The sequence below is a fragment of the uncultured Aquabacterium sp. genome, assembly GCF_947366995.1.
In the GTDB taxonomy this organism is placed as follows: domain Bacteria; phylum Pseudomonadota; class Gammaproteobacteria; order Burkholderiales; family Burkholderiaceae_C; genus Aquabacterium.
In genome coordinates, this window is record NZ_CANBCC010000025.1 from 1 (window position 1) to 47757 (window position 47757).

Annotated in this window: 37 protein-coding genes and 1 riboswitch; of the genes, 18 read left to right on the forward strand and 19 right to left on the reverse strand. The window is 66.8% G+C overall.

The window, feature by feature from the left end; translation table 11 throughout:
• Nucleotides 1-66 precede the first annotated feature (66 nt).
• The 4 genes from sucD to recA form a co-directional block, all read right to left on the reverse strand.
• Entirely contained in the window at nucleotides 67-960 is an 894-nt protein-coding gene (gene sucD, locus Q0Z44_RS08750; RefSeq protein ID WP_109034423.1) for a succinate--CoA ligase subunit alpha, read from the reverse strand.
• Between the two features lie 23 nt (nucleotides 961-983).
• Nucleotides 984-2144, reverse strand: a complete 1161-nt coding sequence (gene sucC, locus Q0Z44_RS08755) for an ADP-forming succinate--CoA ligase subunit beta (RefSeq protein ID WP_109034420.1) — start codon at nucleotides 2142-2144, stop codon at nucleotides 984-986.
• Nucleotides 2145-2420: 276 nt separating this feature from the next.
• Nucleotides 2421-2927, reverse strand: coding sequence for a recombination regulator RecX (recX, locus tag Q0Z44_RS08760; protein ID WP_298011803.1), 507 nt, complete (start codon nucleotides 2925-2927; stop codon nucleotides 2421-2423).
• A 23-nt stretch (nucleotides 2928-2950) separates the two neighbouring features.
• Nucleotides 2951-4015: a recombinase RecA gene (gene recA, locus Q0Z44_RS08765; protein WP_298011805.1), complete on the reverse strand. Its 1065-nt coding sequence runs from the start codon at nucleotides 4013-4015 to the stop codon at nucleotides 2951-2953.
• A 225-nt stretch (nucleotides 4016-4240) separates the two neighbouring features.
• Here recA and Q0Z44_RS08770 point away from each other — a divergent pair, with 225 nt between their 5' ends.
• Both Q0Z44_RS08770 and metH read left to right on the forward strand, forming a co-directional pair.
• On the forward strand, nucleotides 4241-4471 hold the full coding sequence (locus Q0Z44_RS08770) for a DUF465 domain-containing protein (RefSeq protein ID WP_109034413.1): 231 nt from the start codon (nucleotides 4241-4243) through the stop codon (nucleotides 4469-4471).
• A gap of 145 nt (nucleotides 4472-4616) precedes the next feature.
• Entirely contained in the window at nucleotides 4617-7430 is a 2814-nt protein-coding gene (gene metH / locus Q0Z44_RS08775) for a methionine synthase (RefSeq protein ID WP_298011806.1), read from the forward strand.
• A gap of 52 nt (nucleotides 7431-7482) precedes the next feature.
• Here the strand turns inward: metH and Q0Z44_RS08780 are convergent, their stop codons facing one another.
• The 3 genes from Q0Z44_RS08780 to Q0Z44_RS08790 form a co-directional block, all read right to left on the reverse strand.
• On the reverse strand, nucleotides 7483-8925 hold the full coding sequence (locus Q0Z44_RS08780; RefSeq protein ID WP_298011807.1) for a hypothetical protein: 1443 nt from the start codon (nucleotides 8923-8925) through the stop codon (nucleotides 7483-7485).
• A gap of 162 nt (nucleotides 8926-9087) precedes the next feature.
• Nucleotides 9088-12033, reverse strand: coding sequence for an excinuclease ABC subunit UvrA (uvrA, locus tag Q0Z44_RS08785; protein ID WP_298011809.1), 2946 nt, complete (start codon nucleotides 12031-12033; stop codon nucleotides 9088-9090).
• A gap of 165 nt (nucleotides 12034-12198) precedes the next feature.
• Nucleotides 12199-13176, reverse strand: coding sequence for an alpha/beta fold hydrolase (locus Q0Z44_RS08790; protein WP_298011810.1), 978 nt, complete (start codon nucleotides 13174-13176; stop codon nucleotides 12199-12201).
• Between the two features lie 138 nt (nucleotides 13177-13314).
• Between Q0Z44_RS08790 and Q0Z44_RS08795 the strand changes: the two genes are divergently transcribed.
• A complete protein-coding gene (locus Q0Z44_RS08795; RefSeq protein WP_298011811.1) occupies nucleotides 13315-14010 on the forward strand; it encodes a TetR/AcrR family transcriptional regulator in 696 nt (231 codons plus the stop codon).
• 12 nt (nucleotides 14011-14022) lie between these two features.
• Here Q0Z44_RS08795 and Q0Z44_RS08800 read toward each other — a convergent pair whose 3' ends face one another.
• The 4 genes from Q0Z44_RS08800 to Q0Z44_RS08815 all read right to left on the reverse strand — a co-directional run bounded on the left by Q0Z44_RS08800 (nucleotide 14023) and on the right by Q0Z44_RS08815 (nucleotide 18640).
• Nucleotides 14023-14907, reverse strand: coding sequence for a fumarylacetoacetate hydrolase family protein (locus Q0Z44_RS08800; RefSeq protein ID WP_298011812.1), 885 nt, complete (start codon nucleotides 14905-14907; stop codon nucleotides 14023-14025).
• Nucleotides 14908-15008: 101 nt separating this feature from the next.
• Nucleotides 15009-15848: an orotidine-5'-phosphate decarboxylase gene (gene pyrF / locus Q0Z44_RS08805; protein WP_298011813.1), complete on the reverse strand. Its 840-nt coding sequence runs from the start codon at nucleotides 15846-15848 to the stop codon at nucleotides 15009-15011.
• Between the two features lie 18 nt (nucleotides 15849-15866).
• The gene (gene purB, locus Q0Z44_RS08810; protein WP_294637913.1) at nucleotides 15867-17240 is read right to left on the reverse strand and encodes an adenylosuccinate lyase; all 1374 of its coding nucleotides are present in this window, start codon (nucleotides 17238-17240) and stop codon (nucleotides 15867-15869) included.
• 80 nt (nucleotides 17241-17320) lie between these two features.
• Complete coding sequence (locus Q0Z44_RS08815; protein WP_298011814.1) at nucleotides 17321-18640, reverse strand: DUF898 family protein; 1320 nt, start codon at nucleotides 18638-18640, stop codon at nucleotides 17321-17323.
• Nucleotides 18641-18803: 163 nt separating this feature from the next.
• Between Q0Z44_RS08815 and Q0Z44_RS08820 the strand changes: the two genes are divergently transcribed.
• On the forward strand, nucleotides 18804-19424 hold the full coding sequence (locus tag Q0Z44_RS08820; RefSeq protein WP_298011815.1) for a glutathione S-transferase N-terminal domain-containing protein: 621 nt from the start codon (nucleotides 18804-18806) through the stop codon (nucleotides 19422-19424).
• Nucleotides 19425-19443: 19 nt separating this feature from the next.
• Here the strand turns inward: Q0Z44_RS08820 and Q0Z44_RS08825 are convergent, their stop codons facing one another.
• Nucleotides 19444-21105, reverse strand: coding sequence for an FMN-binding glutamate synthase family protein (locus Q0Z44_RS08825; protein ID WP_298011816.1), 1662 nt, complete (start codon nucleotides 21103-21105; stop codon nucleotides 19444-19446).
• A 151-nt stretch (nucleotides 21106-21256) separates the two neighbouring features.
• A riboswitch (SAM riboswitch) is annotated at nucleotides 21257-21331 on the forward strand.
• Between the two features lie 52 nt (nucleotides 21332-21383).
• Between Q0Z44_RS08825 and Q0Z44_RS08830 the strand changes: the two genes are divergently transcribed.
• Nucleotides 21384-22595: a homoserine O-acetyltransferase gene (locus Q0Z44_RS08830; RefSeq protein WP_298011817.1), complete on the forward strand. Its 1212-nt coding sequence runs from the start codon at nucleotides 21384-21386 to the stop codon at nucleotides 22593-22595.
• A gap of 14 nt (nucleotides 22596-22609) precedes the next feature.
• Nucleotides 22610-23194: a methionine biosynthesis protein MetW gene (gene metW / locus Q0Z44_RS08835; protein ID WP_298011819.1), complete on the forward strand. Its 585-nt coding sequence runs from the start codon at nucleotides 22610-22612 to the stop codon at nucleotides 23192-23194.
• A gap of 37 nt (nucleotides 23195-23231) precedes the next feature.
• Here metW and Q0Z44_RS08840 read toward each other — a convergent pair whose 3' ends face one another.
• From Q0Z44_RS08840 to Q0Z44_RS08860, 5 genes are all read right to left on the reverse strand, one after another.
• Nucleotides 23232-24287, reverse strand: coding sequence for a porin (locus Q0Z44_RS08840; RefSeq protein ID WP_298011820.1), 1056 nt, complete (start codon nucleotides 24285-24287; stop codon nucleotides 23232-23234).
• A gap of 152 nt (nucleotides 24288-24439) precedes the next feature.
• Nucleotides 24440-25489 (reverse strand): porin, encoded by a 1050-nt coding sequence (locus tag Q0Z44_RS08845; RefSeq protein ID WP_298011821.1) that lies wholly within the window; start codon nucleotides 25487-25489, stop codon nucleotides 24440-24442.
• Nucleotides 25490-25848: 359 nt separating this feature from the next.
• A complete protein-coding gene (recQ, locus tag Q0Z44_RS08850; protein ID WP_298011837.1) occupies nucleotides 25849-27723 on the reverse strand; it encodes a DNA helicase RecQ in 1875 nt (624 codons plus the stop codon).
• Nucleotides 27724-27823: 100 nt separating this feature from the next.
• Entirely contained in the window at nucleotides 27824-30637 is a 2814-nt protein-coding gene (gene ppc, locus Q0Z44_RS08855) for a phosphoenolpyruvate carboxylase (protein WP_298011822.1), read from the reverse strand.
• A gap of 209 nt (nucleotides 30638-30846) precedes the next feature.
• A complete protein-coding gene (locus Q0Z44_RS08860; protein ID WP_298011823.1) occupies nucleotides 30847-32058 on the reverse strand; it encodes a carbohydrate porin in 1212 nt (403 codons plus the stop codon).
• A 220-nt stretch (nucleotides 32059-32278) separates the two neighbouring features.
• Between Q0Z44_RS08860 and Q0Z44_RS08865 the strand changes: the two genes are divergently transcribed.
• The 8 genes from Q0Z44_RS08865 to Q0Z44_RS08900 all read left to right on the forward strand — a co-directional run bounded on the left by Q0Z44_RS08865 (nucleotide 32279) and on the right by Q0Z44_RS08900 (nucleotide 41721).
• Entirely contained in the window at nucleotides 32279-32671 is a 393-nt protein-coding gene (locus tag Q0Z44_RS08865) for a SirB2 family protein (protein WP_298011824.1), read from the forward strand.
• A gap of 126 nt (nucleotides 32672-32797) precedes the next feature.
• Entirely contained in the window at nucleotides 32798-33586 is a 789-nt protein-coding gene (locus Q0Z44_RS08870; RefSeq protein ID WP_298011826.1) for an SDR family NAD(P)-dependent oxidoreductase, read from the forward strand.
• 13 nt (nucleotides 33587-33599) lie between these two features.
• Nucleotides 33600-34784, forward strand: coding sequence for a thiolase family protein (locus Q0Z44_RS08875; protein WP_298011827.1), 1185 nt, complete (start codon nucleotides 33600-33602; stop codon nucleotides 34782-34784).
• A gap of 74 nt (nucleotides 34785-34858) precedes the next feature.
• Nucleotides 34859-36481 carry a carboxyl transferase domain-containing protein gene (locus tag Q0Z44_RS08880; RefSeq protein WP_298011828.1) on the forward strand — a complete coding sequence of 541 codons (1623 nt, stop codon included), beginning with the start codon at nucleotides 34859-34861 and terminating at the stop codon, nucleotides 36479-36481.
• Nucleotides 36482-36489: 8 nt separating this feature from the next.
• The gene (locus tag Q0Z44_RS08885; protein ID WP_298011829.1) at nucleotides 36490-37389 is read left to right on the forward strand and encodes an enoyl-CoA hydratase-related protein; all 900 of its coding nucleotides are present in this window, start codon (nucleotides 36490-36492) and stop codon (nucleotides 37387-37389) included.
• 19 nt (nucleotides 37390-37408) lie between these two features.
• Nucleotides 37409-39547, forward strand: a complete 2139-nt coding sequence (locus Q0Z44_RS08890; protein ID WP_298011830.1) for a biotin carboxylase N-terminal domain-containing protein — start codon at nucleotides 37409-37411, stop codon at nucleotides 39545-39547.
• 2 nt (nucleotides 39548-39549) lie between these two features.
• Nucleotides 39550-40461: a hydroxymethylglutaryl-CoA lyase gene (locus Q0Z44_RS08895; RefSeq protein ID WP_298011831.1), complete on the forward strand. Its 912-nt coding sequence runs from the start codon at nucleotides 39550-39552 to the stop codon at nucleotides 40459-40461.
• A gap of 69 nt (nucleotides 40462-40530) precedes the next feature.
• Complete coding sequence (locus Q0Z44_RS08900; protein WP_298011832.1) at nucleotides 40531-41721, forward strand: isovaleryl-CoA dehydrogenase; 1191 nt, start codon at nucleotides 40531-40533, stop codon at nucleotides 41719-41721.
• Between the two features lie 6 nt (nucleotides 41722-41727).
• On the opposite strand, the gene Q0Z44_RS08905 is transcribed toward Q0Z44_RS08900, so the two are convergent.
• A complete protein-coding gene (locus Q0Z44_RS08905; RefSeq protein ID WP_298011833.1) occupies nucleotides 41728-42495 on the reverse strand; it encodes a class II glutamine amidotransferase in 768 nt (255 codons plus the stop codon).
• 189 nt (nucleotides 42496-42684) lie between these two features.
• Here Q0Z44_RS08905 and ssb point away from each other — a divergent pair, with 189 nt between their 5' ends.
• Nucleotides 42685-43218, forward strand: a complete 534-nt coding sequence (gene ssb / locus Q0Z44_RS08910) for a single-stranded DNA-binding protein (protein WP_298011834.1) — start codon at nucleotides 42685-42687, stop codon at nucleotides 43216-43218.
• Nucleotides 43219-43534: 316 nt separating this feature from the next.
• Here ssb and Q0Z44_RS08915 read toward each other — a convergent pair whose 3' ends face one another.
• A complete protein-coding gene (locus Q0Z44_RS08915) occupies nucleotides 43535-44542 on the reverse strand; it encodes a DUF4113 domain-containing protein (protein WP_366517593.1) in 1008 nt (335 codons plus the stop codon).
• A 311-nt stretch (nucleotides 44543-44853) separates the two neighbouring features.
• On the opposite strand from Q0Z44_RS08915, the gene Q0Z44_RS08920 reads away from it, so the two are divergent.
• From Q0Z44_RS08920 to Q0Z44_RS08930, 3 genes are read left to right on the forward strand one after another with little or no spacing between them, the layout of a single operon-like run.
• Nucleotides 44854-45801, forward strand: coding sequence for a tyrosine-type recombinase/integrase (locus Q0Z44_RS08920; protein ID WP_298011835.1), 948 nt, complete (start codon nucleotides 44854-44856; stop codon nucleotides 45799-45801).
• Nucleotides 45798-47291, forward strand: a complete 1494-nt coding sequence (locus tag Q0Z44_RS08925) for a site-specific integrase (protein WP_108402562.1) — start codon at nucleotides 45798-45800, stop codon at nucleotides 47289-47291. Before Q0Z44_RS08920 ends, Q0Z44_RS08925 begins: the two co-directional genes overlap by 4 nt.
• On the forward strand, nucleotides 47288-47725 hold the full coding sequence (locus tag Q0Z44_RS08930; RefSeq protein ID WP_298011836.1) for a hypothetical protein: 438 nt from the start codon (nucleotides 47288-47290) through the stop codon (nucleotides 47723-47725). The genes Q0Z44_RS08925 and Q0Z44_RS08930 overlap by 4 nt, the downstream gene beginning before the upstream one ends.
• The last annotated feature ends 32 nt before the right edge of the window (nucleotides 47726-47757 follow it).

Genomic DNA, 47757 nt, shown 5'->3' on the forward strand with positions numbered 1-47757 from the left:
CTGCGAAAGGGGCTGTGGTCAGTGAACGGGCCGGGGCACGGCGGGCGTGGCCCCGGCAGGCCAGCGTCAGATCAGGCTCTTGAGGATCTTGCCCATCTCGGACGGATTGCGCGTGACCTTGAAGCCGCACTCTTCCATGATGGCGAGCTTGGCATCGGCGGTGTCGGCGCCGCCCGAAATCAGGGCGCCGGCGTGGCCCATGCGCTTGCCCGGAGGGGCGGTGACACCGGCGATGAAGCCGACGATCGGCTTCTTCATGTTGTCCTTGCACCATTGGGCGGCTTCGGCTTCGTCCGGGCCACCGATCTCACCGATCATGATGACGGCGTCGGTTTCAGGGTCGTCGTTGAAGGCCTTCATCACGTCGATGTGCTTCAGACCGTTGATCGGGTCGCCACCGATGCCGACGGCGCTCGACTGGCCCAGACCCAGCTCAGTCAGCTGCGCCACGGCTTCGTACGTCAGGGTGCCCGAGCGCGAGACCACGCCGATGCGGCCCTTGCGGTGGATGTGACCGGGCATGATGCCGATCTTGATCTCGTCGGGCGTGATCAGGCCGGGGCAGTTCGGGCCCAGCAGCAGCGTCTTCTTGCCGCCAGCGGCTTCCTTGGCCTTCATCTTGTTGCGCACCATCAGCATGTCGCGCACGGGGATGCCTTCGGTGATGGCGATGACCAGATCCAGGTCGGCCTCGACGGCTTCCCAGATGGCGTCAGCGGCACCAGCGGGCGGCACATAGATCACCGACACGGTGGCGCCGGTTTGCGAGGCGGCTTCCTTGACGGAGGCGTAGATGGGGATGTCCGAGAACTTCTCGCCAGCCTTCTTGGGGTTCACGCCGGCCACGAACGCGTTCTTGCCGTTGGCATAGGCCTGGCAGCCCAGGGTGTGGAACTGACCGGTCTTGCCCGTGATGCCCTGGGTGATGACCTTGGTGTCTTTGTTGATGTAAATGCTCATGACGAATCCTCTGGGTGCGGGGCTCAGGCGACAGCGGCGACGATCTTGGTCGCGGCTTCGGCCATCGAATCGGCGGAGATGATGGGCAGGCCGGAGTCGGCCAGCATCTTCTTGCCCAGGTCTTCGTTGGTGCCCTTCATGCGGACAACCAGAGGCACGTTCAGGTTCACGGCCTTGCAAGCGGTGATGACGCCATCGGCGATGGTGTCGCACTTCATGATGCCGCCGAAGATGTTGACCAGGATGCCCTTGACGTCCGGGTTCTTCAGCATGATCTTGAAGGCTTCGGTGACCTTCTCGGCCGTGGCGCCGCCGCCGACGTCGAGGAAGTTGGCCGGCTCGCCACCGAACAGCTTGATGGTGTCCATGGTCGACATGGCCAGACCGGCGCCGTTGACCAGGCAGCCGATGTTGCCGTCGAGCTGGATGTAGGCCAGGTCGAACTTCGAGGCTTCGACTTCAGCGGGATCTTCTTCGTCCAGGTCGCGCAGCGCCACGATCTCGGGGTGACGGAACAGGGCGTTGGAGTCGAAGTTGAACTTGGCGTCCAGGGCGATGAGCTGGCCCTTGCTGTCACGGTTCAGCGGGTTGATTTCAACCAGCGAGGCATCCGTGTCCATGTAGCACTGGTAGAGCTTCTGGCAGATGTCGATGAACTGGGCCACCGAGTCAGCGGGCATCGCCACGCCCTTGGCGAGTTCTTCGCCTTGCGCCTGCGTCAGGCCGGCCAGCGGATCGACGAAGACCGTGACGATCTTCTCGGGGGTGCTGTGAGCGACTTCCTCGATGTCCATGCCGCCTTCGCTGGAGGCGATGAAGGCCACCTTCTGCGTGCCGCGGTCGGTCACGACGGAGAGGTAGTACTCCTTCTGGATGTCGGCGCCGTCTTCGATGTACAGGCGGCGGACCTTCTGGCCTTCGGCACCCGTCTGGTGCGTGACCAGTTGCATGCCCAGGATGTCGGAGGCGCGGGCCTTCACGTCGTCGAGCGACTTGGCCACCTTCACGCCGCCGCCCTTGCCGCGACCACCAGCGTGGATCTGCGCCTTGACCACCCACACGGGGCCGCCCAGCTTTTCAGCTGCCGCAACAGCCTCGTCTACGGAAAATGCCGGAATGCCTCTTGGGACCGGCACGCCAAATCGGCTCAGGATCTCTTTGCCTTGGTACTCATGGATCTTCATGGGTGTCTCGCAGTCTGGTGTTGCGTTCTTGTCGGATTGACAATGCCGCACGCCGCCGATCAGGCGGACGGGGCGCGACGCTTTCAAGGGATGGGCTTGTTGCGTTGCAGCGTGCAAGGATAGCACCGCGCACCTGTCGAGTCGCTGTCTCCCCCCGGTACAGCCCGCCGTGTGAGCTGTCTTTTTATGAGGGGTTTACCCTAGGGATGCCCGATTTTTGCGGCCGTTGCGCCCCGAAGCGCGGCGAAAGCGGCGGTGCGCCCCAAGCCGGATCGGTCAGTCTTCTGAGTGCGGCTCGGGCATCTCGCCGCGCAGGACCCGCCGGATCACATCGCCCGAAAAGCCTCGGGCCATGAGGAACCGGGACTGCCGGGCTCGTTCGGTGGCGTCCATGGGCGGCTCACCGAACCGGCGAGACCACAGCGAAAAAGCCCGCTCGAATTCGGTCTCTCGCAAGACCTGGACAGCCTCCCGCGCCACTTCGACGGGCAGCTGATGCTGGGCGAGCTCGGCCTGCACGCGAGCGGCCCCGTAGCGCGAACCGCGCCGGTGCACCATGGACTCGGCGAAACGCTGGGCCGACAGCAAGCGGGCCGATTCCAATTCATCAAGAATGCGTTCGACCTCTTCCACCGACTCGGCGTGAGGCCCGAGCTTGCGCCTCAGCTCCACCCTCGAGTGCTCTCGGGCAGCGAGGTACTTCAGCGCGCGCCCCTTGAGCGAGAGCGTCGGCGCACGCCGACGCTTCGGCGGATCAGCCGCGTCGCGATCCGAGCCCGTCATGTCAGTGGGGCGCTGCGGATGGATCAGGCTTCGTCGTCGGCGACAGCGGGCGCAGCGGCCACCGGCGGCAGCAGAGCGATGCCGAGCGAGTCACGAATCTTGTTTTCGATCTCGCGGGCAATGTCCGGGTTCTCGCGCAGGAACTCCCGGGCGTTGTCCTTGCCCTGGCCGATCTTGTCGCCGCTGTAGGCATACCAGGCGCCCGACTTGTCGACGATCTTGGCGTTGACCCCCATGTCGATGATTTCACCCTCGCGGCTGATGCCTTCGCCGTAGAGGATGTCGAATTCGGCCGTCTTGAACGGGGGCGAAACCTTGTTCTTGACGACCTTGACCTTGGTTTCGTTGCCGATGATCTCGTCGCCCTTCTTGATTGAGCCGATGCGGCGGATGTCCAGGCGCACGGACGCGTAGAACTTCAGCGCATTGCCGCCGGTGGTCGTTTCAGGCGAGCCGAACATCACGCCAATCTTCATGCGAATCTGGTTGATGAAGATGACCGTGCAATTGGTCTTCTTGATGGTGGCGGTCAGCTTGCGCAGCGCCTGGCTCATCAGTCGCGCCTGCAGGCCGGGCAGCGCGTCACCCATTTCGCCTTCCAGTTCCGCCTTGGGGGTGAGTGCGGCCACCGAGTCGACGACGATCAGGTCGACCGAGCCGGAGCGCACCAGGGCGTCGACGATCTCAAGTGCCTGCTCGCCGGTATCCGGTTGGGAAATGAGCAGATCCTGCAGGTTGACGCCAAGTTTCTGGGCGTATTGCGCGTCCAGCGCGTGTTCCGCGTCGATGAAAGCACAGACCCCGCCCTGCTTCTGCATTTCGGCGACGACTTGCAGCGTCAGCGTCGTCTTGCCGGAGGATTCCGGGCCGTAGATCTCGATCACGCGGCCGCGGGGCAGACCGCCGACGCCCAGAGCGACATCGAGGCCCAGCGATCCGGTCGAGACCACCTGGATGTCTTCCACGACCTCGCCCTCGCCGAGGCGCATGATCGAGCCCTTGCCGAACTGCTTTTCAATCTGCGCCAGGGCGGCTTGCAGAGCCTTGGCCTTTTCTGCGTTGAGGGCGGACTTGGCGGTCGTTTCCATGAATGGTCTCCGGATGGATGCGGCGTGTGTTTGCGCTTGAACTGGCCGCCATTATGGCAAAAGCTGGATGCCTGTACAGTGGTTCCGGGGTTTTATTTGCCCCCTCTGACGGGCGGGGCGAAGCGAAGGCAGACCGGTTGATCTGCCACAAGGCCGCCCCGCGCACCCCGCGGCACGATGAAGTCAGTCAGACACCCCCCTCGGCCACAACACAAAGGAGCCCAGATGGACCATCACCCGCTGATCAAGGATTTCCCCGAACTTCGTGAGCGCATCCACGCGCTGAAGACCACCAACACCCACTTCGCCCGCCTGGAGCGGGAGTACGAAGATCTGGACAAGGCCATCGTGCGTCTTGAAAGCGGCATCGAGCATGGCTCGTCAGCGGAGTTGGAGCAGAAGAAGCAGCAACGCGTGACGCTGAAGGATGAGCTTTACGCCCTGTTGAAGGCCTGACCCACCCGGTCATCGCGTCAGCACCCCCGCTGCGCCGCACCTCACCAGGTGCGGTCGACAGTGCCCGGAGGCCTTGACCTATCCGTCAAGGCCTCTTTGCTTTGCTGGCACACCCCAGCGGCCCCGCCTCGTAAAATGGGCGGTTATGACCGAAGCTGTCCGCCCCCCTCACGCCGCGCAAACCGGCACCCCGTCTCCCGCCGCCGTGGCGCCCATGCGCCTGTCCGGGCTGGAGCCCGTGCTGCTCGGCGAGGGCTCGCTGTTCGTCAACGTGGGCGAGCGCACCAACGTGACGGGCTCGAAGGCCTTTGCGCGCATGATCCTCGAGGGGCGATTCGAAGACGCCCTGTCGGTGGCGCGCCAGCAGGTCGAGAACGGCGCGCAGGTCATCGACATCAACATGGACGAGGCCATGCTGGACAGCAAGGCCGCCATGGTGCGTTTCCTGAACCTGATTGCGGGTGAGCCGGAGATCGCCCGCGTGCCCATCATGATCGACTCGTCCAAGTGGGACGTGATCGAGGCGGGCCTGAAGTGCATCCAGGGCAAGGGCATCGTCAACTCGATCTCGCTGAAGGAAGGCGTCGACGAGTTCAAGCGCCAGGCCCGCCTGATCAAGCGCTATGGCGCCGCCACCGTGGTGATGGCCTTCGACGAGGTCGGCCAGGCCGACACCTACCAGCGCAAGGTCGAGATCTGCGAGCGCGCCTATCGCATGCTGGTCGACGAGGTGGGCTTCCCGCCGGAAGACATCATCTTCGACCCGAACATCTTCGCGATCGCCACCGGCATCGAAGAGCACGACAACTACGCGGTCGACTTCATCAACGCCACGCGCTGGATCAAGCAGAACCTGCCCGGCGCCAAGGTGTCGGGCGGCGTGTCGAACGTGTCGTTCAGCTTCCGCGGCAACGAGCCCGTGCGCGAAGCCATCCACACCGTGTTCCTGTACCACGCCATCCAGGCGGGCATGGACATGGGCATTGTCAACGCCGGCATGGTGGGCGTGTACGACCAGCTCGATGCGCACCTGCGCGAGCTGGTGGAAGACGTGGTGCTCAACCGCAAGCCGGTCTACAAGGACTGCGAAGACACCTCGCTGACGCCGACCGAGCGCCTGCTGGGCATTGCCGAGCAGGTCAAGGGCGCAGCCAAGGACGACTCGGCCAAGCTGGCCTGGCGCGGCACGGCCGAGGAACCCGCACCGGTGGATCAACGACTGAGCCATGCCCTGATCCACGGCATCACCGAGTTCATCACACAGGACACGGAAGAATGCTGGCAGCAGATCAAGGCCCGGGGTGGCCGGCCGCTGCACGTGATCGAAGGCCCGCTGATGGCCGGCATGAACACCGTGGGTGACCTGTTCGGCGCGGGCAAGATGTTCCTGCCGCAGGTGGTGAAATCGGCCCGCGTGATGAAGCAGGCCGTGGCGCATCTGGTGCCCTACATCGAAGAAGAAAAGCGGCAGCTGGAAGCGGCCGGCGGTGACGTGAAGGCCAAGGGCAAGATCGTGATCGCGACCGTGAAGGGCGATGTGCACGACATCGGCAAGAACATCGTCACTGTGGTCCTGCAGTGCAACAACTTCGAGGTGGTCAACATGGGTGTGATGGTCCCGTGCCAGGACATCCTCGCCAAGGCCAAGGAAGTGGGTGCCGACATCATCGGGCTGTCGGGCCTGATCACGCCGTCGCTGGAAGAGATGCAGTATGTGGCCGCCGAGATGGAGCGCGACCCGTACTTCCGCGAGCGCAAGACACCGCTGCTGATTGGCGGCGCCACGTGCAGCCGCGTGCACACCGCCGTGAAGATCGCGCCCAACTACAGCGGCCCGGTGGTGTACGTGCCCGACGCTTCGCGCGCCGTGGGCGTGTGCTCCGACCTGCTGAGCGAAGAACGCCACGCCGACTACATTGCCGAACTGAACGCCGACTACGAGAAGGTACGCCAGCTGCACGCCAACAAGAAGGCCACGCCGCTGGTGTCGCTGGCCGAGGCGCGTGCCAACAAGGCCATCGTGAACTTCGAGACCCACACGCCCGAGGCGCCGAAGTTCATCGGCCGCCGCGTGTTCAAGAACTACGACCTCGGCGAGCTGGCTCCGTACATCGACTGGACGCCCTTCTTCCAGACCTGGGATCTGCATGGCCCCTTCCCTGCCATCCTGGATGACGCGGTGGTGGGCGAGCAGGCGCGCAAGGTGTATGCCGACGCGCAGGCCATGCTGAAGAAGATTGTCGACGGCCGCTGGCTGACGGCCAACGGCGTGATCGGCCTGTACCCGGCCAACACGGTAGAAGACGACGCCATCGTGCTGTATGCCGAGGAAGCCCGCACCACCGAGCTGATGCGCTGGCACCCGCTGCGCATGCAGAGCGAGCGGCCTGTCGTGGATGGGGTGAAACGCCCGAACCGCTCCTTGGCCGACTTCGTGGCACCGAAGGGCGACAAGGCCGATTACATCGGCATGTTTGCCGTGACCGCCGGCCTGAACATCGAGAAGAAGGAAGCCGAGTTCATGGCCCACCATGACGACTACTCGGCCATCATGCTCAAGGCCCTGGCCGACCGCCTGGCCGAGGCCTTTGCCGAGCGCATGCACGAGCGCGTGCGCAAGGAGTTCTGGGGCTATGCCGAGGCCGAGCAGCTCGACAACACGCAGCTCATCAAGGAGCAGTACCGCGGCATCCGCCCGGCACCGGGCTACCCAGCCTGCCCCGACCACACGGTCAAGCGCGACATGTTCAAGGTGCTCGAGGCGCACGACATCCACATGCACCTGACCGAGAGCCTGGCGATGATGCCGGCGGCCAGTGTGAGCGGCTTCTACCTGTCACACCCCGACGCGACCTACTTCAACGTGGGCAAGATCGGCGGGGACCAGGTCGAGGACTGGGCGCAGCGCACGGGACACAGCCTGATGGATGCGGAGCGGGCGCTGGCGCCGCTGTTGTGAGACAACAGGAACGGGCCCCTTGCGCGGCCCCTCCTGCGTGCCATTCAGCAGATCAGTACGGGCAGTTCTGCTTGTAACGTGTCACCACCTGGGGCGACACGGCCGGGCTGATGGCCGCCTCATGTTGCGCGCCGCAGAGGAACGGGCTGTATCGTGTGTCCTGATCGACGAAGCGCTTGAGCCAGGCCGTCACGTAGCGGGCGACCTTTTCTCGCTGAAGGGCCGGGGCCGAGGTGTTGGTGCACGCGCTGGAGCCTTTGAGCTCCATGAGCGCCTTGCTGACCGGGGCGGGCACAGTTTCATAGATCCGGTCAGCATGCGCCCGGGGGGGTGCAAAGGCATCGGACTGGCACGCCACGACCAGCGTCGGCACGGTCACCCCACTGTGGTCCTTGACCTGCGTTGCCGGTGCCAGCGCCACGACCGCTTTCACAGGCCCGTCAGCTCGGGCAAGCGCCATGGGCTGCCCGGTGCCATGGCCGAGCACGGCACGGCGGCTCGCATCAACCCGCCCGTACAGCGGGGTGCCCGCCTGGGCACTCCAATCCACCAGCTTTTGCAGCGCAGCCAGGCTTTGCGCATTGCGCGAAGCGGTCGAGTCGAAGAGCGAGCGGGTGTCATGGGCGACGATCACGAAGCCTTGAGACGCCAGCCTCTGCGCCAGCCAGGACGTCGCACGGCGATCTTCCAGCAGGCCCGGTGCGATCACGGCCAGCGCGTACGGACGCTCCCCCTGGACATTCGGCCAATAGACCGTGGCGGAGGGCACACCTGTCGCCGGCGGCAGCGCCATTGTGGCGACAGGGAAGGGTCCCGGCAGGCTGCCGAGCGTGGCATCCGGAGCGGGACCATGGGCCGTGTCGATGACCGGGCTCACGTCGAGCACGATGGTGCGATCGACGCCGTAGGCCCCGCTCTGGTTGCTGCGCAGGTACCAGGAGGCCAGTTCTGCCTGCCCTTGCACCCGGAGGATGTATCGCCCCGGGGACAGCGTCGCCTGCCCCTCGAAGCTCACTGGCACCGGGGTCTCAGTGGCGCCCTCCACCGCGTACAGGGCGTACTGCACGTTGCTGTTGCCGCCACCATAGACACTGCCGGCCGTCACCTGCACCGTGCTGCGTTGCGCGACGTCGAACGTGGCAGACATCTGCCCGGTGGCCTTGGCCAGTTCGTCGGCGGGCTGGCTGAACGCCGCTCTCAGGTACAGGCGCGCACGCAGTTGGGTGGTCGTTGCAGCGAGTTCGGCCTGCCCCTCGGCAGAGCTGGCCAAGCTCGTCGCCTTTGCCGTCAACAGCAGCGGTTGATCTGTACTGGTCCTCACATCCTGCGCAAAGGGCACTGGATTGAGCGGCACGTACATCGAACCCGATTGGAGGGTGGCCGACAGCGCGCCCTGCTGGGCAACCATTTGCAACTGAGCCAAGGCGGCGGGCGAGCCTGCCAGCAGGCCGGCAGCCAGAGCCGCGGCGCCCCACTTGAAAGATGACGAATGCATGGGTGAATCCTCTCTGGTTGGTTTTGTTGGCACGGGCCCCATCCATGTGCACGCCTGACAGCGTGTCGGAATGCTACCTCCGCAGAAACGCCCCAAACCCTCACCCACCCTGTACCCGCCCCCCGATCGGACGACACATCGTGCGTCAGACCAGGGCCGGCCTCACAGCAAGGGCGCGAGATACCGCCCCGTGTGGCTGCCCGGATGTGCGGCCACCGCCTCCGGCGTGCCCGCCACGAGCAGCTGCCCCCCGCCTGACCCGCCCTCGGGTCCCATGTCGATCAGCCAGTCCGCCGTCTTGATGACGTCGAGGTTGTGCTCGATGATGACGATGGTGTTACCCGCATCGCGCAGCTGGTGCAGCACCTTGAGCAGCAGCGCGATGTCGTGGAAGTGCAGGCCGGTGGTCGGCTCGTCGAGGATGTAGAGGGTGCGGCCGGTGTCGCGCTTGCTGAGCTCCAACGCGAGCTTGACGCGCTGGGCCTCGCCGCCTGACAGCGTGGTCGCGCTCTGCCCCAGGCGGATGTAGCCCAGGCCCACGTCCATCAGCGTCTGCAGCTTGCGGGCGATGGCGGGCACGGCGCTGAAGAACTCGAGTGCGTCCTCGACCGTCAGCCCCAGGATCTCGTGGATGTTCTTGCCCTTGTAGAGCACCTCGAGCGTCTCGCGGTTGTAGCGCTTGCCTTGGCACACGTCGCACGGCACGTACACATCGGGCAGGAAGTGCATCTCGACCTTGAGCACGCCGTCGCCCTGGCAGGCTTCGCAGCGGCCGCCGGCCACGTTGAAGCTGAAGCGCCCGGCGTTGTAGCCGCGCTCGCGGGCGGTCGGCACGTCGGCCAGCAGCTCGCGGATGGGCGTGAACAGGCCGGTGTAGGTGGCCGGGTTGGAGCGCGGCGTGCGCCCGATCGGCGACTGGTCGACGTTGATGACCTTGTCGAACAGCTCCAGCCCTTCGATCTCGTCATGCGGTTCGGGCTCGGCGTGGCTCTGGTAGAGCTTCTTGGCCACCGCGGCGTACAGCGTGTCGTTCACCAGCGTGGACTTGCCCGAGCCCGACACGCCGGTGACGCACGTGAGCAGCCCCACCGGCACCTCGACGGTGACGCCCTTGAGGTTGTGGCCCCGTGCGTTGACCACGCGCAAGCGCGGCGTCTCGTCGGTGAAAGGCCGACGCTCGGACGGCACGGGGATGCGCAGCGCACGCGCCAGGTATTGCCCGGTCAGGCTCTCGGCGTTGGCCGCGATCTCGTCCGGCTTGCCTTGCGCCATCACGCGGCCACCGTGCACGCCGGCACCCGGCCCCATGTCGACCACATGGTCGGCAGCGCGGATCATGTCCTCGTCGTGCTCGACGACGATCACGCTGTTGCCCAGATCGCGGAGATGCTGGAGCGTGCCGATCAGGCGGTCGTTGTCGCGCTGGTGCAGGCCGATGCTGGGCTCGTCGAGCACGTACATCACACCCGTCAGGCCGGATCCGATCTGCGAGGCCAGGCGGATGCGCTGTGCCTCGCCTCCGGACAGCGTGTCGGCGCTGCGGTCGAGGCTGAGGTAGTTCAGGCCCACGTCGTTGAGGAAGCGGAGGCGCGAGCGGATTTCGTTGACCACCTTGGCGGCAATCTCGGCCTTGGCGCCCTGCAGCTGCAGGCCTTCGAAGTAACGGTGCGCCTCGGCCAGCGTGGCGTGGCCGATCTCGTAGATGGCCTTGCGGTCGCCGGTGTGGGCGTCGAGCAGCTTCACGTGGCGGGCCTCGCGGCGCAGGCGCGTGCCGTGGCAATCGGGGCAGGCCTTGGGCTGCTGGTAGCGGGCCAGTTCTTCACGCACCGCGGCCGAATCGGTTTCCTTGAAGCGGCGCTCGAAGTTCGGGATGATGCCTTCGAAGGGATGCGTGCGCTTGACCTTGCGCTTCTTGCCGCTCGGACCGTCTGCCTCGTAAGTGAACTCGATCTCGTCGGCGCCCGACCCATACAGCAGCACGTGCTGGATATGCGCAGGCAGCTCCTCAAAAGGCTGCTCGATGTCGACGTCGTAGTGCCGGCCGACGCTCTCGATGAGGCTGTAGGTGTAGGGGTTACGACGGTCCCAGCCCTTGACCGCACCGCTGCCGATACTCAGCGACGGGAAGGCCACCACACGGTGGGGATCGAAGGCGATGACGTGGCCCAGCCCATCGCATGTCGGGCAGGCGCCTTGCGGCGAGTTGAACGAGAACAAGCGGGGCTCGAGTTCGGACAGCGAGTAGCTGCACACCGGGCAGGCGAACTTGGCCGAGAACAGGTGGGTCTTCCCGGTGTCCATCTCCAGCGCCAGCGCGCGCCCCTCGGCCAGACGCAGGGCCGTCTCGAAGCTCTCGGCCAGACGCTGCGCCATGTCGCCGCGCACCTTCACGCGGTCGACCACCACGTCGATGTCGTGCTTCTCGTTCTTCACCAGCGGCTTGAGGTCGACCGCCTCGGTGATCTGCCCGTTGATGCGGAAGCGCACATAGCCCTGCGCCTGCATGTCGGCAAACAGCTCGGCGTGCTCACCCTTGCGGTCGCGCACCACCGGCGCGAGGATCATCAGCTTGGTGTCCTCCGGCAGCGCCAGCACCGCATCCACCATCTGGCTCACGCTCTGAGCTTGCAGCGGCTCACCGTGCTCGGGGCAGAACGGCGTGCCGGCCCGGGCATACAGCAGGCGCAGGTAGTCGTGGATCTCGGTGACCGTGCCGACCGTGGAGCGCGGGTTGTGGCTGGTGGCCTTCTGTTCGATGCTGATGGCCGGCGACAGCCCCTCGATCACGTCGACATCGGGCTTGTCCATCAGCTGCAGGAACTGGCGCGCGTAGGCGCTCAGGCTCTCCACATAGCGGCGCTGGCCCTCGGCGTACAGCGTGTCGAACGCGAGGCTGGACTTGCCCGAGCCCGACAGCCCCGTGATCACCACCAACTCGTGGCGCGGCAGGTCGAGGTCGATGTTCTTGAGGTTGTGCGTGCGCGCCCCGCGGATCTGAACGGTGGGATGCTCACCGCGCAGGCGCGGCGCAACAGGCAAGGACGCAGCCGCCGGCTGGGCGGCGGGCACCACGGTGGTGGGGTCGATCGGGGGCACGGAACGGGACATCGGGCAGTCAGCAGCAAGAAGAAGGCCCGCCTGCAGCCGCGCCGTGCCTTGAAAGGCAGGAGCCCGGCCACCGAAAGGGCAACCGGTCATCATACGTCGCGCGTGCCCGACCGCGCCAGCGTCGAACTCACCCGAGCGCCGGCCAGGGGTATGGCCCTGCCGCGTTCAGCGCGCCAGATGCTGGCGGAAGAACGCCGTCTGACGCGCCACGACCTGCTCGAAGACCGGCCCGCTGTACGGCGAAAAATGGTGTGCGCCGGCCAGTTCGACGTACTCCCCCCGCGGCAGGGCCTTGGCCGTGTCACGCACCTTCTGCACGGGAATGAGCCCATCCTGCGCGGCGGCGATAACGAGCGTCGGCGCCTGCACCTTGGGTGCGCTGTCGATCGGATAGAAGAAGGGCAGGCTGAAGAGGAAGCGCGCGGCCACCTTGTTCTCGCCCTCCTGCCCCTTGGGCACCAGCTTGCTGTAGCCCGCGACGCACTCGTCGCAGATCAGGGCCGCCGTGCTCCCGTCCGCCGAAATGATCGGCATGTAGAGCGGCGCCTCCCCTTCGCCGCGCAACGCATCGCGGATGGCCATCCACATCGCCGCCGGCTGGTGCCTGAGCGGATAACGCAGGGCACTGGACAGGCCGTGCACGAACGGAACCTGCGAGCTCACCGCCTTGACGACCTGCGGCCGGCGTGACGCCGCGACCAGCACCTGGCCGCCGCTGTAGGACGAGCCCCAGATTCCGAGGCGCGATCCGTCCACATCCGGGCGCGCCGCCACGGCGTCGATCACCGACACCCAGTCGTCGACGTGGGCCGGACCGTCGACCACGCGACGCGGCTGGCCACCGCTGCGCCCGAAACCCCGGTAGTCGAAGCGCACCACGGCAAAGCCGGCCTGCACGAACCGATCGGCAAACGGGGTGAGCCCCCAGTCGCGCAGGGCACCAAAGCCGTGCGCCATGATGATCACCGGTGGCCGCGCCACCCCGGGCGGTCGACGGATTTCAGCGTCACACGTGGTGCCGCCACAGCGCACGCTGAGCGGCTCGGCGACGGCTCCCGCGGCCGCAGCATGGGCTGCCCCGGAAAGCACGGCAGCGGCCGCCACCCACGCAAAGGCGGAAAGACACCTGGGAAAAAGGGCCATGCGCATGATAAAAAGCGTCTTTGAACAGACAGCGGGAGAACGGTGCCAGATCGTACCCAGGGCTCCGTGCGTGCTTTCGCTGTTTCGCCCCAGCCCTGACAGTCGATCCTGCTGGGTGGGCTCATCTCCTGCCACGCCATGTCTCAGACCCTCTTTCATGCCCCGCTGATGTCGATGCCCGCCTCGGCCGATCCCGAGTCCCTCGGCACCACGACGGCAACGCCCCCCACACCCGACCATCGCAGCCGCCTGATGACGGCGATGGGCACCACCCTCGTCCACAAGCCCTACGGCGAGATCACGATCGCCGACGTCGTGGCCGAGGCACGGGTGTCGAAGCGCACCTTCTACGAGCAGTTCGCCAGCAAGGACGAGTGCCTGCTGGCCCTGTGCGAACTGCTGAGCGAACGCACGCTGGCCGTGATGTCCGAAGGGTTTGACCCGGACAAGGACTGGATGGCGCAGCTCAACTGGGTGATCGAGGCCTACCTCGGCAACATCCAGAAGCAGCCCGCACTGATCCGCACGCTGTGCGTGGAGCTGCTCAACCTCGGCGCCCCGGGCCTGGCCGTGCGCCGTGCCATCCTGCAGCGCTTCGTGAACTTCCTGATCCGTCAGGTCGAACTCTCGCGCCAGCACGAGCCGGGCCGTCTGCCGCTGTCGCACAACCTTGCCATGGCGGTGGTCGGTGGCGTCAACGAGCTGATCCTCGAGGCGATCGAACAGGGTCGCGGGGATCGCTTGCTTGATCTGGCCCCCGAGGTGGAGGCCTTCGTGAAGGCCGTGCTCGACGCCCTCGAACCGCACGCGCGCTCAGCGCACGGCGCGCGCTGAATACGCCCCCGGTCAGTCGGCCGTGGTTTCGGCCACGCAGCGGGCGACGATGGCCCCCAGGCGCTCGATCTCGACGCGCACGGTGTCGCCATCCTTCAGGAACTTCGGCGGATCGAAGGCTGCGCCCACGCCGCTGCAGGTGCCGGTGAAAATCACGTCGCCGGGCTCCAGCGTCATCACCTCGGTGAGCTGCGCGATCTGCGCCCAGATGTCGTGGATCATCAGGCTGGTGTGGCTGTGCTGCCGGCGCTCGCCATTGACCCAGCAACTCAGCGCCAGCTGGTGCGGGTCGCCCACCTCGTCGGCGGTCGTGATCCAGGGCCCGAAGGGCGCGTGCGTGTCGAAGGACTTGCCCAGCGTCCACTGCGAGGTGCGCTTCTGGTAGTCGCGCACCGACACGTCATTGCCCACGCAGTAGCCGAACACCACCTGGTGCGCCCGTTCGCGTGGCACATGGCGACAGCGCTGGCCGATGATGGCGACCAGTTCGCCTTCGTAGTCCGTCATCTGCGAGACGCGGGGCAGCACGATGGGATCGAACGGGCCGTTGACGGCCGAGGGCAGCTTGGGAAACCACACCTGGTGCGCCGGCACCGTGCGGGCCTCGCCAATGATGTTCTCCTGAACGTGCTCCAGGTAGTTCAGGCCGATTGCCAGCGCCTTGCCAGGCCGGGGCACGGGCGCGAGCAGGTGCACGGCGTCGACCGCGGCATCGGCAGGTGCCTCGGTCAAGGCGGCCACGCGGTCTTTCAATTCGGCCCAGCGGGTGATCAGGTCGATCATCGGCTGGTGGGCCGACAGCGCGCCGCCCAGGGCCGCGCTCAGGTCGATGAGGTCGCTGCCGCGGACCAGACCGGCACGGGCCTGACCGTCATGTTCAAAGGTACACAGGTGCATGGTGCGAACGGAATGCAAGGGGTCTGCACGGAAGGAAGACCCGATCATGCACCCATCCGCGCCCCCCGGTCGAGCAAGCCCCCGACCGGATCCGGAACGCCTCAGCGCGCGGCGTTCAGCGTGTCGCGCGTCTGCATCGCCACACGGCGGGCCGCGCTGGCAAAGTCATCGCCGCTGCTGGCGTACAGCACCGCGCGCGAGCTGTTGACGATGATGGTGCCGGTGACGGCGCCACTCGCATCGGTCTTCAGGCCGGCCTTGACGGTGGCCGCCGCATCGCCGCCCTGCGCACCCACGCCGGGAATCAGCAGCGGCACGGTCGGTGCCAGTTCACGCACGCGGGCAATCTCTTCGGGGAAGGTGGCACCCACCACCAGGCCGATCTGGCCGTTGGTGTTCCACGGGCCCTGCGCCTGCTTCGCGATGTGCTCGTACACGCGCGGCTGGCCTTCGATGTCGGCCAGACGCAGGTTCTGCAGGTCCGAGCCGCCCGGGTTGGACGTGCGGCACAGCAGGATCACGCCCTTGCCCGGGTGCTTGAGGAAGGGCTCCATCGTGTCGAAGCCCATGAAGGGCGACAGCGTTACGGCATCGGCCTGGTAGCGCGAGAAGGCCTCGTGCGCGTACTGCTCGGCGGTCGAGCCGATGTCGCCGCGCTTGGCATCGAGGATGACGGGCACGCTCGGCGCCACGCGGCGCATGTGGGCCATCAGGCGCTCGAGCTGGTCTTCGGCGCGGTGGGCCGCAAAGTACGCAATCTGCGGCTTGAAGGCGCAGACCAGGTCTTTGGCGGCATCCACGATGGCCGCGCAGAAGTCGTAGATGCGGTCGGGCTGGCCCTTCCACGCACCGGGAAACTTCGACGGCTCCGGGTCCAGGCCCACGCACAGCAACGACTGGTGCTGCTGCTGCACGCGCAGCAGCTGTTCGGTGAAGATCATCTCGACGCCTGTCTCGGGTTACTTGCCGATGCGCTGGGCCAGCTCGACTGCCTTGCCGATGTAGTTGCCCGGGGTCATCTCCATCAGGCGGGCCTTTTCTTCTTCCGGCAGCTCCAGCGTGCCGATGAAGGCCTGGATGGACTCGCGCGTGATCGCCTTGCCGCGGGTCAGCTCCTTCAGGCGCTCGTACGGGTTGGGCAGCGCATAGCGACGCATCACCGTCTGGATGGGCTCAGCCAGCACTTCCCACGACGCATCGAGGTCGTCGGCCAGGGCCTGAGGGTTGACTTCCAGCTTGCCCAGGCCACGCGCCAGGCTGTCGTAGGCCAGCAGGGCATAGCCCAGGGCCACGCCCATGTTGCGCAGCACGGTCGAGTCGGTCAGGTCACGCTGCCAGCGGCTGATCGGCAGCTTCTGGCTCAGGTGCGTCAGCACGGCGTTGGCCAGGCCCAGGTTGCCTTCGGCGTTCTCGAAGTCGATCGGGTTGACCTTGTGCGGCATGGTCGACGAACCGATTTCGCCGGCCTTGGTCTTCTGCTTGAAGTAGCCCAGGCTGATGTAGCCCCACACGTCGCGCGACCAGTCGATCAGGATGGTGTTGGTGCGCGTGACGGCGTCGAACAGCTCGGCCATGTAGTCGTGCGGCTCGATCTGGATGGTGTAGGGGTTGAAGGTCAGGCCCAGCTGGTTCTCGATGACCGACTGGCTGAAGGCTTCCCAGTCCTTCTCGGGGTAGGCCGACAGGTGGGCGTTGTAGTTGCCGACGGCGCCGTTCATCTTGGCCAGCAGCTTGACCTCGGCGATGCGCTCGCGGGCGTTGGCCAGGCGGGCCACCACGTTGGCGACTTCCTTGCCCACGGTGGTGGGCGAAGCCGTCTGGCCGTGCGTGCGGCTCAGCATCGGGATCTCGGCGAACTGGTGGGCCATGCCGCTCAGGGTGCCGATCAGGGCGTCGATCGTCGGCAGGATGACCTGCTCGCGCGCGGCCTTGAGCATCAGGCCATGGCTGGTGTTGTTGATGTCTTCCGAGGTGCAGGCGAAGTGCACGAACTCACCGGCCTTTTCCAGCTCGGGGTGGTTGGCAAAGCGCTGCTTGATCCAGTACTCGACCGCCTTGACGTCGTGGTTGGTCGTCTTCTCGATGTCCTTGATGGCCTGGGCATCGGCCTCGCAGAAGCGCGCCACCAGGCCACGCAGGTAGCCGCGTGCGGCTTCCGACAGCGGCGCGAACTCGGGCAGGCCGGCGTCCGACAGGGCAATGAACCACTCGATCTCGACCTGCACGCGGCGGTGCATCAGACCGAACTCGGACAGCAGCGGGCGCAGCGCGGCGACCTTGGCGGCGTAACGGCCGTCCAGCGGCGACAGGGCGGAAAGGGCAGACAGGTTCATGGCGGAGGCCGGCCGCAAGACCGGATCAGGCTGAGTTCGACGGATCGGGGCCTGCAGCAGGCGCAGACCAACCCGCCATTTTACCGCCCGTCGGCCGTGCCGCGCGCATCGGGTGACCAGTGCGCGGCCAGTACCCGAGGATCGACCCGCGATCGCACGGCCAGCGCTTCGGTGCGCAGACGCCAGGCATCGACCGAGGCCCAGGGGCGGTACAGCCCCAACGACAGCACCGTGAGCAGCGTGTGCCGCGCGCAGCGGCGCACGTAGGGCCCGACCGCCAGCGTGCTGCGGAATCGCAGGTGGCGACAGCCGGTGTGGTTCCACGCGAGGTGGTGCAGGCGCGCCTGCAGAAAGGGCCACACCAGCGCGGCGGACAGGGCCAGCCAGGCCCCGACCAGCATGCGGTGCGCGGCAGGCCCGGGCTGCCAGGGTGTCCACGTGACGAGCAGTGCCCATCCCATGGACAGCACGCCTGCCACAACGGCCGACACCAGCGTGCCCCAGGTCAGCACGCGCAGGCCGAGCGACCAGAACGCGGTGTGCCCACCCCGCCAAGTCAGGGCCAGCGGCCCCAGCGCCAGATGCTGCTGCCGGTAGGCCACCCAGCGCGCCCACACGGCGGGCAAGCCCGCCAGCGTCACGGCAGCCAGGCTGCCCCATATCAGCCAGACGACACGGGCCTGCGTGCTGGCCAGCGCCAGTGCGCCAGCCGAGAGCAAGCCGAGGCCCGCCAGCGCCGGGCCGACGGCACGGTACAGCGCGCCGAGCGTGCCCTTGAAGACAAGCCGCCTGCCTCCCCAGGTCAGGCGCCCGGGGTCATCGGCCAGCCGCAGGTGCAGCCACACAGGGGCCGCGGCGAAGGCCAGCGCGATCGCGGCGGCCGCTGCCCATGTCGACTCTCCGGCCAGCGCGCCCACGACACCGGCCAACAGCCCGGCGCCCAGCAGGTCACGCAGGCAGGCGGTCCGTGCAGGCGCAGCGAGATCCAGGGAGTGGCCCGCAACCCAGGTGTGCCGCAGCAGCCAGCGGCGGGTCATGGCTCGGGCGCATGGCAGGGCGAGGCCTGCGGTCAGCAGAACGAGCGCGGCGCACCGCCACCACAGCCAGGCGTACTCGCGGGCCTGCCCCTCGAAGCGCACGGGCACGGTATGGACGACGCCCGACGGAAGCCGCGGAAGCGCGTCGGCGGCCGATTTGGCACCGGGCCGCACGGCAGGCGGCACGGTAGCGCGGCCTGTGGACCACGCCGACGGCGCGACCGAGCCGCCACCAATGGGGCGGGCCCGCGTGAAGGTGTCGGGTCCGGGCTCGGTGTCCACGGCGTCGACCACCCCCGCGCGGGAGCTGAGCGGCATCACGTGGGCCCTCAGCCCCCCCACCAGCCTGGCGATGTACTGCATGGGACGGAAGGCGGGGTTCGATGAAGCACAAAATGTAACCGGCAGAACCGCGTTGCGGGGGCTGGACACCCCCACATCGGGTGCCCTCCCTCCAAAGAACCTACTCCTGTGGCCGCCGTGTCCGCTTCGCTAGAATCAGATCAAACACACACGACGACACAGAATGAAACTGATCGGATCCCTGACCAGCCCCTTCGTCCGCAAGGTGCGCATCGTGCTGGCCGAGAAGAAGCTCGACTACAAGTTCGTGCTGGAAGACGTGTGGGCACCGGACACCACCATCGCGGACGCCAACCCGCTGGGCAAGGTTCCGTGCCTCGTGATGGAAGGCGGCGAAGCCATCTTCGACTCGCGCGTGATCGTCGAGTATGTGGACACGCTGTCGCCGGTCGGCAAGCTGATCCCTCTGAGCGGCCGTGAGCGCGTCGAGGTGCGCACGTGGGAAGCGTTGGCGGACGGCCTGCTGGACGCCGCCGTGCTGGCCCGCATGGAACAGACCTGGAGCGGCCGCACCGACGCCCAGCGCAGCGCCGCGTGGATCGACCGGCAACTGCTGAAGGTGCGTCACAGCGTGCAGGCCATGAGCCTCGGCCTGGGCGATCGCCCCTGGTGTGCCGGCAACCACCACAGCCTGGCCGACATCGCCGTCGGTTGCGCGCTGGGTTACCTCGACTTCCGCTTCCCCGACATCGACTGGCGCGCAGACCACCCCAACCTCGGCAAGCTGTACGACAAGCTGTCGCAGCGCCCCGCCTTCATCGACACGGCGCCGCCGCAGGCCTGATCGCACTGCCCTGCACCGCTCACGCGTCCGTCGTGGGCGAAAACGCGTGCGGGCTCGCCCGGTGCCAGTACTGCTCGAATGCGGCGTGCCGCCATGGACGCTCGCCCTGCTCCGCGGCCAGGATTTCGCCCGGCGCCAGATAGACCAGCAGGTTCGACAGCCGTTTCACCTCGAAGCCCGACAGCCGGCGCACGATGTGGTCGGCCGAGATCTCGTTGGGATGGGTCAGCCCCGCTGCCTGCACCAATTCCTTCAGTGCGCGCAGCGTGTTCTGGTGATAGCGCAGCACCCGTTGCGTCTTGTCCGGCACCGCCAGTGCGCGCTGTCGGGACGGATCCTGGCTGGTGACCCCCGTGGGGCAATGCCCCGTGTGGCAGCTCTGGGCCTGGATGCAGCCCAGCGCAAACATGAACCCGCGAGCCGAGTTGCACCAGTCGGCGCCGAGCGCCATCATGCGCGCGATGTCGAAGGCGCTGATGACCTTGCCCGCACAGCCGATCTTGACGCGGTGACGCTGGTTCAGGCCCACCAGCGTGTTGTGAACAAGAAGCAAGCCCTCCTGCAGCGGCGCCCCCACGTGGTCGGTGAACTCCAGCGGGGCGGCGCCGGTGCCTCCCTCCGCGCCATCGACCACGATGAAATCGGGCCAGAGGCCGGTTTCGTACATGGCCTTGGCCAGCGCAAACCACTCCCACGGGTGGCCGATGCACAGCTTGATGCCCACCGGCTTGCCGCCCGACAGTTGGCGAAGCCGCTCGATGAAACGCACCATCTCCACCGGCGTCGAAAACGCGCTGTGGCGCGCGGGTGAAACGCAGTCCTGCCCCACCAGGACCCCGCGCGCCTCGGCGATCTCGGGGGTGACCTTCGGGCCGGGCAGCACCCCGCCGTGGCCTGGCTTGGCGCCCTGGCTGAGCTTGAGTTCGATCATCCGGACCTGCGGCGTGCGCGCATTGCGCGCAAAGGCGTCGGCATCGAACTGGCCGTCGTCCGTGCGGCAGCCGAAGTAGCCGGAGCCGATCTCCCAGATGAGGTCACCGCCGGGCTCGCGGTGGTAGCGGCTGATGGAGCCCTCGCCCGTGTCGTGCGCGAAGTGGCCGAGCCTGGCGCCGGCATTGAGCGCCAGGATGGCGTTCGCGCTCAGCGCCCCGAAGCTCATGGCGGAGATGTTGAAGATGCTCGCGCTGTAGGGCTGGGTGCAGGAACTGCCGCCCGCGCCGATCACCACGCGGAAGTCGTGGCTGGCGAGCGTGGTGGGCGCCAGCGAATGGTTGATCCACTCGTAGCCCGCCTGCCCCACGTCCATCTGCGTGCCAAAGGGCCGCTTGTCAGGTTCCCCCTTGGCGCGCTGGTAGACCAACGAGCGCTGCTGGCGCGAGAACGGCGCGGCTTCGGCATCGCCCTCGATGAAATACTGACGGATCTCGGGCCGGATGAACTCGAGCAGGTAGCGCAGGTGGCCGATGACGGGGTAGTTGCGCAGCACCGCCCGGGAAGGCTGGCGCAGGTCGTTGATGCCCACCGCCGTGAGTGCAGTCCCGGCCAGCGCGCCCCCGAGCGCGAGCGCGGAACCGTGCGCCAGCCAGGCCCACACACCCCATGCGGCGGCCAGCACAGCCAGGCACAGCGCGGCATAGCGGATGGGCACGTGCTCATTGAGCTGGATCAGCCAGCGGGGCATGCGAACCTCCTTTCCACCCGGAATGCGGTGGGACAAACATACCGGGGTCGGCCAGGGCCGTCTGTGACGTGTGACCGGAATATCCAACCCTTTTCGCGGTCGCTCGCCCCCAACTCTCCTTCACAACGGGCTCTCGCGAATGGGTTAGACTTTCACCCATAGCGCCGATTTGTCCGGATTGCGGGCGCTCAAGAAATGCCGCTAAAGAGGGCGCTGCTCAGACCGGCCCCTGCTTTAATGCGAGGCCGGTTTTTTGTTGTCATCACCGTCGTAGCGTCATGTCCTCCATCGGGGTCGTCACCCCTGCTTCCATGCACTTCGGCACGCCGCTGCCGCTGCAAAGCGGTGCCGTGCTGCGCGACTACACCCTGGTCTACGAGACCTATGGGCGCCTCAACGCCGACCGCAGCAACGCGGTGCTGGTGTGCCATGCGCTCAATGCGTCCCACCACGTGGCCGGCCTCCACGCCGACGAACAAGGTCGCCCCATCCCCAAAAGCGAAGGCTGGTGGGACAACCTGATCGGCCCCGGCAAGCCGCTGGACACCGACAAGTTCTTCGTCATCGGCATCAACAACCCCGGCTCTTGTTTTGGCTCGACCGGCCCGATGCACACCAACCCGGACACCGGCAAGCTCTACGGCGCCGACTTCCCGGTGGTGACGGTGGAAGACTGGGTGAACGCCCAGGCCCGCGTGCTCGACCGCCTGGGCATCGACAAGCTGGCGGCCGTGCTGGGCGGCAGCCTGGGCGGCATGCAGGCGCTGAGCTGGACGCTGCAACACCCAGAGCGCGTGGCGCATTGCGTAGCCGTGGCCACCGCGCCGAACCTCTCGGCGCAGAACATTGCCTTCAACGAGGTCGCACGGCGCGCGATCGTGACCGACCCCGATTTCCACCACGGTCACTTCTATGAGCACGGTGTGGTGCCCCGACGCGGCCTGCGCGTGGCGCGCATGATCGGCCACATCACCTACCTGTCGGACGACGTGATGGAGTCGAAGTTCGGCCGCGAGCTGGTGGGCCGTGAGCTGGGCGACGCGCCGCGCTACAGCACGCAGGACATCGAGTTCCAGGTGGAAAGCTACCTGCGCTACCAAGGTGACAAGTTCAGCGACTACTTCGACGCCAACACCTACCTGCTGATCACCCGAGCGCTGGATTACTTTGACCCGGCACGGCATCACGGTGGCGACCTGAGCGCCACGATGGCGAAGGCGCTGGCCAAGTTTCTGGTGGTGAGCTTCACCACCGACTGGCGCTTCTCGCCAGCGCGTTCGCGCGAGATCGTCAAGGCGCTGGTCGACAACCGCCACGATGTGAGCTACGCCGAGATCGACGCGCCGCACGGCCACGATGCCTTCCTGCTGGACGACCCGCGCTACCACGGCGTGGTGCGCGCCTACTTCGAGCGCATCGCGCTGGAGCTCGAGCGCCACAGCACGCCGCTGAACAGCGCACAGGGGCAGCCCGTGCGCATGGCCGTCTGAGGGGAGGCACGACGATGATCGAACGCGACCTCCATCACGTGATTGCCGAGCTGGTGCCGCCCGGCTCGCGCGTGCTTGACCTGGGCTGCGGCAACGGCGCCCTGCTGGCCCACCTGCGCGACACCCGCCAATGCACCGGCTACGGCATCGAGATCGACGACGCCAAGGTGCTGGAATGCGTGCGCCGTGGCGTGAACGTCATCCAGCGCAACCTGGAAGAAGGACTGAGCCTGTTTGAGGACAACAGCTTCGACGTGGTGCTGCAGCTCGACACCCTCCAGCACCTGCGCAACACGGAGGCCATGCTGCGCGAGACGGCGCGCGTGGGCCGCATCGGGCTGGTCAGCTTCCCGAACTTCGCGCACTGGCCGCACCGCCTGAGCGTGCTGCGCGGCCGCATGCCCGTCACGCGGGCCCTGCCCTACCAGTGGTACGACACGCCCAACATCCGCGTCTCGACGTTCGCCGACTTCGAGGTGCTGGCCCGCAAGAACGGGCTGCGCATCCTTGCCTCGTTCGGGCTGCAGGGGGGCAAGACCGTGGCCACCTGGCCCAACCTGCTGGCCAGCACCGCGGTCTTCAAGTTCGAGCGGGGCTGAGACGACCGCGCCCCGGCGGCGTGCCGGGGCGGCGCGATCAGAAGGCGTGGCGCAGACCGACCACGTAGCTGTGGCCCTTGTTGAAGCCCGCCAGCTTCTCGTTGTCGAGCATGTAGGCCACATAGGTGTCCGTGCGCTTCGACAGGTTGTGGTTGTAGGCCAGCGTGAAGATCCCGTGCGAGGTGCGGGGTGTGGTGCCCCCCTCGACCGGCTTTTCCTTGCTCAGCCCATACGACGCGAGCACCTTGCCAGCGGTCGTCACGGGCACGCTGGTTCCCAGTTGCCACAGCGTCGTGGCGATGCGCGCGCCGTTGCTGAAGCCGCTGTTCTCGATCTGCCCGTACTGCGCGAAGAACTTCGCAAACCCCGCGTCATACGAGGCGCCGGCCATGCCGAAGGTCTGCGTCTGGCCTTCCGCAAAAGCCGCCTTGGGTGCCTGCGCCGAGCGCACGGTCTGCCAGGCCCCGCCCACCGAGAATGGCCCCGACGCATAGCGGGCCAGCACCGCGTAGCTGCTGCGCTGGCTCTTGTCGGTGGTCTCACCGGCCTGGGCCGACACCGTGGCACTGAAGCCCGAGAGGTTGGGCGTGCTGTAGCTGACGGCGTTGCTCCAGCCCGAATCGCCCTTGTCGTTGCCCCATGAGCCGTCGAAGGTGAGCCGAACCGCAGGCGACAGGCCGAAGGCGCCGCCAAACGGGTTGTACGAGATGACGTTCAGGTACAGCAGGTTGATCTGCCGCCCCACTGTGACCGTGCCGAAGTCACCCTGCACATAGAGATTGGCTGCACGAGACCAGAACGGGTCGGACGAACCGAAGCGCCCGGACGCGCCGGTGTCGGGACGCAGAAAGCTCTCCAGCACGAAGCCGGCCTTCAGCCCGCCGCCAAGGTCCTCGACGCCCTTGAAGCCGATGAAACTGGTGGTCATCTGGTTGCCGTCCACCTTGGTGGTGCGGACGTCGGTCTTCGCGCTGGGCTCGAACGAACCGACCGCGAGGTCGATGACGCCATAGACGTTCACTGACGACTGCGCCGAGGCGACGGTGCCCAACGCCATCAGGGCGACCGGGACGATGTACTTCTGGAGGGACATGGACAGGTGACTCCGTATCTGAGTGGATGCCGTTCACCGCCTTGGTGAACTGTATACAGATTTGCAGGAACCATGCCGCACCGAAAACGAACAAGGCGCCCCGGAGGGCGCCTTGTGTGGGGATCAGGTCAGCTCAGACGAGCTGCGCCGGATCAGAAGTTGTGGCGGATGCCGACGGCGAGCGACTGGCCAGATTGCAGGCTGGTCACGCGGTGATTCGAGAACACGCCGTACACGTCGGTGCGCTTCGACAGGGTGTAGTCATAACCCAGCGAGAAGACTTCGTCCTTGGTGGTGACGTCGGCAGCCGTCTTGTTCTTCAGCTGACCGAACGAGGCCAGCACGGCCGCCTTGTCGGTGACGGGCACGGACACGCCCAGCTGGTAGATCTTGTCCTTCACTTCGGCGGCGGTGGTGTCCTTGATGGCCGTGTACTGACCGAAGGCCTTCAGGAAGCCGAAGTCATACGAAGCACCCAGGTTCCACAGCTTTTCATTGGCGGTGTAGGCCGTGAGCGACGGCTGCGTGGTACGGCCGCCCTTGACGTAGGTCAGCGTGGCCGCGAACGGGCCGGCCGCGTAGGTGGCAGCGGCGGTGTAGCTGTTCTTGTTGGCCGAGCCGGTGGCTTCCTTCAGGGCAGCCTGGGCCACGAAGCTCAGGCCCGAGAAGTTGGGCGACTCGTAGGTGATCGAGTTGACCCAGCCGGTGTCGAAACCGACGCCGGCGCGGGAAATCGGAGTCTGGCCCAGGTAGCTGAAGTGGCGCATCGTGGGCGAGAAGCTCATCGACGAACCGAACGGGTTGTAGGTGTAGCCCGAGGTGAACAGCGGGTTGTCGTACTGACCCAGTGCCACCTTACCGAAGCCGCCGCTCAGGGCGATGTTCGAAGCACGGCCCCAGAAGTTGCCAGCGTTGTTGTTCAGCGTCTGGCCGGTGTCGACGGCGATGAAGCTTTCCAGCGTGAACTCGGCCTTCAGACCGCCGCCCAGGTCTTCGACGCCGGCAAAGCCGATGAAGGAGGTCGTCATCGCGCCGCTGCGGACTTCCGTCGTGCGGGTCGACTCGCCCTTCTCGTGGGCACCCTCAAACGAGCCCAGGCCCATGTCGACCAGGCCGTACACCTTCAGGCTGGACTGGGCTTGGGCAGCGCCGGCGGCGGCAGCCAGGGCGGCCAAGGCCACCAGGGTCTTCTTTGCAAACATCGAGTTCTCCTAGCAATGAGATGAACGAATTTCGATCCGGATAAACACGCTGGCAGGCGTGTCAACGACGAAACCATTGTGAGACGGAATGTCCACGGGGGGTGTGTTAAGCAAAGGTCGGGCCACCTTTCGGAGGGCCAAATAGCCGGTTTTTGCGGCGTGCACACCACATTCATGCGATTTCGCATACGAATTTAGGACATCCCGCAGTGAGTCCAAACGTTTTCATCAACTTGCCATCCTGCGGCCGGTAACGTCGAGAACCGCCCCGAACAGCGCACCGGAAGGCGCTCAATGTCCGGTCGATGGAAGGGGCATTGCACCAAAATGCGGCGCTCACGCCCCACTCGGGGGCGGATTCAAGCCCGAAGCACAGCGAGGATCTGGTCGCCGTAGGCTTCCAGCTTCTTGGCACCCACACCGCTGATGGTGGCCAGCTCGCCCAAGGTCTGGGGTGCCACGCGCGCCATGTCGGCCAGCGTCGCGTCGTTGAAGACGATGTAGGCCGGCAAGTTGTGTTCGCGCGCCACGCCGCCGCGCCAGGCCTTGAGGGCGTCGAAACGTTCCAGCGCGTCGCCGGTCAGGTCGGCGGCTGCGGCCGGCTTGCTGCCCGTCCGGGTGGTCTTGCTGCGGCGCGGTGCATCGGCCGCTTCACGCAGCGTGAGTTGCACCTCACCCTTCAGCACGGCCCGCGCCGAGGCGGTGAGCGCCAGCGTGTTGAACTCGCCTTCGGCCACCACGTGGCCCAGCGCAACGAGTTGGCGCAGCACGGCGCGCCACTGGTTTTCGCTCAGGTCGGCGCCCACGCCATAGGTGCTCAGCGCCTCGTGGCCGTACTGGCGCACCTTGTCGGTCTGCTTGCCGCGCAGCACGTCGATCAGGTGGCCGGCACCGAAACGCTGCTGCCCATGCTGCCAGAAGCGGTAGATGCAGCTGAGCATCTTGCGCGCGGCCTCGGTGCCGTCCCAGGTGGCGGGCGGACGAAGGCAGTTGTCGCAGTTGCCGCAGGGCGCGCTGTCTTCGCCAAAGTAGCTCAGCAGGCGCACGCGGCGGCAGTCGTGGGCCTCGGCCAGGGCCAGCAGCGCGTCGAGCTTGCCGCGCTGGATGCGCTTGAAATCGTCGGTGGCCGGGCTCTCGTCGATCATGCGGCGCTGGTTGACCACATCGGCCAGGCCGTAGGTCAGCCACGCATCGGCCTCGCCGCCATCGCGCCCGGCACGCCCGGTCTCCTGGTAGTAGCCTTCGATGTTCTTGGGCAGGTCGAGGTGGGCTACGAAACGCACGTCGGGCTTGTCGATACCCATGCCGAAGGCCACGGTGGCGACCATGACGAGCCCCTCTTCACGCAGGAAGCGGTCCTGATGGCGCTGGCGCACGCCGGCATCCAGGCCGGCGTGATAGGGCAAGGCCGGCACGCCCTGGTCGGACAACCAGGTGGCGGTTTCCTCGACCTTGCGGCGACTCTGGCAGTAGACGATGCCGGCGTCGCCCGGGTGTTCGTCTCGGATGAAGCGCAGCAGTTGCTGGCGCGGGTTGTCCTTCTCGACCAGCGTGTAGCGGATGTTGGGCCGGTCGAAGCTGCTGATGAAGACGCGCGCATCCTGCAACTGCAAGCGCTCGATCATGTCGGCGCGGGTCTGGTCGTCGGCAGTGGCGGTCAGCGCCAGGCGCGGCACATCGGGGAAGCGCTCGTGCAGCATCGACAGCTGCAGGTAGTCTTCGCGGAAATCGTGGCCCCACTGGCTCACGCAGTGAGCTTCGTCAATGGCGAACAAACTGAGCAGGCCGCGTTCGTGCAGGCTGGCCAGCTGGGCCTGGAAGCGCAGGTTGGTGACGCGCTCGGGGGCGGCATAGAGCATCACCAGCCGGCCCGACATCATCTCGCGCTCGATGCGCTGGGTGTCTTCGAGGCTCAGGGTGCTGTTGAGGAAGGCGGCGTGCACACCGACCTCTTCCAGCGCGCCGACCTGGTCGTGCATCAGCGCGATCAGCGGCGAGACCACCACCGTGACCCCCCGCCCCTGGCGATGCCGCGCGATGGCGGGCACCTGGTAGCACAGGCTCTTGCCGCCACCGGTGGGCATCAGCACCAGGGCATCCCGCCCTTCGGTGACGTGTTCGACGATGGCCGCCTGCTGGCCGCGGAAGGCGTTGTAGCCGAACACCTCGTGGAGGATGTCCAGCGGTTGGGCGCTGCCGGCGCCGGCGGGCTTGGCGGAGGACTCGTCGGTCAAGGAAAAGGGATGGGCGGGCACGGGCCGTATTGTGGGCCCTGCGCCCGCCCGGCTGGCACCCCGCGAAGGGCGCCCTCCTGCGGCGGAGGGGGAAACCCGTTCAGCCGCTGTTGCGCAGCCCCTGGGCCAGGCCGTTGATGGTGAGGTGGATGCCGCGCTGCACGCGCTCGTCCGGCTCCTCGTTGCGCTGCTGGCGCTCGCGGAAGCTCTGCAGCAGCGTCACCTGGAGGTGGTTCAGCGGATCGAGATAGGGGTGGCGGTCGGCGATGTGGCGTTGCAGTTCCGGATGGCGCTCCAGCAGCGCGGTCTGCCCGGTGACGGTCAGCAGGTGGCGCACGGTGCGGGCGTGCTCAGTCTGGATGCGGCCGAAGATGGCCTCGCTCAGGGCCTTGTCGCTGACCAGCCCGGCGTAGCGTGAGGCGATGGCCAGGTCGGACTTGGCCAGCACCATGTCCATGTTGGACAGCAGGCTCGACAGGTAGGGCCAGTTGGCGTGCATGGCCTGCAGGCGCTGCTGGCCGGCTTCACCGTGCTTCTGCACATAGGCCTCGACCGCGCTGCCGAAGCCGTACCAGCCGGGCAGCATGATGCGGCACTGGGCCCAGCTGAACACCCAGGGGATGGCGCGGAGGTCGTCGATCGACGTCGACTTCTTGCGCGAAGCCGGGCGGCTGCCGATATTGAGGTGGGCGATCTCGGCAATGACAGTCGATTCCCAGAAGAACTGCTCGAAGCCCGGGGTCTCGTAGACGAGATTGCGGTAGGCCGCGAACGCGGTGGCCGAGAGTTCCTCCATCACGTCGAGGTACTCGGGCGGGACATCCTTGTTGGGCGGCAGCAGGCTCGCGGTCAGCGTGGCGGCCACCAGCACCTCGAGGTTGCGGCGGCCGGTTTCGGGCTGGCCGTACTTGGCGGCAATCACCTCGCCTTGCTCGGTCAGGCGAACCTGTCCTTGCACGGCGCCGGCGGGCTGCGCCAGGATGGCCTGGTAGCTGGGGCCGCCGCCGCGGCCGACGGAGCCCCCACGGCCATGGAAGAGGCGCAGGCGCACGCCGTGGCGCGCAAAGACCTCGACCAGACCGATCTCGGCCTTGTAGAGCTCCCAGCCGGAGGTGAGGAAACCGCCGTCCTTGTTCGAGTCGGAATAGCCGAGCATCACTTCCTGCACGTCGCCGCGGCTCTTGAGCAGCGCGCGGTACAGGGGCTGCGACAGCAGCGCGTCCATGATGTCCGGGGCGGCGCGCAGGTCGCCGATGGTCTCGAACAGCGGGACGATGTTGACGGCGAGCGTGGGCGCATCGGCGCCGCGGGCGGGCTTCAGCAGGCCGCACTCCTTGAGCAGCACGGCCACTTCCAGCAGGTCGGACACGCTGGCGGTCTTGCTGATGATGCACTGCGCGATCGACTGGCTGCCGTAGCGCTGGTGCGCCAGTTGGGCCTGCTGGAAGATGGCGATTTCGCCCCGGCTCAGCTCGCTGTAGTCGATGTGGGGCGAGTACAGCGGGCGGGCGGTCTGCAGCTCGTCGAGCAGGCGCGCCACGCGCTGGTCTTCCGGCAGCGACAGGTACTGCGAGCCCGGCTCGGCGGCTTCGAGCAGGTCGGCAATGACCTGCTCGTGCACGTCGGAGTTCTGACGCAGATCGAGCGGGGCCAGGCTGAAGCCGAAGACCTGCACGGCGCGGCGCAGTTGGCGCAGGCGCCCGCGGGTCAGCGACACGGAGCCGTTGGCCTTGAGCGAACGGTGGATGACGTTGAGGTCGGCGAGCAGCTCGGCCGCGGTCTCGTAGGCCGGCGCCTCGCCCAGGGCCGGGCGCGCCGGCTTGCGGCCGACCAGCTGCTGGTAGGTGGCGGCCAGACGGGCGTACAGGCCGCTGATGGCGCGGCGATACGGTTCGTCCTGGCGGTGCTGGGACTGGTCGGGCGAGCGGGCGGCCAGGTTCAGCAGCGCTTCGGACGGGTTGGCCAGCAGCGCCGAGATCGACAGCTCGAGCCCGAGGTTGTTGAGCTCGGCCAGGTAGTGGCGCAGCACGCACTCGGCCTGCATGCGCAGGGCCGAATCCAGCACCTGCGCGGTGACGAAGGGGTTGCCGTCGCGGTCGCCACCGATCCAGCTGGCCACATGCAGGAAGTTGGGCAGCTCAAGCTCGTCGGCCTGCGGCGCGCGGGCCTGCTTGAGGTCGGCGCGCAGGCGGTCTTCGAGGTGGCTGTACAGGCGCGGCACTTCGCGCAGAAAGGTGCGCTCGTGAGTTTCCAGGCTGTTGGCGACCTCGTCGAGCACCGACAGCTTGGTGGGGCGCAGCAGGCGGGTCTGCCACAGTGTCAGCACGATGCGGCGCAGTTCCTCTTCGGATTCGGCGCGCTCTTCCGGCGTCTGTGGGGTCAAGTCACGCTCGCGCAGCAGTCGCGCGAGCTGCATCTGTTCGTGCAGGATGCTGTGGCGGCGGACTTCGGTGGGGTGGGCCGTCAGCACCGGGGCGATCTGCGCGTGAGCGATGAGGTCGAGCACCTGCTCGGCGTCGAGCCCTTCGGCCGCAAAGCGCCCTAGCGCATGTTCGAGCGTGCCTTCGGTGGCCGCGTTGCCGGTCAGGGCCGCCTGCCGCTGGGTGCGGATCTGATGCTGGTCTTCAGCGATGTTGGCCAGCAACGAAAAGTAGCTGAACGAGCGGATCACCTGCAGCATCTGCTCGCGCGAGAGGCTGTCGAGCGTGGCTTCGAGCGCCTGGCGCGCGGCCTGGTCGTCGGCGCGGCGGAAGCGCACCGAGTGTCGGCGGATCTGGTCGACGAGCTCGTAGGTGGCTTCGCCGTGCTGTTCGCGCACGGTGTCACCAAGGACACGGCCCAGCAGGCGGATGTCTTCCCTCAGGGGGTGGTGAGGGTCTTGGGAAGGGGCGGATTCGTGGTCGGTCGAATGCATGTGCCGGGTCTCTTGTGAAGGCGGGGACATGGAAAACAGGGGTTGTGCGCGCAGCGCCCCGACATGTTATGCGGCGTGGTGCAGCAAGCCGCGGGCCCTCCATAAAAAAAGCCCCCGCGCGCGCCAGCAGCGTGCACGGGGGCAGGTCGGGGCCCCATCCACCCATCACGGCGGGGCCCCGTGTCACCTCAGGGTGATCCGGCTGTGGCTCAGAACCACAGTTCGGCCTGCACGCCGATCAGGGTGGCCGAGTTCTTCGACTTGTCGGTCAGGCCAGCGGGGGTCGAGCCGGCAATGCTGTAGGCCGCGTCGTTCCAGGTGATGTGGGTGGCGTAGAAACGCAGTTCCGGGCGCGACCAGAAGTCACCGTTGAGCGCCAGCGTGGGCGCAAACGTGATCTTGTTCAGGCGGCCGGTGCCGGCCACCCCGTCCTGCTTGGCCGAGGTCACGCCGATTTCGGTCAGCAGCTTGAAGTTCTGTGTGACGGCGTAGGAGACACGGCCACCCAGCGAGGTGCGGGTCACTTCGGTTTCGGCGTTGGTCAGGTCGGCGTAGCTCTTGGACCGCTCCCACACCGCCTGGGCCTGGCCACCCCACGGGCCGGACTGCCACTGAATCGAGTCGACGGCACGCAGGCCCTTGTTCTTGGTGTCGGAGAAACCACCGGTCAGCGCAGCGTGGCCGTTCGCGGCCTGCAGCCACACGGTGTTGGTCAACCCCTTCATGCCGAAGTTGGCCTGATCGTGCTTCAGCGACACCGAGAATCCGCTGCTGCCATTGACGTAGTCGCCATTGACCAGCGACACCACGGCGCGCAGCTTGCCATCGGTGCCGGTCTTGATGTCGTAGAGGTCGGCCGTCACACGGGCGGCCGTGGCCTTGGTGCCGTCCTTGGTGGTGAATTCATCGCTCGAATAAGCGTGCACGCCCAGCTTGGCGCCGCCCACGGCGATGTCATAGGCACCCGCGCCCACGTCGTTGCCGTAGTTGATGTAGAAGGTGTCGACGATGTGGACGTCGGCGCGCTGGTAGCGCTTGCCGCCCCAGAACTTCACGTTGGGCGCGAAGTCCATGCCGGCCAGTTCGATGAAGGCCTGCTTGGTCTCGTAGTTGTTCTCCGAGGTCGGGTTCGGCTTGGCCGAGAAAAGGGCCGGCATCCAGCCGAGCTTCACCGTCTGGTTGCCGACCTTCTGCTCGTGCGACAGCAGGAACTCGCCATAGAAGTCGCCCTCGTTGCCCAGACGGTACATTTGGCCGGCGCCGCCCAGGCTGTACTTGCCGTAGGTCTGCGTGGTGCCCGAAGGCTCGGCGCCCGACAGGACGGGGCCGGCGCGCAGGTAACCGTTGAATTCGAATGCCATGGCCTGGCCGGCCAGGGCGGTCGCGGCGGCGACGAGGGTCAGGCGAATGCCTTTGTTCATGGTGTGCTCCTCGGCAGGTCGGTCTGTTGGACGACCCGGTTGGTGGTGATGCGACAGGACAATGAAGAGGACCGTCTGCCGGAACCGGGGGGCTCGACGCGGGCGTCTCCACACCCGCCGCGGTCTTCTTAACAAAATCTTAATTAATTAAAGATTAATAAACGTCCGGAAGAACCCTAGGTCGGCGTCACCCGGGCGCAACGCTTCACAATCGGGCCGCATGGACTACCTGACGATCAAGACCCTTCACCACGCTGCCGTGGCACTGTCGGCCACCGGCTTCATCGCCCGCGGTGCCGGCATGCTGATGGGTGCAACCTGGGTGCGCCAGAAACCGGCGCGCGTCCTTCCCCACATCGTGGACACCGCGTTGCTTGCAACCGGCATCACGCTCGCGGTGATGCTGCGGCTGGACCCCATGCAAACGTCCTGGCTCGGCGCCAAGCTGCTCGGCCTGCTGGGCTACATCGGGCTGGGCATGGTGGCGCTGCGCCCTGGGCGGCCTCAGGCGGTGCGGGCTGGCGCCTGGGTGGCGGCCCTGCTGGTACTGAGCTGGATGGTGTCGGTCGCGATCACGAAACACCCCGGCGGCTGGCTGCGCGCGCTGGCCTGAACCCCGGCTGAGCCGCCTACGGCTCGCCCTGCCTGCGATGCCGTCAGGGTCGGGCGGGTGCCGATGGCGGTGGCCCGGGCGCGGTGCTACAACAAGGCGTCGACGGTCGATGCCTTGGGGGCCTGCATGCAGCTTCAGGACAGCGTGGTGCTCATCACGGGTGGCAGCTCGGGGCTGGGCGCGGCCACGGCCCGCATGGCTTGGCAGGCGGGCGCCCGGGTGATGCTGGCCGACAAGGCCGAGCCGCCTGTGTCGCACCCGCTGCAGGCGCTGGATCCGGAGTGCGAACGCTGGCACTGGCACGCCACGGACGTCGCCGATGCGGTGTCCGGGTCGGCCGCGGTGGATGCGGTGCAAGATCGCTTCGGCCGGCTCGACGTGCTGGTCAACGCGGCCGGCCTCGCGTGTGCCGAGCGGGTACACGGCCGCGATGGCACGCACCGCCTGGAGACCTTTCAGCGCATGCTGCAGGTCAACCTGCTGGGCAGCTTCAACATGATGCGACTGGCGGTGCCCGCGATGCTGCGCTCACCGCCGCGTCCGGCACGCGCCGAGTCCGACAGCCGGGGGGTCATCGTCTTCACCGCATCGATCGCGGCATTCGACGGGCAGGTCGGGCAGGTGGCCTATGCCGCATCGAAAGGGGGCGTGGCCGCGATGACCCTGCCCGCTGCGCGCGACCTAGCGCGCGACCGCATCCGCGTGATGACGGTGGCACCGGGCGTGTTCGACACCCCCATGCTCCGTGGGCTGCCGGACGAAGCGCGCATCAGCCTGGAGGCTACCGTGCCCCACCCCGCGCGCCTGGGCCTGCCCGCCGAGTACGCCGCCCTGGTGCACCACATCGTCGCAAACGACTATCTCAATGGCGAGGTCATCCGGCTGGATGGCGCGCTGCGCATGGGCCCGCGTTGAGAAGGAGGCTGGCATGCAGGACGACATCGTGATCCTCGCCGCACGGCGCACCCCGATCGGCGCGCTGATGGGACGCCTGGCCGAGGTGCCGGCCCCGCAACTCGGCGCCTCGGCCATCCGCGCGGCACTGGACGACAGCCGGGCACCGGCCGAGGCCGTCGACGAGGTGCTGATGGGCTGCTGCCTGATGGCGGGACTGGGGCAGGCGCCGGCACGGCAAGCCTTGTTGGGTGCCGGGCTGCCTGCGTCGGTGCCGGCCACCACGCTGACCAAGATGTGCGGCTCGGGCATGAAGGCCGTGATGCTGGCCCACGATGCCCTTTGCGCAGGCAACGGCACGCTCTACGTGGCGGGAGGCATGGAGTCGATGAGCCGGGCGCCGCACCTGTTGCCCACGGCGCGCCGGGGCCAGCGCTTCGGGCATGGTGTCACGCTCGACCACATGCTGCGCGATGGCCTGGAAGACGCATACGACGGCCAGCTGATGGGCGTGCACGCCGAGCGCATGGCACGCGAAGCCGGTCTGACCCGCGACGATCTGGACGCAGTGGCCTTGCGTTCGGTGCGGCTCGCCCGCGATGCGGTGCAGCGCGGCCTGTTTGCCGACGAGATCGTGCCCGTGTTGCTGCCCGGCAGCTCGACCACCGACCTCGCCTTGCAGGAGGACGAAACCCCCGCCACCTGTCAGCCGGAGAAGGTGCCTCGCCTGCGCCCCGCATTTGCGCCGGATGGCGTGATCACGGCGGCCAGCTCGGCCTCGATCTCGGACGGCGCGGCCGCGCTGGTCGTCTCCACCGCGAGCCGGGCGGCGACCGCCGGCTGGCCGATGATGGCGCGCATCGTGGCCCATGCCACGGTGGCGGGCGAGCCCGGCCGCTTTGCCGAAGCGCCGGTGTACGCGATCCGCAAGGTGCTGCAACGCGCCGACTGGCAGGTCAGCGACGTCGATCTGTTCGAGGTCAACGAGGCCTTTGCCGTGGTACCGCTTCTGGTACAGCGCGCCCTCGGCATCCCGGAAGAACACCTCAATGTGCGAGGCAGCGCCTGTGCGCTCGGCCATCCGATCGGCGCAACGGGGGCCCGCATCCTGGTGACGCTGCTGCATGCCCTGCGGCAGCGGGACCAGCGACGCGGCGTGGCCTCGCTGTGCATCGGCGGCGGTGAAGCCACGGCCATGGCGATCGAGCGGCTGGACTGAGGCCGGGCATCAGGGAAAGACAGGAGCCCACAACCGGCGCACACCGGCATGATGGTCTGCAAAGGGACCGCGCCATGCCTGTGCTCGACACGCAGCTCAATCCGCGATCGGAAGGCTTCAAGGCCAACGCCCGGGCCATGCAGGCGCTGGTGGATGATCTTGATGCTCACCTGGCACGCGTGGCACAAGGCGGCGGTGCCGAGGCCCGCGCCAGGCACCTGGCACGCGGCAAGCTGCTGCCGCGCGACCGCATTGCGCAGCTGCTGGATGGCGGCTCGCCATTCCTTGAAGTGGCCCCTCTGGCGGCACTCGGCGTGTACGACGACGCAGCGCCGGGCGCCGGGGTGGTGGCCGGCATCGGTCGCATCCATGGCGTGGAATGCATGGTGGTGGCCAACGACGCCACGGTCAAGGGCGGCACCTACTTTCCGCTGACGGTGAAGAAGCACCTGCGCGCGCAAGAGATCGCCGAGTCCAATCGGCTGCCCTGCGTGTACCTGGTCGACTCGGGCGGGGCACACCTGCCGCACCAGGACGAAGTCTTTCCGGACCGCGACCACTTCGGCCGCATTTTCTACAACCAGGCCCGCATGAGCGCGGCCGGCATCCCGCAGATCGCCGTGGTGATGGGATCGTGCACTGCGGGCGGTGCCTATGTGCCCGCCATGTGCGACGAAACCATCATCGTGCGGGAGCAAGGCACCATCTTTCTGGGCGGACCGCCCCTGGTGCGCGCGGCCACCGGCGAGGTCGTGAGCGCGGAAGAGCTGGGCGGCGGCGACGTGCACACGCGGTTGTCCGGCGTGGCCGACCACCTGGCCGACGACGACCGCCATGCCTTGATGCTGGCACGCCAGTGCGTGGCCCGGCTCAACCACCGCAAGCAACCCGATCTGGCCCTGCAGCCACCCAGCCCCCCGCGTCACGACCCCGACGAGCTGATGGGCCTGATCCCGCTGGACGAACAGGGCCAGACCGGCCGGCAGGCCTTCGAGGTGCGCGAGCTGATCGCCCGGTTGGTGGACGGCTCCGACTTCGACGAGTTCAAGGCCCGCTACGGCAGCACGCTCGTCACCGGCTTTGCGCACATCGAAGGCATGCCCGTTGGCATCCTGGCCAACCAGGGCATTCTGTTTGCCGAGAGCGCGCAGAAGGGGGCGCACTTCATCGAGCTGTGCTGCCAGCGCCGCATCCCGCTCGTCTTCCTGCAGAACATCACCGGCTTCATGGTGGGCCGGCAGTACGAGCACCAGGGCATTGCACGCGCGGGCGCCAAGCTGGTCACGGCCGTGGCGTGCGCCGAGGTGCCCAAGTTCACGGTGGTGATTGGCGGCTCGTTCGGCGCGGGCAACTACGGGATGTGCGGGCGGGCCTACAACCCGCGCTTTCTGTGGATGTGGCCGAACGCCCGCATCAGCGTGATGGGAGGCGAGCAAGCGGCCAGCGTGTTGGCCACCGTGCGGCGCGATGCGCTTCAGGCTCAAGGCGTGAGCTGGTCGGAGGGCGATGAGGCCGCATTCAAGGCGCCGATCCGAGCCCAGTACGAAGCGCAGGGCCACCCCTACCACGCCACCGCCCGGCTATGGGACGACGGCATCATCCGCCCCACCGACACGCGGCGCATGCTGGCACTGGGCCTGAGCGCCAGCCTCAATGCACCGATGCCCGAAACCCGCTTCGGCGTGTTCCGCATGTGAGGCCGCTCATGAGCCAAGCGCCAGACCGCTTCACGCCGGACACCGATCGACCCGCCCATGGGCCGCTGAGCATGATGTGGCCGGATGCCACCGAGCCCTGCCTGGTGCGTGTGCGCCTGGGCCGCCCCGCACAACACAACGCGCTCGACCCGGCGCTGATCACCGCCCTCACAGACGCTTTCAGGGCAATCGCCAGCGCACCACACGTCCGCGTGGTGGTCCTGGAAGCGGAAGGGGCCAGTTTCTGCGCTGGCGCCGACCTGCAGCACATGCGCGCTGCGGCGGAGCAGGACTGGTCGACCAACCACGCCGACGCCCAGGCGCTGGCTGCGATGTTCCACGCGGTGGCCAGTTGCCCCGTGCCCGTCATTGCCCGCGTGCAAGGCGCCTGCTACGGCGGTGGCGTCGGCCTGGTCGCCTGCGCAGACATCGCCGTGGCCATCACATCGGCCACGTTCAGGCTGTCGGAAGCTGCGCTGGGCCTGATCCCGGCCACCATCAGCCCTTACGTCGTTCGCGCAGTGGGCGAGCGTACGGCGCGGCGCTGGTTCATCACGGCAGAGACCATCGATGCCCGCCGCGCACAGGCTCATGGACTGGTCCATGAGATCGCATCCGATGAAGCGACCCTCGACGCGACGGTGAGCCGGATCGCTGGCACCATCGCGCGCAACAGCCCGCAGGCCGTTCGCTCCTGCAAGCGGCTGGTGGACGAAGTGACAGGCCGCCCCATCGACGCCTCGCTGCGCGACCTGACGGCCCGTCGCATTGCCGATGCCCGCGCAAGCTCGGAAGGGCGCGAAGGCATTCAAGCCTTCCTGCAGCGCCGTACGCCAAACTGGCTGGAAGCCGATCGCCTGCATCGCAGCTCGCTGCGCGACGACGGCGCCGACGAGCTCAACGACTGAGCCAGGGGAAACGCAAGCGATGTTCCGCACCATCCTGATCGCAAACCGCGGAGAGATCGCGTGCCGCATCGCCGCCACGGCGCGCCGCCTGGGTGTGCGCACCATCGCCGTCTACACGCCCGATGAAGCGCAGGCCCGCCATGTGCAGACGGCCGACGAGGCATGGCCCTTGCCCTGCGCCGATGCGGGCGATCCGCGCGCGGCCTGGCTGAACGGTAAGGCTTTGATCGAGATCGCCCGGCGCAGTGGGGCCGAAGCGATCCACCCCGGCTATGGCTTCCTCAGCGAGAACGCTGTTTTCGCCCAGGCCTGTGGCGAAGCCGGTCTGGTGTTCATCGGCCCACCGGCCGAGGCGATCGCCGCCATGGGCAGCAAGGCCGCCGCCAAAGCCTTGATGACCGAAGCCGGCGTGCCGCTCGTGCCCGGCTACCACGGCGAGGCGCAGGATGAAGCCACCCTGACCGCCGAAGCCGAACGCATCGGCTACCCTGTTCTGATCAAGGCCACGGCCGGCGGCGGTGGGCGCGGCATGCGGGCCGTGCACCAGGCGGCCGACTTTGCGGCGGCGCTGGCATCGTGTCAGCGCGAATCGCAAGCCAGCTTTGGCGATGCACGCGTGCTCATCGAGCGGCTGGTGGAGCGGCCCCGCCACATCGAAGTGCAGGTCTTTGCCGACACCCAAGGCCATTGCGTACACCTGTTCGAGCGCGACTGCTCGATCCAGCGCCGCCACCAAAAGGTGCTGGAAGAAGCCCCCGCCCCCGGTCTGCCCGCCGCCGTGCGAGCCCGCATGGGCCAGGCGGCCATCGCAGCGGCGCGCAGCGTGGGCTACGTGGGCGCCGGCACGGTCGAGTTCATCTGCGAAGCCGACGTGGCGGACACCAGCCGCTTCTGGTTCATGGAAATGAACACGCGCCTGCAGGTCGAGCACCCGGTCACGGAGGCCATCACCGGTCTGGACCTCGTGGAGTGGCAACTGCGCGTGGCCGCCGGTGAAGCCCTGCCCTTGCGTCAGGAGCAGATCACGCTGCGTGGCCACGCCATCGAAGCCCGGTTGTGCGCCGAGCAACCCGAGCAGGGCTTTCTGCCGGCCACCGGTCCGATCACCGTGTGGCAGCCCCCGCCCCACGGGGCTTTCCAGATCGCCCCGGTACGGTTGGACGCCGGCATCGGCGAAGGCGACGCGATCGGCCCGCACTACGACGCCATGCTGGCCAAACTCATCGTGTGGGGCGAGGACCGCGCCACCGCCCTGCGGCGCCTGCAGCAGGCGCTCGACCACCTGCACGTGGCCGGGCTGCCGCACAACCTGGCCTTCCTGCGCCGGCTGGCGCGGCACCGGCGGTGGCTGCATGCCGAACTGGATACCGGACTGATCGCCGCGGAAGCCGATGCGCTGCTGCACCCGGAGCCCATCTGCGATCTGTGGGTGGCCGCCGCCTGGGTGGCAGGGCAATGGCTCGGCGCGCATGCCTCATCGGCCATCGCACCCGGATCGTCGGCACGGGCAGACGACATGCGGCCTGCCGGCTCTGTAACACCGAGAACCGGCTGGCGAGACCCGTGGTCGGCCTCCGACGCCTGGCAGATGAACGGCGCCCGCACCACACGCCACACGCTCCAAAGCGGCGACCGGTTGATCGACCTGGCGTGGACGCGCAGCGGCAGCGAACACACGCTCCAGGTGGGCGAAGCCCGCGCCCGCCTCGTCCTGCACCGCCACAGCGACACGCAGGTCAGCAGCACACTTACCCCGACACACCTCGGCCCCCACCCCGACGGCACGACTCCGACACCCACACCGCCGGTCGAGGCCACCACACACCGCCTGCACCTGTACGCGCGCGGCGGTGCCAGGCATGCCTTCTGTGCCGACTGGCCGCAGGTCCATCCCTTGACCGTGCGCGAGCGTCCACCGGCAGCATCCCAGACACAAGACGGCGGCCACGCGAGGCTCACGGCCCCCATGCCGGGCCGCGTGGTGGCCCTGCTGGTGGAAGCCGGGCAACACGTGAAGGCCGGCACGCCGCTGGCCGTCACGGAAGCGATGAAAATGGAGCACACCCTCTGCGCACCGCGCGATGGCACCGTGGCCCAGCTGCGCTGTGCCGTGGGCGACCCGGTCGCAGAGGGCGATGAACTCCTGCGTCTGGATTGAACATGCTGCCCACCCACGTCACCCTCGTCGATGTCGGCCCGCGCGATGGCCTGCAGAACGAGGCCGCCCCGGTTTCTGCCGCCACCAAGATCGAACTGGTTCACCGCCTGCAGGCCGCCGGCCTGCGCCAGATCGAAGCCACCAGCTTCGTCAGCCCCAAGTGGGTGCCGCAGATGGCCGATGCCGCCGAGGTCATGGCCGGCATCCAGCGCCAGCCCGGGGTGCGCTACAGCGTGCTCACGCCCAACATGAAGGGCTTCGAAGGCGCGCTGGCTGCCGACGCCGATGAGGTCGTGGTGTTTGCCGCTGCCAGCGAGGCCTTCAGCCAGCGCAACATCAACTGCAGCATCACCGAATCCATTGCACGCTTCCAGCCCGTGGTGGCGGCCGCCCATGCCCATGGCATGCGGGTGCGCGCGGCGGTGTCGTGTGCGCTGGGCTGCCCCTACCAGGGCGAGGTCGCGGTCGACGATGTGGACGACGTGGTCGAACGCCTGCTCGGCATCGGCTGCGACCACATCGGCATCGCCGACACCATTGGCGTGGGCACGGCCGGCCAGGTGCAGCGCGTGATGGAGCGGGCCCTGCAGCGCGTGCCGGTGGCCGAGCTCAGCGGCCACTTTCACGACACCTACGGCCAGGCACTGACCAACATCCACGCCTGCCTGCAGCTGGGCGTCCACACCTTCGACACCAGCGTGGCCGGTCTCGGTGGCTGCCCCTATGCCAAGGGCGCCACCGGCAACGTCGCCACCGAAGACGTGGTCTACCTGCTGCACGGCCTGGGCATCGCCACCGGCATCGACCTGGACGCCCTGGTGGACACCGCCGATTTCATTTCCCGCGCGCTGGGCCGCAAGCCGGTCTCGCGCGTGGCCAACGCGCTGCTGGCCAAGCGACCGCCGGCTGGCTGAAACAGGCTCATGTGCTGAGCCTGTCCGCCGTCATGGTCGCCGCCCGCCGTGACAACACGAGGAGACGCCATGGACCTGCCCGGACTGCAACACCACCTCGGTGACGAGATCGACGCGCTGCGCGACGCCGTGCAGGCCTTCGCCCAGCGCGAGATCGCGCCGCACGCCGCCCGCATCGACCGCGACGACGCCTTCCCGGCCGACCTGTGGCCGCGACTCGGTGAACTGGGCGTGCTCGGCCCCACGGTCAGCGAAGCCCACGGGGGCGCCGGCCTGGGCTACCTCGCCCACCTCGTCATCATGGAAGAGATCAGCCGCGCCTCGGCCTCGGTGGCGCTGAGCTACGGCGCACACAGCAACCTGTGCGTCAACCAGATCCACCGCCACGGCACCGAGGCGCAACAGCGCCGCTACCTGCCACCGCTCATCAGCGGCCAGCACGTCGGCGCGCTGGCCATGAGCGAGCCCGAGGCCGGCTCCGATGTGGTCAGCATGCGGCTGAAGGCCACGCCGCACCGCCGCGACGGCGTCGATGGCTTTCTGCTCGACGGCAGCAAGATGTGGATCACCAACGGCCCCGTGGCCGACACGCTGGTGGTCTACGCCAAGACCGACATGGAGGCCGGCCCGCGCGGCATCACCGCCTTCCTGATCGAGCAAGGCACGCCGGGTTTTCGCGTGGCGCAGCGGCTCGACAAGCTCGGCATGCGCGGCTCGCCCACGGGCGAGTTGGTGTTCGAGCAGGCCTTCGTGCCGCGCGAGCAGGTGCTGGGCGAGGTGGGCGGCGGCGTGAAGGTGCTGATGAGCGGCCTGGACACCGAACGCGCCGTGCTCTCGGGCGGGCCCATCGGCATCATGCAGGCCGTGCTCGACAACGTGCTGCCCTATGTGCACGACCGCCACCAGTTCGGCCAGGCCATCGGCCAGTTCCAGCTGGTGCAGGCCAAGGTGGCCGACATGTACACCGCGCTGCAGGCCGCACGCTGCCTGGCCTACACCGTGGCGCGCAACCTCGATGCCGCCGGCCCGGGCGGGGCACGTCACCTCCGCAAGGACTGCGCCGCGCTCATCCTGTGGACGGCCGAGCAGGCCACGCGCGTGGCGGGTGATGGCATCCAGCTGCTTGGCGGCAACGGCTACATCCACGACTACCCGATGGGTCGACTCTGGCGCGATGCGAAGCTCTACGAGATCGGTGCGGGCACGTCCGAGATCCGGCGCACGCTGATCGGGCGGGAGCTGTTCGACGCGACAGCCTGAGGGCCCTCAGCCCGCGGCCAGGCCCACCGGCTCGCCACCCACGAACGCCAGCAGCTCGCCAGGCTGCATGGCCACCCAGGGCTCGTTCGTCGTGAGCGGCTGCGTGGCGATCACGGCCACGCGGTCGCCGGGCTCGGTGTGCTCGGCAAAGTTCAGCGCCATGTCCTGGTCCTGCAGCTGGGCCAGGCCGAAGGGGTGCCGGCGCACCAGGTAGTGCAGGTGCGTCGAGCAATGCGTCCACAGCGCATCGCCCTGGCTCAGCATGAAGTTGAAGGTGCCGTGGCGCGCGATCTGGGGCACCAGCTCCTTCAACGTCAGCGTCAGCTCGGCCACCGGCGGCATCGACGCGTGGCTCTTGGCCAGTTCCTGCATCAGCCAGCAGAAGGCGCGCTCGCTATCGGTGTCGCCCACGGGCTGGAAGCTGCCGTGCAGGCGCGGCTGGTAGTCGACCAGGTTGCCGTTGTGCGCAAACACCCAGTGCCGGCCCCACAGCTCACGCATGAAGGGATGGCAGTTCTCAAGCGACACGACGCCCTGCGTGGCCTTGCGGATGTGGGCGATCGCATGGCGGCTCTTGATCGGATAGTGCTTGATCAGGTCGGCCACGGGCGACACGCGGGCCGCCTGGTGGTCGACGAACAGGCGCACGCCCCGCCCTTCGTAGAAGGCGATGCCGAAGCCGTCACCGTGCTCGGTCGAGCGGGTGGCGAAGCCGGAAAAACTGAAAACGATGTCGGTGGGCGTGTTGCAGTTCATGCCCAGCAGCTGGCACATGCGGCGGCTCCTGCGAAGTAGCGGCCGGCAGGCCGCCGGGGAAGTGTAAGTCGCGTAGGCGCCCTCCCCACACCGGGTGACCCCAGCGGGGGATGCCGGGGGGATGTGCGGGGCGCAGGGGCCGGCGATAATGCACAGGCTTAACAAACGGCACCCTTTTTAACCAACCATCTCTCTGCAGGAGCGGCCATGGCCTCCATCAACAAAGTCATCCTCATCGGCAACCTGGGTCGCGACCCCGAAGTGCGTTACACCCCCAACGGCGCTGCGGTGTGCAACGTCTCGGTGGCGACCACGCGCAACTGGAAGGACAAGAATTCCGGTGACAAGGTGGAGGAAACGGAATGGCACCGCGTCGTGTTCTATGACCGCCTGGCCGAGATCGCCGGCGAGTACCTGAAGAAGGGCCGCCCCGTGTACGTGGAAGGCCGCCTGAAGACCCGCAAGTGGCAGGACAAGGACGGCAAGGACAACTACACGACCGAGATCGTTGCCGAACAGATGCAACTGCTCGGCGGCCGTGAGGGCGGCAGTGGCGGTGGCTATGGCGGTGGCGCACAGGGCAGCGGCTACGGCGGCGGCCAGGGCGGCGGCGACGACTTCGAGCAGGCGCCCCCCGCCCGTCCGGCGGCTCGCCCGGCGCCTGCCCCCCGTCCGGCACCCGCACCGGCCCCCAAGTCGTCGACCGGGTTCGATGACATGGACGACGACATTCCCTTCTAGGATTTACCTTTGCCTAGATGGTAAACAAAAGGCCCTAAGTGCTTGTCGCTTGGGGCTTTTTTCTTGTTGACGAGGTTCTTAGGGCTTGGAGTGTTCTGCAGGCTACAAGCTACTTTTCAAGACTTGTAAACAACTCCAACAGATCTGCATTACGGAAGCACCCGTGAAGCTGGATCAACAGGTCACATTCCTACCAGGATCGACCGACACCTTCTGGCCATGGTTCTTCGGCTTACGGTCAAGTCGGGTCCCCGGGGCAAATGTCACAAGTGTTTGTCGCCTATCGCCTCGGGTACGACAGACAAGGCGGCGCAAGCTAAGCCCGCGCCACGGGTACCTGGTGCCAATCGGTCGTGTACCTGGGCGTGCGCCTGACTTGCTTCATGGCCCAGGTGTCTGCCCCTTGCTCGATGCCTGAGCTGCCCAGCAGCAAGGTCCGCTTGCCAAAGCGATCGTTGACCTGGTCCATGGCCACCATCAAGCGATAGCGGTCACGTTGCTCAGCGACGGCGTCTTCAAAGCCCAACTCGCCCTGAACCACGGTGTCTGGGATCAGGTCCAGCAACATGACGCCGGCCTTGGCCAGCTTGTAGCCGGGCTGATAGATGGCCTTCAAGCCCATGAGCGCGGCGTTGGTCAGCTCAGTCGTGTCGGCCGTGGGTCGGCGCAGCGGCACCACGATGCTGCGCGAGTAGCGCGGCCCATCCCGGAAGGGTGAAGTCCTGGCAAACACCAGCACCTGGCCTGCCAGGTGGTGCTGCCGCCGCAGCTTCTCTGCGGCCCGGGTGGTGAACTCGCTGATGGCCTCTTGAAGGTGCTTCAACTCGGTCACGGGTTGGCCAAAGCTCCGGGTGCAGGCGATCTGCTGTTTGGGGGCGGGCACGTTGTCCAGGTCGATGCATGGCTCGCCGCGCAGCTCGCGCCAAGTGCGCTCCAGCACCACACCCCATTTGCTTCGCACCAAGTCACCGGGCAACTGCACGAAGTCGTGCACGGAGTACACACCCACGGCCTTGAGCTGGGCGCTCAGCTGCCGACCCACGCCCCACACTTCTCCCACCTCAGTGGCCGTGAGCACCTCGCGCAGTTGCTCGTCGCTCAGCGCAGCGAGGTTGCACACCGTGGCCAGCTCGTCGGGGTACACGCCTGGCTTGCGCTCTGCCGTCTTGGCGATGTGATTGGCCAGCTTCGCCAGGGTCTTGGTGCCCGCGATGCCGATCCCGCAGGGGATGCCGATCCATTGATGAATGCGGGCGCGGATCTTCCAGGCCCGGTCCACCAGGTCACCCCTGACACCGTCCAGCCCAATGAAGCTTTCGTCGATTAAGAGGTACCATGGCTAGTGTTGCATTTCACTTAGAGGGAAAGCTCTGTACGTAGAGGTATCCCCAACCGTTATCTCCAGTGCTCGTCCGTACTCAAGCAGTTCCTGAACATGTCATCGTTGACCCCGTGAGACACATGCCAAGACTATGGTCCACGGCGTGGTCCCTAGGCCTCACGAGTAGTTCTCAGGCGACCAGCACGCGAAAGCTGTACCTCCAGCATCTGGACAGCTTTTATCGGTACTGTGACGAACGCTTCGGTGCCGACGCCTTCGACGAGGGTATGAGCACTCGGGACGCTGAGGGCGTGATGCTCATGGTGGAGTCGTTCTATCTAACGACAACCTCCGACCCGGCCTACAACACGACTGATGTTCAGCGGTGGGGCGTAGTCAGAGCATTCGTGCAATCGCTGGCCAAACGCTTAGCGCCTAGTAACCCAGAGTGGGCCGCAGCTGCTTCTATGCTGGCAGCCATGGGCAGGATGCGCGCCCCCCGTCTCGGTGGCTTCCGCTTCATTCGTGCGCTGCCGAAAACAACGCTGCTGGACCTCCTTGAGGTAGCGCATCCCAGCTCGCCTCGAAATCCTTTCAAGGGGTATCAAACGCGCGTGCGGAACTGGCTCATCGTCAACCTAATGCTGCTGGCTGGGCTCCGTCGTGGCGAAGCACTGCTGTTGGCCTGTGACTCCTTGAAGGAAGACGTGGACCCGGAGTCAGGAGAGGTGGTTCGTTGGCTTGACATCACCACGGTGTTCGAGAACGATCCGAGGTCGACCACGCCACGCATCAAAACTCTGGAATCCCACAGGCAAATTCCGGTGTCAGAGGACTTAGCTCTGCTCTACCAGCACTTCGCCGCCGAGCATCGACCTACCGATGCCGGACATGGTTTCCTACTGACCACCAAGGCGGGGGCCCCGCTCTCTGCCGAGGCACTAAGTAAGGTCTTCAGGAAACTGACGGATGCCCTGGCACCCGAGGCAATCCAAAGCCTCTTCGATAGATCTGGCGGCAAGACGAACATTTCGCCTCACGACCTGCGACACACCTGCGCCACGGCCAGATACACGATGTTTATGGAGCTGAACCCCGACCGCGAGTTGGCAATCCAACGGATGCGGGCGTTCTTCGGATGGTCAGCGAGGTCAGCCATGCCTGAGCACTACGCACGTGCGGCGATTCAGGACGACTTGATGCAAGCATGGAACACACTGTTTGCTGAAAAGACTAGTCTTATGCGGGGGATTTCTGCGTGAACCACGCCATTGAAATCGCCCTCCCGCAACCTCAGTCCGAGCATGGTGGGAAATCTCCCTTGGACTGGAAGTGGCCCGCTGCCCCCGCGTTGATGACCCTTTTCGACAAGTATTCCGGACGGGAGTCGGTGGTGAGGTTGGCGGACCGTCACTGGGAGGTCTTTGCAGCTGGCAGCACGGTACGGCTGGAGTTCGCCGAGGGTCAAGTTGGCGAATTACAGCGAGCGCTTGTTCTGCTGACACGACGGGCGTCCTCCCCAGCACCATTCCGGACCTTCGCCAACGTCCTCATAGCCAAATGGCCAGCCATCTTGGAACTGCTCGCTACCCCTGCGGAAAAGCTGCGAGAGACCTGGACCACTGTGCTGAGCCACCCGCTGGAGACGAACGTCGCGAAGGCCGTGTTGAAGCTAGCTTGCAAGGCTGGCGCCGGCCACTGGCGAGCAGTTCACATGCCTCTCGTGAAGAGCTTGGACACCTTCGTGAAGGAAGGCCTCCGGCAGAACAAGCGAAGCATAGGCAAGAGAGAGCGTGTGGCTTCCGTTGACGCCCAGGCAGCTATTGTTCGAGTTCTGGATGCGGCGGCGAGCGAGGACGACTTGACCGACAGACAGGTGGAGGGCGCTGTCGCACTGCTTATCACCTACCAACACGGTATGCGACCAGTTCAGGCGCTGTGCCTCGACGTGACGCATGTCCGCTTCTTCCGTGATGCAAGCGACGACCTTGCTTGCGTGCTCTCGTTCCATGCTGCAAAGCAAACACCAGGCAACGAATTCGAGTTGCTACGCCAAGTCAAACCGGAGTGGGTTCCGCTCGTCGCGAGGCTGCACGCGACGGCGCTCGCTCACGGGCGGCAGCGGCTATTCAACGCAACCGGACCAATTACCTTCTGGGACAGGGCAGTGGTTCTCTGTAAGCGGTTCTCCGTGCAACTGGACAGCACGGCGCGCTCGCTCCGTCACACCGGGGCGCAAACGCTCGCCGATGCGGGGCATGATAGGGCTAGCATCCAAGCGTTCCTCGGCCACAAGAGCGCAGAGGCCGCGTCGCACTACATCCGGGCAAGCTTCAAGCAAGCCGAGCTCATCAACACGGCGCTCGGTGCGTCGAAACTCTACAACAGCCTCTTGGACATATCGACCGGCAGTTTCGTCTCAGCCGACGAGATACAGCTGGCTCCTGAGGACCAGCAGATTGGCGCTGTGGTGGGGTATCGGCTGGTTGCTGGCGTGGGACTGTGCAAAGCGGGTCAGAGCAGCTGCGCCTACAACCCGGTGACGTCTTGCTATGGCTGTCCGAAGTTCATGCCATCCCTAGACCGGGAATCCCACGTCGAAGCTATCGAAGGGATGCGCGACCAAGTCCGCCTGTACCTAAAGCAGGGAATCTCCGATGAGACGCCGGCCTACCGGCAACTCACGCGCGCGCTGGCGGGGGCGCAGCAGGCGTTAACCCTGATTGATGACCGACCCAAGAACCACGGATGACCATCCACATCCTCTCGCCTCAACTGACGCCACCGCCGCAGGCCTATCTGAGCTTCATCGACCGGATGCGTCGTGTCGCTTCATCGCACGGACTTGACTGGCACATCGAACTCGACAGCAACGGCGCCGCCACGTCTAACACGGACTGGGACTTACGCAAGTTGAACAAAAGCCATGACCTCCACGTCCCTGGAAGTTGTGGCTTTGCGGTGTCGCGCGACCTGACCGCGATGGCGGCCTCAACTGGATGGCACCCCAGCCAATTGCCGGAAGGCGCGGTGCTCGGTGAAGACGTGCAGGACTTCATCAAAGCCCTAATCGTCGAGCACTGCAGCAGCGGCCGCTCGACCGGCGACACACAACAAATAGCCAGAGCTGCTCGTCGCCTCTTCTCTCTGGTTCGATGCCCGCCTGAATCGCCCCGGAATCTCTAGACGCTTGTGAGCCTCAAACTACTGGCCAAGAA

What these genes read in the sequence shown, in the direction of transcription:
- sucD (WP_109034423.1), bottom strand. Translation starts at nt 960, where the DNA reads ATGAGCATTTACATCAACAAAGACACCAAGGTCATCACCCAGGGCATC.
- sucC (WP_109034420.1), bottom strand. Translation starts at nt 2,144, where the DNA reads ATGAAGATCCATGAGTACCAAGGCAAAGAGATCCTGAGCCGATTTGGC.
- recX (WP_298011803.1), bottom strand. Translation starts at nt 2,927, where the DNA reads ATGACGGGCTCGGATCGCGACGCGGCTGATCCGCCGAAGCGTCGGCGT.
- recA (WP_298011805.1), bottom strand. Translation starts at nt 4,015, where the DNA reads ATGGAAACGACCGCCAAGTCCGCCCTCAACGCAGAAAAGGCCAAGGCT.
- Q0Z44_RS08770 (WP_109034413.1), top strand. Translation starts at nt 4,241, where the DNA reads ATGGACCATCACCCGCTGATCAAGGATTTCCCCGAACTTCGTGAGCGC.
- metH (WP_298011806.1), top strand. Translation starts at nt 4,617, where the DNA reads ATGACCGAAGCTGTCCGCCCCCCTCACGCCGCGCAAACCGGCACCCCG.
- Q0Z44_RS08780 (WP_298011807.1), bottom strand. Translation starts at nt 8,925, where the DNA reads ATGCATTCGTCATCTTTCAAGTGGGGCGCCGCGGCTCTGGCTGCCGGC.
- uvrA (WP_298011809.1), bottom strand. Translation starts at nt 12,033, where the DNA reads ATGTCCCGTTCCGTGCCCCCGATCGACCCCACCACCGTGGTGCCCGCC.
- Q0Z44_RS08790 (WP_298011810.1), bottom strand. Translation starts at nt 13,176, where the DNA reads ATGGCCCTTTTTCCCAGGTGTCTTTCCGCCTTTGCGTGGGTGGCGGCC.
- Q0Z44_RS08795 (WP_298011811.1), top strand. Translation starts at nt 13,315, where the DNA reads ATGTCTCAGACCCTCTTTCATGCCCCGCTGATGTCGATGCCCGCCTCG.
- Q0Z44_RS08800 (WP_298011812.1), bottom strand. Translation starts at nt 14,907, where the DNA reads ATGCACCTGTGTACCTTTGAACATGACGGTCAGGCCCGTGCCGGTCTG.
- pyrF (WP_298011813.1), bottom strand. Translation starts at nt 15,848, where the DNA reads ATGATCTTCACCGAACAGCTGCTGCGCGTGCAGCAGCAGCACCAGTCG.
- purB (WP_294637913.1), bottom strand. Translation starts at nt 17,240, where the DNA reads ATGAACCTGTCTGCCCTTTCCGCCCTGTCGCCGCTGGACGGCCGTTAC.
- Q0Z44_RS08815 (WP_298011814.1), bottom strand. Translation starts at nt 18,640, where the DNA reads ATGCAGTACATCGCCAGGCTGGTGGGGGGGCTGAGGGCCCACGTGATG.
- Q0Z44_RS08820 (WP_298011815.1), top strand. Translation starts at nt 18,804, where the DNA reads ATGAAACTGATCGGATCCCTGACCAGCCCCTTCGTCCGCAAGGTGCGC.
- Q0Z44_RS08825 (WP_298011816.1), bottom strand. Translation starts at nt 21,105, where the DNA reads ATGCCCCGCTGGCTGATCCAGCTCAATGAGCACGTGCCCATCCGCTAT.
- Q0Z44_RS08830 (WP_298011817.1), top strand. Translation starts at nt 21,384, where the DNA reads ATGTCCTCCATCGGGGTCGTCACCCCTGCTTCCATGCACTTCGGCACG.
- metW (WP_298011819.1), top strand. Translation starts at nt 22,610, where the DNA reads ATGATCGAACGCGACCTCCATCACGTGATTGCCGAGCTGGTGCCGCCC.
- Q0Z44_RS08840 (WP_298011820.1), bottom strand. Translation starts at nt 24,287, where the DNA reads ATGTCCCTCCAGAAGTACATCGTCCCGGTCGCCCTGATGGCGTTGGGC.
- Q0Z44_RS08845 (WP_298011821.1), bottom strand. Translation starts at nt 25,489, where the DNA reads ATGTTTGCAAAGAAGACCCTGGTGGCCTTGGCCGCCCTGGCTGCCGCC.
- ppc (WP_298011822.1), bottom strand. Translation starts at nt 30,637, where the DNA reads ATGCATTCGACCGACCACGAATCCGCCCCTTCCCAAGACCCTCACCAC.
- Q0Z44_RS08860 (WP_298011823.1), bottom strand. Translation starts at nt 32,058, where the DNA reads ATGAACAAAGGCATTCGCCTGACCCTCGTCGCCGCCGCGACCGCCCTG.
- Q0Z44_RS08865 (WP_298011824.1), top strand. Translation starts at nt 32,279, where the DNA reads ATGGACTACCTGACGATCAAGACCCTTCACCACGCTGCCGTGGCACTG.
- Q0Z44_RS08870 (WP_298011826.1), top strand. Translation starts at nt 32,798, where the DNA reads ATGCAGCTTCAGGACAGCGTGGTGCTCATCACGGGTGGCAGCTCGGGG.
- Q0Z44_RS08875 (WP_298011827.1), top strand. Translation starts at nt 33,600, where the DNA reads ATGCAGGACGACATCGTGATCCTCGCCGCACGGCGCACCCCGATCGGC.
- Q0Z44_RS08880 (WP_298011828.1), top strand. Translation starts at nt 34,859, where the DNA reads ATGCCTGTGCTCGACACGCAGCTCAATCCGCGATCGGAAGGCTTCAAG.
- Q0Z44_RS08885 (WP_298011829.1), top strand. Translation starts at nt 36,490, where the DNA reads ATGAGCCAAGCGCCAGACCGCTTCACGCCGGACACCGATCGACCCGCC.
- Q0Z44_RS08890 (WP_298011830.1), top strand. Translation starts at nt 37,409, where the DNA reads ATGTTCCGCACCATCCTGATCGCAAACCGCGGAGAGATCGCGTGCCGC.
- Q0Z44_RS08895 (WP_298011831.1), top strand. Translation starts at nt 39,550, where the DNA reads ATGCTGCCCACCCACGTCACCCTCGTCGATGTCGGCCCGCGCGATGGC.
- Q0Z44_RS08900 (WP_298011832.1), top strand. Translation starts at nt 40,531, where the DNA reads ATGGACCTGCCCGGACTGCAACACCACCTCGGTGACGAGATCGACGCG.
- Q0Z44_RS08905 (WP_298011833.1), bottom strand. Translation starts at nt 42,495, where the DNA reads ATGTGCCAGCTGCTGGGCATGAACTGCAACACGCCCACCGACATCGTT.
- ssb (WP_298011834.1), top strand. Translation starts at nt 42,685, where the DNA reads ATGGCCTCCATCAACAAAGTCATCCTCATCGGCAACCTGGGTCGCGAC.
- Q0Z44_RS08920 (WP_298011835.1), top strand. Translation starts at nt 44,854, where the DNA reads ATGCTCATGGTGGAGTCGTTCTATCTAACGACAACCTCCGACCCGGCC.
- Q0Z44_RS08930 (WP_298011836.1), top strand. Translation starts at nt 47,288, where the DNA reads ATGACCATCCACATCCTCTCGCCTCAACTGACGCCACCGCCGCAGGCC.